The sequence below is a fragment of the Noviherbaspirillum pedocola genome (assembly GCF_016632335.1).
Lineage (GTDB): Bacteria > Pseudomonadota > Gammaproteobacteria > Burkholderiales > Burkholderiaceae_D > Noviherbaspirillum_A > Noviherbaspirillum_A pedocola.
On the sequence record NZ_JAEPBG010000004.1, the window covers coordinates 173014 to 230529 of the forward strand.

The 57516-nt window shown below is 63.2% G+C and carries 48 protein-coding genes (1 of these 48 only partly in view); 23 read left to right on the forward strand and 25 right to left on the reverse strand.

Annotation, left to right across the window (positions count from 1 at the left end; translation table 11 throughout):
* Positions 1 to 336: 336 nt before the first annotated feature.
* The 4 genes from JJB74_RS11750 to JJB74_RS11765 all read right to left on the reverse strand — a co-directional run bounded on the left by JJB74_RS11750 (position 337) and on the right by JJB74_RS11765 (position 5267).
* The gene (locus tag JJB74_RS11750) at positions 337 to 843 is read right to left on the reverse strand and encodes a PGDYG domain-containing protein (protein ID WP_200592060.1); all 507 of its coding nucleotides are present in this window, start codon (positions 841 to 843) and stop codon (positions 337 to 339) included.
* Positions 840 to 2768, reverse strand: a complete 1929-nt coding sequence (locus JJB74_RS11755) for a DUF4231 domain-containing protein (protein WP_200592061.1) — start codon at positions 2766 to 2768, stop codon at positions 840 to 842. Before JJB74_RS11755 ends, JJB74_RS11750 begins: the two co-directional genes overlap by 4 nt.
* Positions 2769 to 2819: 51 nt before the next feature.
* Positions 2820 to 3752: a hypothetical protein gene (locus JJB74_RS11760; RefSeq protein ID WP_200592062.1), complete on the reverse strand. Its 933-nt coding sequence runs from the start codon at positions 3750 to 3752 to the stop codon at positions 2820 to 2822.
* A gap of 399 nt (positions 3753 to 4151) precedes the next feature.
* Entirely contained in the window at positions 4152 to 5267 is a 1116-nt protein-coding gene (locus JJB74_RS11765) for a patatin-like phospholipase family protein (protein ID WP_200592063.1), read from the reverse strand.
* A 55-nt stretch (positions 5268 to 5322) separates the two neighbouring features.
* Here JJB74_RS11765 and JJB74_RS33920 point away from each other — a divergent pair, with 55 nt between their 5' ends.
* The 3 genes from JJB74_RS33920 (at position 5323) to JJB74_RS11780 (ending at position 9384) form a co-directional block, all read left to right on the forward strand.
* Entirely contained in the window at positions 5323 to 6960 is a 1638-nt protein-coding gene (locus tag JJB74_RS33920) for a RyR domain-containing protein (RefSeq protein WP_200592064.1), read from the forward strand.
* A gap of 184 nt (positions 6961 to 7144) precedes the next feature.
* Positions 7145 to 8173: a toll/interleukin-1 receptor domain-containing protein gene (locus JJB74_RS11775; RefSeq protein ID WP_200592065.1), complete on the forward strand. Its 1029-nt coding sequence runs from the start codon at positions 7145 to 7147 to the stop codon at positions 8171 to 8173.
* Entirely contained in the window at positions 8167 to 9384 is a 1218-nt protein-coding gene (locus JJB74_RS11780; RefSeq protein ID WP_200592066.1) for an OmpA family protein, read from the forward strand. Before JJB74_RS11775 ends, JJB74_RS11780 begins: the two co-directional genes overlap by 7 nt.
* Before the next feature lie 462 nt (positions 9385 to 9846).
* Here JJB74_RS11780 and JJB74_RS11785 read toward each other — a convergent pair whose 3' ends face one another.
* Together JJB74_RS11785 and JJB74_RS11790 are read right to left on the reverse strand one after the other, a co-directional pair.
* Entirely contained in the window at positions 9847 to 10167 is a 321-nt protein-coding gene (locus tag JJB74_RS11785; RefSeq protein WP_200592067.1) for a branched-chain amino acid transporter permease, read from the reverse strand.
* Complete coding sequence (locus JJB74_RS11790; RefSeq protein ID WP_200592068.1) at positions 10160 to 10858, reverse strand: AzlC family ABC transporter permease; 699 nt, start codon at positions 10856 to 10858, stop codon at positions 10160 to 10162. The genes JJB74_RS11785 and JJB74_RS11790 overlap by 8 nt, the downstream gene beginning before the upstream one ends.
* A 196-nt stretch (positions 10859 to 11054) precedes the next feature.
* On the opposite strand from JJB74_RS11790, the gene JJB74_RS11795 reads away from it, so the two are divergent.
* The 3 genes from JJB74_RS11795 to JJB74_RS11805 all read left to right on the forward strand — a co-directional run bounded on the left by JJB74_RS11795 (position 11055) and on the right by JJB74_RS11805 (position 14381).
* Positions 11055 to 11480, forward strand: coding sequence for a hypothetical protein (locus tag JJB74_RS11795; RefSeq protein ID WP_200592069.1), 426 nt, complete (start codon positions 11055 to 11057; stop codon positions 11478 to 11480).
* 548 nt (positions 11481 to 12028) lie between these two features.
* Positions 12029 to 13747, forward strand: a complete 1719-nt coding sequence (locus JJB74_RS11800) for a methyl-accepting chemotaxis protein (RefSeq protein WP_200592070.1) — start codon at positions 12029 to 12031, stop codon at positions 13745 to 13747.
* A gap of 238 nt (positions 13748 to 13985) precedes the next feature.
* Positions 13986 to 14381 (forward strand): hypothetical protein, encoded by a 396-nt coding sequence (locus JJB74_RS11805; RefSeq protein ID WP_200592071.1) that lies wholly within the window; start codon positions 13986 to 13988, stop codon positions 14379 to 14381.
* 36 nt (positions 14382 to 14417) lie between these two features.
* On the opposite strand, the gene JJB74_RS11810 is transcribed toward JJB74_RS11805, so the two are convergent.
* Positions 14418 to 14849, reverse strand: coding sequence for a response regulator (locus JJB74_RS11810; protein WP_200592072.1), 432 nt, complete (start codon positions 14847 to 14849; stop codon positions 14418 to 14420).
* Between the two features lie 440 nt (positions 14850 to 15289).
* Here JJB74_RS11810 and JJB74_RS11815 point away from each other — a divergent pair, with 440 nt between their 5' ends.
* The 3 genes from JJB74_RS11815 to JJB74_RS11825 all read left to right on the forward strand — a co-directional run bounded on the left by JJB74_RS11815 (position 15290) and on the right by JJB74_RS11825 (position 19397).
* The gene (locus JJB74_RS11815; protein WP_200592073.1) at positions 15290 to 17326 is read left to right on the forward strand and encodes a PAS domain-containing hybrid sensor histidine kinase/response regulator; all 2037 of its coding nucleotides are present in this window, start codon (positions 15290 to 15292) and stop codon (positions 17324 to 17326) included.
* A 406-nt stretch (positions 17327 to 17732) separates the two neighbouring features.
* Positions 17733 to 18935, forward strand: coding sequence for a YsnF/AvaK domain-containing protein (locus JJB74_RS33670; RefSeq protein ID WP_267913153.1), 1203 nt, complete (start codon positions 17733 to 17735; stop codon positions 18933 to 18935).
* A 228-nt stretch (positions 18936 to 19163) separates the two neighbouring features.
* On the forward strand, positions 19164 to 19397 hold the full coding sequence (locus tag JJB74_RS11825; RefSeq protein WP_200592074.1) for a hypothetical protein: 234 nt from the start codon (positions 19164 to 19166) through the stop codon (positions 19395 to 19397).
* A 334-nt stretch (positions 19398 to 19731) separates the two neighbouring features.
* On the opposite strand, the gene JJB74_RS11830 is transcribed toward JJB74_RS11825, so the two are convergent.
* Positions 19732 to 20505, reverse strand: a complete 774-nt coding sequence (locus tag JJB74_RS11830; protein ID WP_200592075.1) for an SDR family oxidoreductase — start codon at positions 20503 to 20505, stop codon at positions 19732 to 19734.
* Between the two features lie 342 nt (positions 20506 to 20847).
* Here JJB74_RS11830 and JJB74_RS11835 point away from each other — a divergent pair, with 342 nt between their 5' ends.
* The gene (locus JJB74_RS11835; protein ID WP_200592076.1) at positions 20848 to 21729 is read left to right on the forward strand and encodes a LysR family transcriptional regulator; all 882 of its coding nucleotides are present in this window, start codon (positions 20848 to 20850) and stop codon (positions 21727 to 21729) included.
* A gap of 253 nt (positions 21730 to 21982) precedes the next feature.
* Here the strand turns inward: JJB74_RS11835 and eutC are convergent, their stop codons facing one another.
* The 4 genes from eutC to JJB74_RS11855 all read right to left on the reverse strand — a co-directional run bounded on the left by eutC (position 21983) and on the right by JJB74_RS11855 (position 24741).
* The gene (eutC, locus tag JJB74_RS11840; RefSeq protein WP_200592077.1) at positions 21983 to 22786 is read right to left on the reverse strand and encodes an ethanolamine ammonia-lyase subunit EutC; all 804 of its coding nucleotides are present in this window, start codon (positions 22784 to 22786) and stop codon (positions 21983 to 21985) included.
* Between the two features lie 11 nt (positions 22787 to 22797).
* Complete coding sequence (locus JJB74_RS11845; RefSeq protein WP_200592078.1) at positions 22798 to 24189, reverse strand: ethanolamine ammonia-lyase subunit EutB; 1392 nt, start codon at positions 24187 to 24189, stop codon at positions 22798 to 22800.
* Between the two features lie 91 nt (positions 24190 to 24280).
* Entirely contained in the window at positions 24281 to 24463 is a 183-nt protein-coding gene (locus tag JJB74_RS11850) for a hypothetical protein (RefSeq protein WP_200592079.1), read from the reverse strand.
* A 44-nt stretch (positions 24464 to 24507) separates the two neighbouring features.
* Entirely contained in the window at positions 24508 to 24741 is a 234-nt protein-coding gene (locus JJB74_RS11855; RefSeq protein ID WP_200592080.1) for a hypothetical protein, read from the reverse strand.
* Between the two features lie 213 nt (positions 24742 to 24954).
* On the opposite strand from JJB74_RS11855, the gene JJB74_RS11860 reads away from it, so the two are divergent.
* Genes JJB74_RS11860 through JJB74_RS11870 form a run of 3 tightly spaced genes read left to right on the forward strand, consistent with a single transcriptional unit; the run spans position 24955 to position 30091 of the window.
* The gene (locus JJB74_RS11860; protein WP_200592081.1) at positions 24955 to 25707 is read left to right on the forward strand and encodes a peptidylprolyl isomerase; all 753 of its coding nucleotides are present in this window, start codon (positions 24955 to 24957) and stop codon (positions 25705 to 25707) included.
* 32 nt (positions 25708 to 25739) lie between these two features.
* Positions 25740 to 28799 (forward strand): peptidase domain-containing ABC transporter, encoded by a 3060-nt coding sequence (locus JJB74_RS11865; protein ID WP_200592082.1) that lies wholly within the window; start codon positions 25740 to 25742, stop codon positions 28797 to 28799.
* Positions 28796 to 30091, forward strand: a complete 1296-nt coding sequence (locus JJB74_RS11870) for a sigma-54 interaction domain-containing protein (protein WP_200592083.1) — start codon at positions 28796 to 28798, stop codon at positions 30089 to 30091. Before JJB74_RS11865 ends, JJB74_RS11870 begins: the two co-directional genes overlap by 4 nt.
* An 81-nt stretch (positions 30092 to 30172) precedes the next feature.
* On the opposite strand, the gene JJB74_RS11875 is transcribed toward JJB74_RS11870, so the two are convergent.
* The 5 genes from JJB74_RS11875 to JJB74_RS11895 all read right to left on the reverse strand — a co-directional run bounded on the left by JJB74_RS11875 (position 30173) and on the right by JJB74_RS11895 (position 32322).
* A complete protein-coding gene (locus JJB74_RS11875) occupies positions 30173 to 30943 on the reverse strand; it encodes a PP2C family protein-serine/threonine phosphatase (protein ID WP_200592084.1) in 771 nt (256 codons plus the stop codon).
* Between the two features lie 75 nt (positions 30944 to 31018).
* Positions 31019 to 31315, reverse strand: a complete 297-nt coding sequence (locus JJB74_RS11880; protein ID WP_200592085.1) for a hypothetical protein — start codon at positions 31313 to 31315, stop codon at positions 31019 to 31021.
* 36 nt (positions 31316 to 31351) lie between these two features.
* On the reverse strand, positions 31352 to 31609 hold the full coding sequence (locus JJB74_RS11885) for a hypothetical protein (protein WP_200592086.1): 258 nt from the start codon (positions 31607 to 31609) through the stop codon (positions 31352 to 31354).
* Positions 31610 to 31679: 70 nt separating this feature from the next.
* Entirely contained in the window at positions 31680 to 31973 is a 294-nt protein-coding gene (locus JJB74_RS11890) for a hypothetical protein (RefSeq protein ID WP_200592087.1), read from the reverse strand.
* A 43-nt stretch (positions 31974 to 32016) separates the two neighbouring features.
* Complete coding sequence (locus JJB74_RS11895; RefSeq protein ID WP_200592341.1) at positions 32017 to 32322, reverse strand: hypothetical protein; 306 nt, start codon at positions 32320 to 32322, stop codon at positions 32017 to 32019.
* A 635-nt stretch (positions 32323 to 32957) separates the two neighbouring features.
* Here JJB74_RS11895 and JJB74_RS11900 point away from each other — a divergent pair.
* Positions 32958 to 34655: a methyl-accepting chemotaxis protein gene (locus JJB74_RS11900; RefSeq protein ID WP_200592088.1), complete on the forward strand. Its 1698-nt coding sequence runs from the start codon at positions 32958 to 32960 to the stop codon at positions 34653 to 34655.
* Positions 34656 to 34742: 87 nt separating this feature from the next.
* Here the strand turns inward: JJB74_RS11900 and JJB74_RS11905 are convergent, their stop codons facing one another.
* The 4 genes from JJB74_RS11905 to JJB74_RS11920 all read right to left on the reverse strand — a co-directional run bounded on the left by JJB74_RS11905 (position 34743) and on the right by JJB74_RS11920 (position 36102).
* The gene (locus JJB74_RS11905; RefSeq protein ID WP_200592089.1) at positions 34743 to 34970 is read right to left on the reverse strand and encodes a hypothetical protein; all 228 of its coding nucleotides are present in this window, start codon (positions 34968 to 34970) and stop codon (positions 34743 to 34745) included.
* A 155-nt stretch (positions 34971 to 35125) separates the two neighbouring features.
* Positions 35126 to 35389, reverse strand: coding sequence for a hypothetical protein (locus JJB74_RS11910; protein ID WP_200592090.1), 264 nt, complete (start codon positions 35387 to 35389; stop codon positions 35126 to 35128).
* 70 nt (positions 35390 to 35459) lie between these two features.
* Complete coding sequence (locus tag JJB74_RS11915; protein WP_200592091.1) at positions 35460 to 35750, reverse strand: hypothetical protein; 291 nt, start codon at positions 35748 to 35750, stop codon at positions 35460 to 35462.
* A 52-nt stretch (positions 35751 to 35802) separates the two neighbouring features.
* Positions 35803 to 36102 (reverse strand): hypothetical protein, encoded by a 300-nt coding sequence (locus JJB74_RS11920; RefSeq protein WP_200592342.1) that lies wholly within the window; start codon positions 36100 to 36102, stop codon positions 35803 to 35805.
* 415 nt (positions 36103 to 36517) lie between these two features.
* Between JJB74_RS11920 and JJB74_RS11925 the strand changes: the two genes are divergently transcribed.
* Positions 36518 to 38590 (forward strand): serine/threonine-protein kinase, encoded by a 2073-nt coding sequence (locus tag JJB74_RS11925; RefSeq protein ID WP_200592092.1) that lies wholly within the window; start codon positions 36518 to 36520, stop codon positions 38588 to 38590.
* Positions 38591 to 38922: 332 nt separating this feature from the next.
* Entirely contained in the window at positions 38923 to 39063 is a 141-nt protein-coding gene (locus JJB74_RS11930; protein ID WP_200592093.1) for a hypothetical protein, read from the forward strand.
* Between the two features lie 134 nt (positions 39064 to 39197).
* Here JJB74_RS11930 and JJB74_RS11935 read toward each other — a convergent pair whose 3' ends face one another.
* Positions 39198 to 40367 carry a formylglycine-generating enzyme family protein gene (locus JJB74_RS11935; protein ID WP_325170122.1) on the reverse strand — a complete coding sequence of 390 codons (1170 nt, stop codon included), beginning with the start codon at positions 40365 to 40367 and terminating at the stop codon, positions 39198 to 39200.
* Positions 40368 to 40585: 218 nt separating this feature from the next.
* On the opposite strand from JJB74_RS11935, the gene JJB74_RS11940 reads away from it, so the two are divergent.
* From JJB74_RS11940 to JJB74_RS11970, 7 genes are all read left to right on the forward strand, one after another.
* Positions 40586 to 41068 (forward strand): DUF4399 domain-containing protein, encoded by a 483-nt coding sequence (locus tag JJB74_RS11940; RefSeq protein ID WP_234484121.1) that lies wholly within the window; start codon positions 40586 to 40588, stop codon positions 41066 to 41068.
* Between the two features lie 49 nt (positions 41069 to 41117).
* Positions 41118 to 41540, forward strand: coding sequence for a DUF4399 domain-containing protein (locus tag JJB74_RS11945; protein ID WP_200592094.1), 423 nt, complete (start codon positions 41118 to 41120; stop codon positions 41538 to 41540).
* A 90-nt stretch (positions 41541 to 41630) separates the two neighbouring features.
* Positions 41631 to 43586 carry an HD domain-containing phosphohydrolase gene (locus JJB74_RS11950; protein ID WP_234484122.1) on the forward strand — a complete coding sequence of 652 codons (1956 nt, stop codon included), beginning with the start codon at positions 41631 to 41633 and terminating at the stop codon, positions 43584 to 43586.
* Positions 43583 to 45010: an efflux transporter outer membrane subunit gene (locus JJB74_RS11955; RefSeq protein WP_200592095.1), complete on the forward strand. Its 1428-nt coding sequence runs from the start codon at positions 43583 to 43585 to the stop codon at positions 45008 to 45010. Before JJB74_RS11950 ends, JJB74_RS11955 begins: the two co-directional genes overlap by 4 nt.
* A gap of 10 nt (positions 45011 to 45020) precedes the next feature.
* Positions 45021 to 47552: an FHA domain-containing protein gene (locus JJB74_RS11960; protein ID WP_200592096.1), complete on the forward strand. Its 2532-nt coding sequence runs from the start codon at positions 45021 to 45023 to the stop codon at positions 47550 to 47552.
* Complete coding sequence (locus JJB74_RS11965) at positions 47509 to 48903, forward strand: HlyD family efflux transporter periplasmic adaptor subunit (RefSeq protein WP_234484123.1); 1395 nt, start codon at positions 47509 to 47511, stop codon at positions 48901 to 48903. Before JJB74_RS11960 ends, JJB74_RS11965 begins: the two co-directional genes overlap by 44 nt.
* 66 nt (positions 48904 to 48969) lie before the next feature.
* Positions 48970 to 53040, forward strand: coding sequence for an ankyrin repeat domain-containing protein (locus JJB74_RS11970; protein WP_200592097.1), 4071 nt, complete (start codon positions 48970 to 48972; stop codon positions 53038 to 53040).
* A gap of 332 nt (positions 53041 to 53372) precedes the next feature.
* Here JJB74_RS11970 and JJB74_RS11975 read toward each other — a convergent pair whose 3' ends face one another.
* The 3 genes from JJB74_RS11975 to JJB74_RS11985 form a co-directional block, all read right to left on the reverse strand.
* A complete protein-coding gene (locus JJB74_RS11975) occupies positions 53373 to 55913 on the reverse strand; it encodes a serine/threonine-protein kinase (protein ID WP_234484124.1) in 2541 nt (846 codons plus the stop codon).
* Positions 55914 to 56127: 214 nt separating this feature from the next.
* Positions 56128 to 56514, reverse strand: a complete 387-nt coding sequence (locus tag JJB74_RS11980) for a response regulator transcription factor (RefSeq protein ID WP_200592099.1) — start codon at positions 56512 to 56514, stop codon at positions 56128 to 56130.
* Positions 56511 to 57516, reverse strand: the 3' portion of a protein-coding gene (locus JJB74_RS11985; RefSeq protein WP_200592100.1) for a sigma-54-dependent transcriptional regulator family protein. Its footprint extends 200 nt past the window's final position; only the last 1006 of its 1206 coding nucleotides appear in the window; the start codon falls outside the window, past its right edge; the stop codon is at positions 56511 to 56513. Before JJB74_RS11985 ends, JJB74_RS11980 begins: the two co-directional genes overlap by 4 nt.

Below are 57516 nucleotides of genomic sequence, written 5' to 3' on the forward strand. Positions count from 1 at the left end.
CAGCGCTCCCCGTGCCAGCGGGGCCGCCAGATCATGGTAGTAAGCATTTCATGCCGGTCATTGAGCTATCTCCTATCCATGGGACATGGACAGGCATGCGCAGATTCAGCACGTCGCCTTGCTCCTTGTGCGTATTGTTCATGGCGTATCGGCGGATTCGTGCCACGTTTCTTGTGATGAGCGGGTTCCTTGACCTGCCTTAATGGCAGCAGACCAGTCCCGGGGCGCGAACATCACGCCGCCTGCCTTCATGCTTTCTGCCTGCCGGTGCGCCAACGTCCCGTGCGCATCGAATGGCACCGCGCCTACCGTGATTCTGGCGCAGACCAGGAAGGGTCACGGCATGGGCGCGACCGGCCAGCCTGAGTTGCTCCTCGGCGCGGCGCAGCGTGTCCATACCGCACCCAGGACGCGATAGGTCCGTTCGAAGATGTCAGGCCTGACGATGCCGTGCCTGCATGGTTCGTACTGCAGCAACCAGTCGCCCGGATTCCCGTTCAGAACAGTGCCCATTGCGTTCATCTCCAACTGGACCGCTGATTCGAGCCGCAGCGCCACGCAGGCAAGCACACGCTTGTGATACCTGCCATCCTCGCCTGCGGCGGTCGGCGCGCAAGCCTGATAGGTACGCGCAAAAACATCCGCGCGCACCGGCCAGGACTCGCCCGCCACGCCGGTGACGATCGCGTCGCCGGCACAGTAGGGCATGGCGCCTTCGAGCGTGCGGCAGATGCCGGCGCGATGCGCCCAGCTGACCTCGACGGCGAGCGGCAGGCTTTCCACGCGCAGCGACCTGGCGTTGGCCGAAATATCTGTCGAGCGTGGCAGAAAGAGCGGTGTCAAGCGGGCACTTCGGCGCGCTGCTCATTCACCAGCGCGCGCCATTGCTCGTTTTCCGATGACATGATGCGCGCCGCTTCGATCGCATTCAGCCTCAGAACGATGCTGCTCTCCTTGCTGACTACGGCACCGGCAAATGCGGCCGCACAGGCCCGTCCGCGCTCTTCTTCCTCCTCGATTTCGCGGCGCAATTCCGTGAGCTGCTGCGCCGTCTGCTTGGAGGCACTGGCGATTCGGCCGTACTCGAGCTTGGTAGATATGCCATGCAGGCCCGCCGCCAGCGCCGGCCCCGCGGTCGTCAGCAACACGGTGTATTCGAACCAGTGCTGGTGATGGACTGCATCGAAGAAATGCGCGCCAGCCACCGTCACCGCGAGCCAGAAAATCAGCAGCATCACAAAGCGCAAGCCCTTCTCACGCTGTTCCAGCCTTTCGCTATTGCCGTCGTGGTAATCGATCTGGCCCTGTATTTCGCGACAGAGTCGCGTTGTCAGACTGTCGGCGGCCGCATTGCGCGCGCGGCCATCAACCGCATCGGGTTCAATGCCCTCTGTGGCGAGCAGCCTGCGCAACAGCCACGCTTCAGCGCTATGCAGCGTGAGCGCGCCGGACGTGAGATCTACCCTGAGCAGCGGCTGCGCGTAGCAGTCCGGCAGCGCCAGGAACGGCCGCGTGACCGCCAGATAGCGCAGTTGCTCGGCAAGGAAACGGTGGCCCAGCCAACGCTTGTGCCAGCGGCTGCGCCGGTGCCAGGAAAGCAGGAAGATGATGGCAGCCAGAAAGCCTGTCTCCAACATGGGCCAGACGCCAGCAAGCCCATGCTCTTGCGCCCCTTTCGCAGAAGCCAGCATGCCCATCACCGCCGCGGCGACAGCAAATGCGGACAGCAGATAGATCATCCAGACGCAGCTGCGGTGGTTGCCCGCTGCGATGCCAGCGCGTCTCTCGTTCCAGTTGCGTCGCGCCAGCAATGCTGGCGGCAAGGCGAAGGCGGGTCCGGATGGGCGCTGCGCGGCCGCCTCAGCGGGCAGCATGCCGTCGCGATGACGCTCATCTTTCTCCGTGCTTCGCGCTATCCCGGCGAAAACGCGAAGCACGCTTGCTACGGTGCGCCCGATGCTGACGAAGGCCGCCGCCATGAAGCGATCCAGGGCGCTTGCGTGACGAATTACGACGTTATCCGTATCGCGTTCCTCCGCATAGGCGCGCAACGCGTGCAGCGGCCCGGCATCGCTGCCGCGCACAGACCGGTATTGCGCCGCTGCCGCTGCGAGCGGATTGATCCACCAGCGCAGCGAAACGCTCACCGGCGAAACGGTGGCCGAGAATATCCCGTCTTCGCCGCGCAGCAGACTGGTGCTGACGATGCCGTTGTCGAGTTGATGCAGCACGCTCTTGTTGATCCTTGCGGGCAGCAGCTCGCGCACCGTGCCGTCGGCATCTATCCAGAGAACCGGCATGAGCTGCCTGGCTGCCTGGTGCAGCAGCGCAAGAATGCGGCGCGCATCTGCACTCGCGTCGCCGCCGTCCCAGATGAGGATCACCAGATCGGCATGCGCCAGCACATAGTTGTCGTGCATGCCTTGCTGCGCGTTCATCTCATCCACCTGGTCGGGGCCGATGCGGTGCGGTTCGTAGCCGGCGGCCTGCGCCACCTGGGCAATGTGCGCATCGCAGTGCGCAGCCATGCCGTGCAGCAGGCGGAAGCGGCTGGGGGCGCGCGCATACAGGCTTGCCCCGAAGAGATCGGCGTCGGTGCCACCCTCTCCGCATGCGGACCGGATCTGGCCGAGCATGTCGGCCAGCGCGACACGCGTGAGCACGTCCGGCGCGCTGGCCGCGTCGAAGGATTCCGCGGCGACGAATACGTTGATGCCGGGCGTGAGCGCCGGAAAGCGGGATGATGCGTATCGATCGTGTCTGGTCATTGCCTGGGTCTTTCCTCGTTGCGTGATGGGTGTTCCTGTCGCGCGAGCGCATCAGACCGGTTTGGCGAGTTGCGCGTAAGCGACCTGGCGCCAGGTCGCGTTGCTGTCGTCGAGCACAGCGCAGGTCTCGACGGCGGCGTCGATCAGGATGCCCGGATCGTCTTCATCGACGTTCGCCCGCACTGTCCCGAGGATGCGGCGCAGGCGTACTGCGGTCTCAAGGTGCGCCTGCTGCAGTCGGCCGATCTCGAGAAAGGCATTCACGAAGTGCAGGGTGCCTGCCAGCGCCGGCAGGAAGGCGGTGACGAGCAGCATCGCCGCCGGGTTGTAAAAGGGCTGGAACCATGCCAGCGCAACCGTAACGGCGAAAATGCCGAAGCTGATCCGGTTCGTCAGCGCGCCGATGGCTGCGTAGTCCTCGCTCTTGCGGTGGTTGTATTCGATCTGCCCTGCCGGCCCTTCAAGCAGCCGCGACAATTCGGCCGCCAGCGGACGCAGCGCGGCGTGCGCCTCGCGCCGCGCATTGTCGATGCGGCGCCTGAGCTCGGCGCAGCGCGCGGCTTCCGCCGCCTGTCGCGCCGCGAGCCAGTGCCGGTGCATGCCTCGCCTTTTCACCTGCCAGGCCAGCAATGGTCCGGACAGCATCGCGCAAGCCCTGAACAGCATGACTGCCATTGCATCGCGGCCATGAAAACCGATGGCGGACGGCAAGATGGAAAGCAGCACTCCCGTCGCGGATGCGAAGCCGATCAGCACGCCCGCGCCGCGGTAGGCTTCGCCCAGCCGTGTGGCCAGGGCATCGGCCGCATCGGCGGCATCGGCCGTATTGAGCCCTTGCGCCTGGTTCGGCGCATTGCATGCAGTCGGTGGATGACTTCGTCGTTCCAGCGCTGACCGCCTTGCGCGCGCGGCCCGGCGCCGCCGCGCCGGCCAGGTCAGCAGACGCAGATAGGCATGGTAGGCGAGGCGCAATGGCAGATCCATTATGTCCATCGGACCGTGCGGGGCCTGGTGCCGCATTCGAGCCGGATCAGTCGTCATCATGCAGCGATGGCGAATGCGCCTTCCGGCACCGCGTCTTCGATGCGGGCCGGATAGCGCGCGAGTTCATCCCTGCCCGCACGACCCTGGCCTTCAGGCGATCGTCCATCCATTCCGATATGGTGCGATCAACCGAGGGCTGGGAAATGGAAACGGCCATGGCAAGTTCTGGTTATGGTTATCTGCGATGCTTCCTCATCGGAAGCAGTGGCCATCGAGGCATGAACGGGAAGTCCGCATGTTTCATCGGCGTCTGTGCCGCAGAATGTTAGCGATTTTAGAACGATTTGCCCAGCCGGCAACCATCTGTGCAAGCGGTGTCATCGGCGCGGAACCCGCTGCTCAGAGAAAGCCATCGAAGTGCGCGATGTCGAAACGCGTCTCGGCAACGGCCTTGCCTATCGCCTGGAACACCGGCAGCGACGCGATGTCGTCGAGCTGAAAGCGATTGCCGGCGAAGGAGGCGCAACCGATCGCATCGAGTCCGCGCAGCGTCAGCTCCGCGTTGTAGCGGGCATAAGTGAACAGCGGCGGCAAGCCCCAGCCGGCCGAACCGTGCAGGCCTCCGACTTCGGCGTCGATCGGTTCGCCGGCCACGCAGCGGCCGAGGATGCGGCAGGCCAGGTCCTGTTCCGCCGAGCCCGCCGCCATCAGGGACCTGACCGCCTGCCCGATGGTCGCCGCAAGCTGATTGGTCTTCCAGCTCGGCTGGGCGATCTCGACGGGGCAGCTGCCGGTACCCACCGAGACCAGCAGCATGCGGTCGGCGCCATTCGGCCAGCCGAGCCGATACGCCGGCAAGCTCGCCATCTGGAACAGTTTCATCGCGGGGTTGTTCAGCGAAGTCAGCGCGCCGTCGCGAAAAAGATAAGTCCGCCCGCCTATGCGGATCGCCTCGGCCGGAAACAAAAGGGGCGCCGCGGCGCTTGCGCGCACCAGTTGCCACAGCGGGATATCGAGATTGCATTCTTCGCCGGCCTGGTTGAATAGCGCCTGCGGATTGCTCGATACCGGCCATGGCGAGCAGGTGGACGCGTTCAGCATGACCAGCATCAGCAGCGACTTGAGCCTCCCGGAACCCAGCGTGGTGTCGGAGCCGAGCACTTCCCTGAGCAGGCGCTCGAAGCCGTCCGGCTGATACTTGCTGAAGATGACGCGGCTGAGCGGGTTGCGATTGATCTGGAAAATGTAGCGCGCACTCTCGAAGTAGAAGCGCCGTATGTCGTCCACCGCCATGCCCAGGCTCAGGCAGGTGGCGATGATGCCGCCGGTGCTGGTGCCCGCGATATAATCGAAATAGTCTGACAACACCAGATCAGCGTCGCCAAGGGTCCTGCGCAGATCGCTTTCCATCCGGGCCAGTACTTCCACCGCGAGGATGCCTCTCAAGCCGCCGCCGTCGATGGCAAGCAGCCGCTTCTTGTCGTCATGACGTTTCCTGAACGGCGTGCTGAGCATAATCTGTTCCAGATGTTGTAGCGATCCGAAGAATACTATAAGGGAGAGTGCGGGCGTGGAAGTATCCGAGCAAGAGGGCCGACCGGGCCGCTGGCGCATGGTGCTGCTGTTGGCTGCCGCGGCTCTCGCCATCGGCCTCGGCACATGGGGCAGTTGCCTGTTCCTGATCGCGTCCGGCAAATACGCGGGCCTGGCGGATGCCGCCTATCGTTCGCTGCAGCTGTTCGCTTTCAATCTTTACGATTCCGGTCCGCTGCCATGGCAGCTCGAGGCGGCGCGCTGGCTGGCGCCGGCGACGACCTTGGGAGCCATCTACAGCGCAAGCATCGCCATGCTGCGGCGTTACGGCGCAGCATGGCGGCTCGCCGCGTTGCGCGGCCACCTGGTGATCTTCCATGCCGATGTCGAAGCGCTGGCGCAGCGCGCGGCGCGGCCAGTGGTGCTGGCTTGCACGGGGCAGGGCGCGTCTCTGCTGCGCATGGGACGTCACTATCGCCTCACGCTGGCCGCGCTGTCCGATCTCGTTGTCCGGTCTCGCGCCTGTCATGCCGATGCGGTCCTTGGGTATGTGGCGGATGAAGACGAAGCACTGGCGCTGGCGCGGGAACTGCATCAGGCCTGCCGCAGCGCCGGCCGGCGCGATCTGCCACTTACCCTGGTGCTCTCTTCGCAGCAAATGTGCGCCCGCCTCGAGTCGATCGAGACGGTATGGGAGCCCGAGCTCAGGCCGTTGTTCATCACGCCTTCGGAAGTGGCGGACATGAAGGTTTGCCAGGCGATTGCGGGGACGCTGGGCGCGCTGGCGTCGTCAGCGGCTCCGATATGCATCGCCTTGCATGGCGATGGGCACGCATGCCTGCGTATCGCCAGGCGCCTGTCCCTGCTGCTGCAGGCGGCTCCCGTGCGACGAGTGCAACTGGCGCTCGTCGGGACGGCCGACGAAGCCTTTGCCGGGCAATTGGCGCTGCTGCGCGACGCGGCGCCGCAGATCGATTGGGAGCCCGCGCCGCCGGAAACTCCCGAACCGGCTGCAGCGCCGCGCGACAATGTGCTGCATGTCTTCTGCGCCGCTTCGCCCGGGCTGCTGCTCGACCTGATCCGCCATCGGCGCGAGGCGCACGACATCGGCGGCGGCGCGTGCATCGCGGTGTTGCCGCGGCGCTGGCGTTCCCGCGCTGCGCTGGCCGCGCTGCCGGACAAGGACTGGATCGCGGTCACGGCGGACCTGGACGAGGAAATCTCGGGCAGCCTGCTCGATCCCGCATTGGAAACGCTGGCCGAGCGGATCCATGAGCACTATCGTGGCAGCGATGCCTCGGGGCCGGCCGCGCTGCCATGGGCCGACCTGCCCGCCAGGTACAGGCGGTCTTCGCGGCTGCAGGCCGAAGCGGTGCCATTCAAGCTGCTTGCGCTGGGCATACCGATGGAAGCGGCGCTCGCTGATGCCGCGCCGGTCGAGGCCGCGATCGCCGCGCGAATCGAAGCCCTGTCGCAGGCCGAGCATGCGCGCTGGATGAGCGAGAAACTGCTCGGCGGCTGGCGGTATGGCGAAGTCCGCGACGACCGCCGCAAACTGCATCCCTGCCTGCTGCCGTATGCGCAGCTGCCGGAAGCGGAAAAGGAAAAGGACCGCCAGATGTGGCGCCTGCTGCCGTCGCTGCTGCGCGAAGCCGGCAGGCAGCGCGCCGGGTAAGCGCGGCGTGCCAGCCGCGCACGCGTTGTGCATCGGTACTTCGTTCGCCGACACGCGGGACCGGACCTTGCCAGGAAAATCGGCAATTCTTGCGCTATGCATGCCATTTTGCAAACGGAAAAGTTGATAAAGTTTTACGTTGTACGGTATGCTCTCCGCTCATTCATTCCAGCCATTCCCATCCATGAAACAGGCGTTCGTCAGCCACGCGTCGGAAGACTATGTCGTCGCCAAGGCCATCTGCCGCATGCTGGAAGAACGTGGGATCAGTTGCTGGATTGCGCCGGACGACCTGGTTGCGGGACGGTCCTACGGCAAGGAAATCATCAAGGGCATCGAGGAGGCGAGCGTCACGCTGCTGCTGCTGTCGCGCCACTCGAACGTCTCGCAGTTCGTATGCAGGGAGATCGAACGCGCCGTCAGCAAGCACAAGCCGGTATTGCCGGTGCGGCTCGAGGATGTGCAACCGTCGGACGACCTTGAACTTTTTGTCGCAGCGAACCAGTGGATCGATGTCTGGCCCAGTCCACGCGCCGAGACGCTCGACCGCCTGGCCGACGCAATCCGGCAAAGCAGGGCGGTTTCGATGGCAGTGCCCGTCGCTGCCAAACCCGAAATCAGGTCCGAGGGAACAGGAGGCGAACAACCACCGCCGCGGCCTGTCCTCGCGCGCAAGCTCGTGCTGGCGGGCTGTGCAGGCATCGCCGTGATCGCCGGCGCGGCCGCGTGGCAGATGGCTGGGCGCTCGGCGACCCCGGCTGCGCCGGCCGTAGTGGTGCCAGCGGCGCAAGCGCAACGGCCGGCGCAGGCCGAGCCGATCCCGGCCAGCCAGGATCGTCGTCCCGCACAGACCGCTACTGTCGAATCCGGGCCATCCCCTGCCGCCGTAGCGCAGGACAGCGTCGCGCCGGTGCCCGCCACCGCTCCGGCTTCGATTCCCCGGGCGGAACAGGCGCAATCCAAGCCCGCAGCCGCTGCGCCTGCGGTAAAGCAGGCCGCGGCGTCGCCCACGCCGTCCCATGCGGAAGCGCCGAAGCCGCCGAAGAAGAGCGTCGGCGTGAAAGTCGCCTCTGCCGCGCATGCCGAAGCGCCAGCAGCGACGCATCATGCCGCAAGTACCCGCAGCGCCAGCTGCGTGCAGATACTCGAGCGGGCCTCGTTGGGAGAGCCGCTCAGCAAAGAAGACAATGCCACTCTGAGGACGCAATGCTGAAGACTCCGCGTATGTATCGCCTGATTCTGGCCAGTGCGCTCGCCGTGCCGCTGACCCTGCTTACGTCCTGCGCCGTGCATCAGACGGCCAGGCAGGAAACCACCGCGTCGTTCGACCAGGCGCTCGATGCGGCCACCGACGACCTGATCGCGCAGACGCAGAAGCTGCCGGTGTTTCTGAACAAGGTCGAAGCAAAGCTGAACAAGCTGAGCAACGCCGGCATCATCGTTGTCGACCCGATGCTGGACGGCGCCAGCGGCCAGCAGACCGAGGTCACGAAGAAGGCCGAGCAGCGGCTCGTGCAGCGGGTGCAGGCGCGCTTCCCGCAGTTCTCGGTGCTGCCATTCAATGCCGAGGACATGGCCAAGGCACAGTATGTGCTGAACGGCACCATCACTCGCATGGGCAACGGCGCAAGCTACCGTTTGAATCTGGCGCTGACCGAAGTCAAGACCGGCGTGGTGCTGGCACAGGCTGGCGCGCGCATTGCGGGCTCCGCGCTGGACACGAGCCCGACGCCGTTCTATCGCGACAGCCCGGCGCTGTCGAAAGACCGGGTCGTGGAAGGCTATATCCGCACCTCGCAGACCAGCGCCGGCCAGCCGGCGGACCCGGTCTACCTGGAACGCCTGCCGACCTCGGCGCTGCTGGCCGAAGCCAATGCCGCCTACAACGCCGACAGGCTCACCGATGCGCTGAATCTGTACGAAGCAGCGGCGAAGCGACCGGACGGGCAGCAGCTGCGCGTCTATAACGGCCTGTACCTCGCCAACTGGCAGCTGCGCCGCACGGCAGAGGCCGAGAAGGCATTCAGCGTGATTGCGCAGCTCGGACTGGCTACGAACAATCTGAGCGTGCGCTTCCTGTTCAAGCCGGGATCGACCGATTTCCTGGCAGATCCGAAGATCACCGCGCCTTACCCGATGTGGATACGCCAGATCGCGCGCCAGGCGGCGCAGGCAGGACAATGCGTGAACGTGATCGGACACACCAGCCGTACCGGCAGCGAACAGACCAACGAGCGCCTCTCGTTGCAGCGCGCTGATGTCGTCAAGAAGCGTCTCGAGCAGGAAGACCCGGGCCTGGCCGGCAAACTGCGCGAGGAGGGCCTGGGCTTCCGCGAAAACATCATCGGCACCGGCACCGACGACTCGCGCGACGCGCTGGACCGCCGCGTCGAGTTTCGCGTCATCTCCTGCGGCGCGGCGTGAGTGTAAAGCGCCGCAGCGCCGGCGCGCATTCGATCGGGACCGCAAGCTTGCCCGCCCGCGGCTGAGGCGGCCGCGGCGCACCCGGCTCGGGCAGGCTCGCCGAACGCTCGGGCGCAGAAATACCAGCAGGTTGGTCCTGGCGCGACGTAATGCGCCGCAAGCCGGGCGCTGGAAAGGAATCTGCCTTGGGGCCAGCATCCGAGCACGCCCTTGCTCCGCTGTGCAGTGCTGCTAATGGCCGGCCATGCATGAGCCATGCGGCCGCACCGGCGGCATGGCTGCCCAGTTGCGTTCTTATCGCGTGGTTCCCTATCACCTGGTGGTCGACGCCCCTGGCGCATGCCCGTCTTCAAGCCCTACGGCAGCATGAGGGCGCCGTCGTCACCTGTGCCGGCCCACGATCACCAGCCTGCATGGCATTGCAGCGCAATGTTCCATCGACACCGGGGCCGTGAGATCCTCTCAGAAGCCGTTGCGCAAGGCCACGTACACCAGTGTGCCGACCAGCATGCTCAGAAGCGCATTCCTGCACTTCAGCTGCAGCACGATTACGCAAGCCACGGCAATGAGCTCGAACCACGGCCCGTGCCCATGCTCTGCTGCCGACGTTGCGCCCGTATGCAACAGGAGCAGCGTCATGATGGCCAATGGCAGGAATTTTCCGAGCCGTTCCACGAGCGCATGGCGCCGCAGCCATTGCGCGGCGAAAAACGGCAAGGCCCTGAGGAGAAAGGTGACGCCCCCCATTGCCACCAGCACGCCTAGCACATAAGCCTTATCCATGACTCTGTTCCCTTGCGCTCGGCTTCCATGGCAGCAACAGCGCCGCAAGCAGACAGAGGCCGATGGCGACGACCAGGGCATGTCGAGGGAAGGCCATATGGGCGATCGCGTAAGCCGCAAGCGCGGTCCATAGCGGAACGGATGCGCTGCGGCTGCGCCATTGCTCAACCGTCAGCACGGCAAAAAGGCTGGTAAGGATGAAATCGAGCCCCTGCAGCGGGATTCTTGCCTGCGTCCCGACTACGGCGCCGATCCCGGTTCCGAGCACCCACCAGCACTGGTTGAGGAAAATCAGCGCGGCCATTCGTCGGGTGCCGCAGTCGCTCGGCAAGGCGGTGAGCGTGGAATAGGTTTCATCCGTCAGGCCAAATGCCATGTACCAGCGCAGCCATCCCTTTGCGGGAAAGCGATCGAGCAGGGAAAGTCCGTAGAACACATGGCGCAGATTGACGACGAGGGTGGCCACGGCGATCGGGCCCATCGGCATGCCTGCGACCAGCATCGGAATCATCATGTACTGCGATGCGCCGGCATACACCAGAATGCTCGCGAGCATGGCTTGCCACCAATAGGCGCCTGCCTGCACGAAGAGGAAGCCAAAGACCGCGCCAAGCGGGATATAGCCGATGGCCACTGGCGTGGTCAGCGTGAGTATGGTTGGGTGAGAGGCTGGCGTGTCTTTGGTATTCAAGGCGATGCTGAAACTGCGACGCGGATCGAAGCGGATTGCCGGGAAAGCGAAAGGCGCGATTATACGTTGAGCTGTCAGGGCACCGGCGCTACGTCATCCTGGTATCCGTGTCCGCGCAGCTGCATGCGCCGCGAAATCCGAACGCAGGCTTGTTGAATGAATTACAGTGCTGCACTTCATCAAACCGGACGACCCTATGCCGCAAAACGACATCTCAGCTCTCGGCCAGGAATGGACCACCCTGCAGAACAACCATGAGGCCTATGAAAGGAGCAGCCTGCTGATCAAGCTTTTCGCCATCGCGCTGCTGGTCGCCTGCATCGCCATCGAACTGGATGCGGTGACGACTGGCCTGCTCATGCTCGTCATGTGGATACAGGAAGGCATTTTCAGAACCTCGCAGTCGCGCATCGGAGAGCGCATCCTGCGCATCGAAAGTTTGCTGAAGCAAGCTGCGCCGCAAACCCCCATCGCTTACCAGCTGCACAGCGAATGGCAAGCCAGCCGCCCGGGGTTTCTCGGCCTGCTGGTCGAGTACGGCCGCAGCATGGTGCGGCCGACAGTTGCGTTCCCGCATCTCGTACTGATTCTGTTTGTCATTGCATGGCCCATGCTCGGCTGAAGACTGGGCGGTCCCGCTGCCTCGCATGCGAGTCGAGCCGCGTGCCTCCAGCGATTTACCGAAGTCCTTCGCACTTTGCTTAGGCCTTAAGCCTTAATACTTGCCAACACTTAACGCGAACAAGCGAGCGAAACGTTTATCAGCGCATTGCTCGACGTCGCGCCTCATAGCGCCTGGGCACTTCAACACCATGCCTTTTCCAAGGCGCTACCCAAGCGCATGACGAAAGATGATTGCGTCCACGGACTGTGAAACCGATGCAACACTTGTGAACGCCCTTTCATATTTGCATTTACTTTCCTTATAGAAACAACCAGAATGCGGTGTCCGTTCACCTTTCGGTAGCACTGCATCCTCTGTATCGCTCAAGTTCATCTTCGATGATGGAAAGAGCCGGGCATGGAAGGTCTTCCGGAAGCGCTCCACGCGAACGATTTCAAGCCTCTGCAACACTGCTCGCGATGAAAGCAGCTTGGTTCACCCTGGCGTTTAGCGTGCCAACCGCTTTCAGCTTGCAGGATGCACTCCTAAATCAAAGCTGAAGAAGAATGAAGATTGCGAATTTAAAGATAGGCATGCGGCTCGGGCTCGCATTCGGTGCGGTATTGATGCTCATGGTTGCGATGCTCTTTACCGGCATCTGGGAGCTGTCCCGTGTCATGGATGCGAAGCAGCGGGTGAAGGAATTTGAATTCAAGAATCAGCTCGTCCGGGAGTGGATGGGCGCCACCAGCGCCAATGCCGTGCGTGGCTATGCGGCCATCAAGACCAATGACATCGAGGATGAGCGCTATTTCCGCAAGGAGATCGACCAGAGCCGCGACCGGAACAACGCGATTCAGAAACAGCTCGAGGAGCTCATCAAAAGCGCCGAAGGCAAGAAACTGCTGGCTGATGTCAGTGAGCGTCGCAGCAAGTATCTCGAGATTCGCAACAGACTGATTGCGATGAAGGATGGCGGCAAGGCAGACATCGCCGACATCGCTGCGCGCTCGCGAGCCGAGATGGTTCCCGCGATGAACGACTATCTGAAGGCGATGGAAGCGCTTCGCGCCTATCAGCAGAAGCTTGTCGAAGAAAATGACGAGTACATGAATCAGGTGTATGGCGAAGCGAAAACCCTGCTGATTGCCTTCGCATGCGCGGCCATTGCCATCGGCGCCGTCCTGGGCTGGCTGCTGTCGCGCAGTGTCACCGTGCCGCTGGCCGCGGCAGTCGATGTCGCACAGAAGGTGGCTTCCGGTGATCTGACGACCCAGATCGAAGTGAAATCCTCGGACGAGGTCGGCGCGTTGCTGAGTGCGCTGCACACCATGAATTCCAGCCTGTTGAAAACGGTTTCCGAGGTGCGCATGAGCACCGATACCATTGCGACCGCATCCAGCGAAATCGCTAGCGGCAACATGGACCTGTCCTCTCGCACCGAGCAGCAGGCCTCTTCGCTGGAGGAGACGGCTTCCTCGATGGAAGAGCTGACCTCCACCGTCAAGCAGAACGCCGAGAATGCGCGTCAGGCGAACCAGCTTGCGCAGACGGCATCGGATGTGGCCAGGAACAGCGGCGACGCGGTGGCCAGGGTGGTGGAAACGATGGCGGATATCGATACGGCTTCGAAGAAGATTGCGGACATCATCACCACCATCGACGGCATCGCGTTCCAGACCAATATCCTTGCGCTGAACGCTGCGGTGGAGGCGGCGCGCGCCGGCGAGCAGGGACGCGGCTTTGCGGTCGTGGCATCCGAGGTGCGCAGCCTGGCGCAGCGCTCCGCTGCGGCGGCAAAGGAGATCAAGGACTTGATCCACAGCTCGGTGGAAAAGGTCAACGCGGGCACGCAGCAGGCCGCGCTGGCCGGCAGCACCATGAATGAGGTGGTGAGCAGCGTGCAGCGCGTCACCGACATGATGGCCGAGATCACGGCTGCGAGCGCCGAGCAGAGCGCCGGCATCGAGCAGGTCAACCAGGCCGTCACGCACATGGATCAGGTGACCCAGCAGAACGCCGCCCTGGTGGAAGAGGCGGCTGCGGCAGCTGCTTCGCTGCAGGAGCAGGCGGGCAGCCTGGCGCAAGCGGTCAGCATCTTCCGGGTCCATGCTCAGCCGCAGCATGCAGTGGCGGCGACATCGAAGGCTGCCGGCGCGCTGACACGCCCGGCAGCACAGCGCAACGCCTCTTCGTCTTCGAAGGCGGCGCGTACTCCCGTACTGGCCAGCGCCAGCCGATCGGCCGCGCCAAACCACAGCGGTGAAGAATGGGCTGAATTCTGAAGCGATTCCGATGCGGGATGACAAACCGGCCAATGGCCGGTTTTGTTTTTTACGGAGCATCCTTACCGCTTCCGGCCTTGACAGCGCGCATGGCCATGCCGGCAAGCGTGTTCTTTAACGGTAATGGCAGCCGCAGCGCATTTCCTCGCTGACGCTTGACCCAAAGCAATTGCTTCTTCCTGAGCTATTGCTATCTTCTGGCCATTATCAATTTGTCACTGACTTCCGGAAAGCTTCCATGTCCAGATACTTCGCTCTCTTCCTTGCCGCTCTTACGCTGCTATCCGCCACAGCATGCTCCACCATCGGCGATGCGCTCGCCGACAAGGGTTCGGGCCAGGCAAGGGTGTACAACGCTTCCTTCGATCAGGTGTGGAACGCGGTGCCGGACGTCTTGCGTGAACTGGGGCTGAAGGAAGAAGGCTTCCACAAGGGCTCAGGTTACGTAGTCGCGCGCAAGAAGGTGGTGGGACAGGAAGTGGCGGACAACCTGGCGGTGTTCGTTGACAAGGCCGATAGTGCCAACCGCACCCGGGTCGAGGTCGTGGCCAAGAGCACGCTGATGCTCGATCCGCTCAGCAGGAAATGGGAGACGCGGGTCCTCGACAAGCTTTCGGAAAAGTTTCCGCGCTGAGCGCAGTCAGGTCGTAGCGGGGCGACCGGCGAAGCATCAATCATGCGAGGTGCCACCGCCCTCAGAGGAGGCACCGTGCATGTCGCTGGCCATCTGCGCATGAAAGGCGTAGGCATAGCTGCGAACGCTGGACAGCAGATCGATGCGTGACGGCCACTTCTCGATATAGTCGTTGGCGCCCGCCTCGAATGCCTTGAGGCGGTAGTCCGAATCCACGTAGGCGGAGAGCAGGATGATGGGAAGCGCGCCGAACAAGGGATCCCGACGCAAGGTCTGAATGACCGAGACGCCATCAACAATGGGCATGCGCATATCGAGCAGAAGGACATCAGGCATGAATTCGCGGCACTTCGACAGGCACTGCTCGGCACGGAACAGGCATTCGGCAATCACCTCAGGCGCAGTGTGCAGCAGTTCCAGCGTCAGTTCGGCCGAAGCCTTGTCATCGTCCACTACCAGAACTCGCATTGGAAACGCTCCGTGTTGTCATTGAGGCCGTTGCAGCCGATAGGGAGGCGCCCAACATGTCAGGCATTCTAAGCGCAGGGAAATGCTTGTGAGAGAGAAATATCAACGAACTCGTCGGTATGCATAGTGAAATGCAGGCTTTGCGCCACCGGATGGGGCATCGACAGGCTTGGAACAAGTCAGGATTTGATGCGGCGCGAATCACAGGCGCGAAGGTGGCCTAAAGTTTTTCGGCATACAAGGGATTTCTCGAGGAACTTTCATTTTGCTCGTGGCATAGTACGGCTTTGCCTGAAATGCCCATCTCCAAACGGCGCAAACCTCTCTCTGTCATCCGTAATCGCTTGATGCACCAGTGTGGCAGGCGCATGCGTTGACGAGTAGCACACACTTTAAGGATGGATTTCGTGCCGGCGGCCGGACTCTTGGAAATATCACGCATGGCGAGCGTCATCTTGCTCATCGCCTTCGCTTTTCTCTACGCAGTGTGGAGAAGGGAACGCAAGCGTCATCAATTACTGGCCCGCGATCATGCGCGGCTGCAGGCTGACCATGACACCATGGAAGGCATGTGGATCGATGCGCCGCTGGGCCTGGCAATACTGGACCGGGAACTGCGTTATGTGCGCATCAACAGACTGCTTGCCGACATCAATGGTCTGAGCATTGAAGAGCACGCCGGCAAATCGCTGCGCGAGATAGTCCCGGATCTCGCGCCGCAGGTGGAAGAACTCTTTCTGAATGTCATTCGCACCGCCAAGCCATTGCTCGGCATTGTCATCGGCGGCGAGACCTCATCCCAGCCCGGCGTGGAACGCTTCTGGCGCGAGAATGTTTACCCGATCATGTCCACGCACGGCCGTGTCCTTGGATTGAAGGTCACCATCGAGGAATGCACCGAGCAGAAGCGCCTTGACGACGCCTTGCGCGCCAGCGAGCAGCGTGAACGGCAACGGGCGATGGAACTCGAGACCGTGATGAACGCCGCGCCAGCGGGCATATTCATTACGCACTCAACGACCTGCAGCGATGTCGCAATCAACGCCGAGGCCATGCGCATGCTGCGCAGAGAAGCGAGCGAGCAGCTTTCGCTGTCATGCCCTGGTGAGAAGAATTATCAGATCTTTGCCAATGGTGAGTTGCGTGAAGCTTCCAGTTTGCCATTGCAGGTTGCGGCGGCAAGCGGTATGGCGGTACGAGGGCAGGAGCTGGAGCTTCGCTTTCACGATGGCGCGGTCATGTCGATTCTCGCCAACGCCGTGCCACTGCATGATCGTGAAGGCGTCGTCACTGGAGCCGTCGCGGCCTTTGTCGATATCACGGCGCAGAAGATGGCTTCCGACATGCTCCAGCAGGACAGCCAGCGCAAGGATCAGTTCATCGCTACGCTCGCGCATGAACTGCGCAACCCGCTTGCGGCAATCCGCACCGGACTGGACCTGATGAAGGTATCGCCGACATCGCTGAGCCTGGTCACGCGCACCCGCGACATCATGGAGCGCCAGCTCGGACACCTGGTGCGTCTCATCGACGACCTGCTGGATGTTTCGCGCATCAATACCGGCAAGCTGGAAATGCGGCGCGAGCCCATGTCCCTGGCAGAGGTCATCGATAACGCGCTGGAAGTCAATGCGCCGTTCATTGAAGATTCCGGGCATACGCTCGAAGTGAGTGTTATCGCGACGCCGCTCTATATAGAAGCTGACCGGGTCCGCATCGAACAGGTGCTGACCAATGTGCTGCACAATGCGGCGAAGTACACGCCAGCCGGAGGCAAGGTGACGGTCACGGTTACGGAAGCAGCCGGCGAGGCAATCATCTGCATCGCTGACAATGGCATAGGCATCGACCCCATCGTGCTGCCATCGCTGTTCGATATCTTCAGCCAGGCCGAAGCCGGGCGCGACTTGCGCAAGGGTGGCATCGGTATCGGCCTGTCCCTGGCGCGCAAGCTGGTGGAGCTGCACGGCGGAAAGCTCACCGCCAGTAGCGACGGTATCGGCAAGGGAAGCACCTTCACGATCCGCCTTCCCCTGTGTGAAGTGCCGATCATCAAGGCGCCGGCCAGCGCAAGCTCGGCAAGCACGCATGGGCCAATGCAGACGCAACGCATACTGATCGTCGACGACAACACGGACGCAGCATTAACCCTGGCTTCCTTGCTGGAGACCTGCGGCCACCGTATCGCAACGGCTCACACCGGCACGGAAGCGATTGCCAGCGCAAAGACGTTTTATCCGGACATCGTCTTCCTCGACATCGGACTGCCTGACATAAGCGGCCTTGATATCGCAAGAATGCTGCGGCGGGAAGAGAGGCTGCGCAACGCGAAGCTGGTCGCCCTGACCGGATGGGGCTCGGTGAATGACCGGACCGCGACGAAAGAGGCTGGCTTCGATCTGCATTTCACCAAGCCCATCAACATCGATGCACTTCGCCTCGGCCTGCCCGAACTCAAGTTGCCGCTTGCCCATTGACCATGGATGGCAAGGGCCACGCTGCGTACTGACTGCATGCGCTCACTCTGCCGGCTCGGCGTATTGCGAAGACAGGCCCCATTCAAAAGCGAATACGGGCCGCAATCCGCCTGCCGCGGCAGGACCGGGCATGGGCATTGCCCGACGCGAATACCGTAGCGCTGAGAAAATCCTTAGCTCGCTACCCCGGGTTCCGTTGCAAATGCGAGAAAAGGACGTCCGCATCGAATTCGACAATGCGAGCCGAGAAAGACGTCAGCCGACGGAACCGCAGGCAAGTCGGCCTATCTGACCGGCATTGCAATGGCAGCGTGCGTCGCTCGGGTTGTCCGCAGGGAGGCCCATCCGAAGCGGAGCGGCGGCGCGCAGCGCTGCCTGCCATTCTCAACCCTGCAAGGAGATCTCCATGGCTACCATGAACAAGAACACCCCAGTCGTTGCCGGCATGTTTCCCGACCGTGCCAGCGCGGAACAGGCGTATCAGGACCTGTCCGCACGCGGCTACGGGCAGAAGGATGTCAACCTCGTCATGAGCGATGAAACCCGCAAGCGCCACTTTTCCGGCAAGGATGCGGTCAAGACTGAACTGGGCACCAAGGCGGCCGAAGGCGCGGGCATCGGTGCGGGCGTTGGCGGTGCGCTCGGCGCGATCGCCGCTGCCATTGCCGCTGTCGGCACATCGATCGTGTTGCCCGGCCTGGGACTGGTCGTGGCTGGTCCGTTGGCTGCCGCGCTGGCCGGCGCTGGTGCAGGCGGCGCCGCCGGTGGCCTGCTCGGCGCGCTGGTCGGATGGGGAATCCCGGAAGAGACAGTGAAGCACTACGAAGCGGGGATCAAGAATGGCGGCATTCTCATGGGCGTGAAACCGCGCAGCAGCGAAGATGCGCAGTATTTCGAAACGCGCTGGAACAGCAAGTCCGCCGCCACGGCCGCCACGGCCGCCACGGCAGGAACAGCAGGCGCGCGTATGCAGGACGCCGGCACCATTCCCGTGGTGGAAGAGCAGCTCGAAGTCGGCAAGCGTCAGGTTGAACTCGGCACGGTGCAGGTGACATCCCATGTGGTCGAGAAGCCGGTGTCGGAAACCGTGACGCTGCGTGAAGAGCATGCGTCCATTGAGCGCCGCCCGGTCAATCGACCCGCTTCCGAAGCGGATCTTGCCGCGTTCAAGGACGAAACCATCGAAGTCCGGGAAACCGCCGAGAAAGCCGTGGTCAGCAAACAAGCGCACGTGGTCGAAGAAGTCGTGGTGGGCAAGGAAGCGACTTCAAGCACCCAGCAGATCTCGGATACGGTGCGCAAGACCGTGGTGGATGTCGAGCGCGACGGCGGCACCGGCCTGAGCAACTCCAGCGCCTATGAAGATGAGTTCCGCAAGGACTATGCGACGCGCTATGCCGGTACCGGCGGCAGCTACGACGACTATGCGACTGCCTATCAATATGGGACGACGCTGGCATCGGATAGCCGATACGGCGGCCGCTCCTGGGATGAGATCGAAGCCAATGCCCGCAGCGATTGGGAAGGGCGCAATCCCGGTTCGACCTGGGACAACATGAAGGCAGCGGTGCGCCACGGCTGGGAAAAGGTCACCGGCCAACGGCGTTGATGCGGCAGGCACATGGCCGGGGGCAATAGGTGCCGGCCAGGTTTGCTGCACGGCATGCGGCGTTAACAGTGCATCGGCGCCGCACGCCGTATATACCGTCCTGGATGCGGTCTGACTCTGCCGCCACATGGTTCCCGAGCGCTGTAACCTTGAGTTGGGAATGGCGTCTACATCGCGCGGCGCCATTGTTCCGCGGGTCCTCGCGCATAGCAAACTGAAAGGATGCTCATGAAGAAAATAGTGTTCATTGTGTTGGCCGGTCTTTACGCATGCAGCGCTTTTGCCGCGTCCGACAAGGACACGGCGGCGGTGGTGAAAGATGAGAAGGCGGACAACACCCAGCACAAACCTGTGGTGAAGAACGCCTCTCCGAAAGCCACACAACATGCGAAGGAAGAAGCCGACAAGACCAAGGCGCAGGCGGAAAAAGGCGATGCCAAGTCTGTAGGCGGAATGAAATAGGCTTTGATCATACTGATGCGCCTTGCTCATGTGCTGTTCAACATCGCTGCTGCTCAACGTTCCTATGCATGACCCTTTTTATTTCCGACGGCGGCCGTGAGCTTAGCCGCAACCGCAAGCAGACCTTGAACGCAGATCTGGATAGGGGCAGCGGCTTCACCTGTTCACCCGCTGCCCCATCCTGTGTTCTGTCCGGACGGGAATGAAGCCGCCTTGTTGATGTTTTTGCGATCAGGCAGCCATTGCGCTTGGCCATGGCCGCAATCTCGACCTCACTTCATCTCGCAGCCGTCTCTTGCTTCGGCAAATGAGACGCAAGCAGATCGGGTCGGCATCAGGAGACGCTTGGAACAAGATTCTCACCACCGGATACCTCGATTACGGTTCCGGTCACATAAGGATTGGTCATCAGGAACAGCGCCGCGTGCGCAATGTCTTCCGCTTTGCCCGCGCGCCGCGACGGGAACGTCTCTTCCACTTTCTTTCTAAGTCCCTCACGGGCTTGATCAGGCAAGAAGCTCCACATATCAGTATCGACAAAGCCGGGACGGATTGTGTTGACGCGGGTCGGCGCCAGTTCCAGCGCAAGGGAACCGGATAAGGCTTCCACAGCGGCAAACGTAGAGGTGACAGCGGCATAGCCGATCTTTGGTCGAGCCGCCATACCGCCGGAAAGAAAGGTGATGGAACCATTCGCCCGGAGATGCGGCGCGCCATAACGGGCACAGGCCCATGTACCCAGGAATTTTCCCTCCAGGTAGCTACGCACCCCGCGCATATCTGCGTCCATGAAACCGCCCCAGGTGCCGATGTCGGGCGCTGCGGTGACGACGAGGTGATCGAACGATCCGATGCGCTCGAAAGCCATGCGTACGGCCGTTTCGTCGCGCATATCCAGACTCACCTGCTCGAAATCGGCAAGGTCCGGACGTTCTTCCAGCGACGCGATGCGACGACTGGCGACGATCACCGTTGCACCCGATAAGCGTGCTGCGCGCGCGATTCCCAGACCGATCCCGGTCTTTCCTCCGACAACGACTAGTTTCTTTCCCGAGAGGTTCAACGATGGGGCGCTTGATGCACTACGGTCATGATTTGCTGTGTTCATGGTTTAGATCCTTTGGTCAGTTATCGAGTGCAGCCCAAGGAAGCGTATAGGCATGGTTCGAGCGACGATTGGGCAACGTCGTCAAAACAAAAGCTGGCGTGTCTGCACCTTGGGCTGTATTGCCACGGCCGTCATACGATGCTTTTCCTGGAATCATTCGCACCGGCTGACGGCATGAGGACAATAGTAATTAAGCCCAAATGCATTGATAATCCGCTCATCCTTCATGACACTTATTCCGAAACGGGATTAATATGCCGCGCATGCGACCGGCTCATGCAATAAGGCTAATGGTGAAGCGCATGCCGCGCGCGAGGTGGACAACCAGCTGATGGATAGGCAATGGATCGATTTCAGGAGTTGACCGCATTCGTTGCGGTCGTGGAAGCAGGCGGCTTTTCTGCCGCCGCGCGGCGTATCGGCGAGTCGCAGTCGGTGATCAGTAAATCCGTCGGTGCTCTGGAGAAGCGCCTTGGCGTGCAGCTATTCAACCGGAGCACGCGCAGCGTCACGTTGACCGATCATGGCCGCAAATACTACGAACGGACCAGGCCGCTGCTGGAAGAAATGGAGCAAGCGGACGGGGAACTGATGAACAGTACGCTCGAGATCTCAGGCCTCGTCCGGATCGCGACATCCGCTACGTTCGGCCGGCTTCATGTCCTCCCGCTCATTCCGGAATTGCTGGCGCTGCACCCGAAGCTCAAACTCGATCTCATCCTGTCCGACAGTGTGCAGGATCTGCTTGCGGAAAATGTTGACCTGGCGATCAGGGTCAGTCCCGTCTACAGTCCCGACGCCGTGGTCAGACGCGTGACCACCACTTCACTGGTGTGTGCCGGATCCCGTCGGTATTTCGAGCAGCATGGAATGCCGAGTCATCCTGAAGACCTGCAAAACCATAACTGCATCATTTACAACGGTGTCGACAGCTGGAATTTCGTCGGACCGCGCGGAAAATTCAGCGTACGGGTGAGCGGCAACCTTTCTTCCAATACAGTGGAGACGATGCTTTCTGCCGTGCGGGACGGCATCGGCATCGGCATGTTTTACCGTGCCTCCTTGGTCGGCGAATTGCGGTCTGCGGACATCATCACCGTTCTCGATCAGTTCATCAGTGAAACGAGGGATGTCAGCCTCGTCTGGCCGAATCGCAGATACATTTCCGCAAGAGTGCGGCAAGTGACTGAGTTCTTTGCGACAGCGCTCGCTCAGCGCATTTGAATTTCGGCTTACCGGTGCAGGGTGCGCGAGTCCTTGTGCAAACAAGCCTCTCAGCGTTGCGCACGGCAGGGTGCGGGAACGGTAGAGCTTTTGCGCGTGCCGAGCTCACCGTCCGCAGTGATCATCACGCCGCCGGACGGTTGCACGCCACAGCCATGCTTGCAGCCGGTGGCGGCTACAGCAGCTTGACGCTCCCAAAGACCCCGCCTGCGCTATCAGGCTCGGCTCATTCGCTATGTGCTTCAACGCCCTGCTACAGCAAGAATCCGTCTCCGCCACTGCCGGTGAGATCTGCGTTGCCGCTCGTTTCATCTTTCAGGTGGATGCCGGTCAGTTGCCGCTTGCGCGCTTCCGACAGCAGATAGTGCAGCTTCACCGCCGCATCCGGGTAGCGCATGCCCGCAGGCCTGACATTCGATATGCAGTTGCGGCTTTCATCGGTCAGGCCGACCCGTGGCTGCCAGGTCAGGTACAGACCCATGCTATCGGGGGAGCTGAGACCGGGCCGTTCTCCGATGAGCACGACGACCGCTCGCGCGCCCAGCACCGCGCCGACCTCGTCGCCGATGGCTACGCGGGCCTGCTCGACAATGGCGATAGGCGCGAGCGACCATTCCTCCGGCTCGATGCATTGCTGCAGCGCCTGCAGAAAGGGCGCCGCGTTCTGCTCGATGGCTAAGGCCGACAAGCCGTCGGCAATGACGATCGCAAGGTCGTAGGCGTCCTCTTCGCGGTCCATTGACTGCAGCGCAAGGCGGGACGGCTCGTCGAGCTGGCGGCCGAGGTCCGGTCGGTGCAGATAGACATCCCTGTTGGCCGCGGCCGAATGCAGTCGTAACACGGGCGGTGGCGATGGCAGCGCCTGTTCGATCATCCTCTGCAGCCGTGCCGCATCCAGCGTCTGGCGCACCGCATCGCGCGCCCGGGCGTGCGCAAGCTGAAACGCGAGTTGCGCCGCGGTAGGAACACTCACCCCGGCATGGCCCAGCCCTATCCTGGCCATCGTGAATCGGCGCAGCGGCTGCAACGGATCCTGCACCGGCTTGCCTTGCGACATCGCATCTCTCCTCAGGACAACCGCAGCAGCGCTTGCTGAAATGCCGGCGGCAGGCTTGTGCCCAGCCGCATGCTTCCATCGCCGCTGAAAATCTGCATCTCGCGCAACCATGCTTCGAACTCCGGCGCCGGGCGCAGCCCGAGCGTGCGCCGCAGGTACAGCGCATCGTGGAACGAGGTGCTCTGATAGCCGAGCATGACATCGTCCGCGCCCGGCACGCCCATGATGTAGTTGCAGCCGGCAACGCCCAGCATCGTCAGCAGCGCATCCATGTCATCGCCATCCGCTTCGGCATGGTTGGTGTAGCAGACGTCGCATCCCATCGGCAAACCGAGCAGCTTGCCGCAGAAGTGGTCTTCCAGGCCAGCGCGCAGGATCTGCTTGCCGTCATACAGATATTCCGGACCGATGAAGCCGACCACGGTATTGACCAGCAGCGGCTTGAACTTGCGCGCCACCGCGTAAGCGCGCGCTTCGCAGGTCTGTTGATCCACGCCGTGATGCGCATTCGCCGACAGCGCGCTGCCTTGCCCGGTTTCGAAATACATCAGGTTCTCGCCGACGGTGCCGCGTCGCAGCGACAGCGCCGCTTCCTGCGCTTGCTGCAGCAGCGCGAGATAGATGCCGAAGCTGCGGTTGGCCGCCTCGGTGCCGGCGATGGATTGAAACACCAGGTCCACCGGCGCGCCGCGCTCGATCGCGGCAAGCGTATTGGTCACATGCGTCAGCACGCAGGACTGCGTCGGAATCGCGTAGCGGCGGATGATGTCGTCCAGCATGCCGAGCAGGCGTACGACCTGCGGCACATTGTCGCTCGCCGGATTGATGCCGATGACCGCGTCGCCGCTGCCATGCAGCAGGCCGTCGAGCAGGCTGGCGGCAATGCCCGAGGCATCATCGGTCGGATGATTCGGCTGCAGGCGGGTCGACAGCCGTCCGGGCAGCCCGAGGGTATTGCGAAGGCGGGTTACGACGCGGCATTTGCGCGCCACCAGCACCAGGTCCTGGTTGCGCATGATCTTGGACACGGCCGCGGCCATCTCCGGCGTAATGCCGGGCGCAAGTTGCGACAGCGTCGTTTCATCCGCCTCATCGCCGAGCAGCCAGTCGCGAAAGTCGCCGACGGTCAGATGCCGTATGCGCTGGAAAGCGGCCGCGTCATGCGTATCGATGATCAGGCGCGTCACCTCATCGCTTTCGTAGGGCACCACGGCTTCATTCAGGAAGGTCGTCAGCGGCAGATCCGCCAATACCATTTGCGCGGCGACGCGTTCCTCGGCGCTGCCGGCTGCCACGCCTGCCAGGCAGTCTCCCGATCGCATCGGCGTTGCCTTGGCCATCAGATTGCGCAAATCGGCGAAGCGGTAGCTGCAATTGCCCACTACGCGGCTAAAGCGGCCCATGAGTCACCTCGTCATCGATACCCAGGCGGGCATGCGGTTCATGAGCCGCGGTGCCGGGCCCTGAACGGCGCACTGGCTCCATTCTCGCGTGTCAGGAGGCGACTTCCGTGTCCTTGGCCTGCGCCGTCGTATCACCCGCTGCGTCATTCTCTTCCTCGAGCGACTTCCGGTAGGCATCCTCGAGCGCCTGGCTCAACTCGTCGATGAACCTGCCGATGTGGATACTGGCAAGCGATTGCCTGTCCACCATCTTCTTTCTATCGCGCTGCCGCATATGCTGTCCCCTTGTGAGATTAGAACGGTTGCTGACTGATACCTTCACTGCCTCTTGAGTTCTTCCGCAGCGAATTCATCGCTGACCTGCGTCGCGCGGTCCTTGCGGTTGCGGTTATCCGCATATTTCGTTAAGCGCGCTACCTTGCCGATGAGTTTGCTCGGACGTTCCCGTATGGTTTGCGGATAGGCGACTTCCCCTACCCATTCCGCGGGAATTTCCACCAGCTTGCCGCGACGCATGCGATAGAACTTTCCATCCTTCTCGATCCGCTTCATGACTGCCTCACCGATTGCGCCAGGCCTGAAACAGATTGACCGGCTCTACCTGCTTCCGGTTCCCTGCCGCGCGGCAAGAGGTCGAGCGAGCCGGCATGCCGGCACTATTGATGTACGTCAGTCGGATTGCAACCGAGGCCTTGCCGCGCGCGTATCGGCCCTGCGCCGCGCTACTCTTGGCGTGTTGATGGCGTCCGCATAAGGAACAAAGCCATGTCCGCGATCGTGCGTATCGATGACCAGACCATCGGCATCGAAGACTTCGTGAAGACCCTGAAACTCAACGGCCAGTTCGAAAGTCTTGTCGAGCAGCTGGTGCGTGACCGGATCACAGTACTGGCGGCCAAGAAGCGGGGGATTGCGCTGCCGCCGGATGAGGTGCAGGAGCGCGCCGATCAGTTTCGCCGCATCCAGGGCCTGCATCGGGCCGCGGATATGAACAATTATCTCGATGCGCTCGGCGTATCCCTCGATGAATTCGAAGCCTTCATCGTCGACAGCCTGTACCAGGAAAAGATGATGGAGGAAGTCTGCAGCGACGCTGCCGTGGCGGAATACTTCCATCTCCATTCGCCGAAGTTCGACAGCATGGAGGTCAGCCATATCCTGGTCGACTCGGAGGGCAAGGCGAAGGAAATCCTGGCCTGCCTGGAAGACGATCCGGATGCCTTCGCCGACATGGCGCTCGAGCACTCGCTGGCCGAGACGCGCGAGCATGGCGGCGCTATCGGCCGGGTCCTGCGCGGTTCGCTGCGCGGCGACATCGAAGCGCGTGTCTTCAATGCCAATGCCGGCGAAGTCATCGGCCCTTACGCCACGCCGGACCGTTCCCTGTTCGAGATCTTTCGCGTCGATGCGCGGCATCCGGCAGCGCTTGACGAAGACACCGCCGCTGAAGTGCGGCGCCTGCTGCGCGAAGAATGGTTGCTGGCGCGGGCGCAGGAACACATCATCGAGGCGCGTTAGCCACCGTCACTCACACCTTCACTGCAGCGCGCATGGACGCCGCCTCTCCACAGCAGGCCCTGGCCGACTTCCTGGGCGGGGTCGAAATCCTTTCCTCCTTCACGCCTGCCGAGCTCGAACAGCTCGCGCGGCAGGCGCAGACGCGGGCGTGCTCCTTTGGTGACACGGTGTGCAATGCCGGCGCGCCGGCCGCCGGCTTGTACATCGTCAAGTCCGGCTCGGTGCGGGTTTTCACCGAGGAGCACGGCAAGGAAATCAGCATGGGGGTGAAGAAGGCACCCGAAGTCTTCGGCGAGCTGGCGATGCTGCGCGAACATGCGCATGAATCCTCGGTACGCGCGGCCGCGCGCACCGAACTGGTGATCATTCCGAGGGAAGCGTTTGCGCCTGTCATTGCCGGTAATCCGGCCGCGCAGGATTACATCACCAGTTTCGTGGCCATCAGTTCTGCCGGCGGCTTCGTCACCCGGCTGTTCGATCTGCGCGGCAAGGTCGATCGCGCCGAGCTGGAAGAATTCGTGCGCAGCGTCGGCGTCAAGCGCATCGCGGCCGGACGTGAAGTCTTCAGGCAGGACAGCCGCGACGACCGGCGCCTGTATGTGGTGCGCCGCGGCGAGGTGCGACTGGTACGCAATGAAGGCGGCAACGACTATCCATTGGCCACGCTGCGCCAGGGCGAGGTCTTCGGCGAGAAGGCTTGCCTGCTGCGCCAGGAGCAGATGGCGACGGCCATCGCCGCTACCGACACCACACTGCTGGTGATACCCGAGCGCACGGTGCACCAGATTCTGGGGCGCAATCCGAAGCTCAGGGAAGCGCTGGAGGAACGCATCCGCTACATCGAAAGGGAGCTGGACCGGCAGAAGCGCCTGGCAGAACGTCGCGGCGGCAAGGTGCAGCTCGATCTGGCATCCAGCCCGGAATTCGGCGAGAGGCTGGTCAAGCGCTTTCCCTTTGTCGAGCAGGCCGAGGAAATGGATTGCGGCGCCGCCTGCCTGGCAATGATCTGCCGGCATTACGGCATCGCGATCACGCTCGGCAAGCTGCGCGAGCTGGCCAATGTCACGACCCAGGGCGCGACCATGGATAGCCTGGCGCGGGTCGGCGAGTCGCTGGGCTTCACCATGCGCGGCGTGCAATGCACCTTCGATGCATTGCGCGGCTTCGAGCTGCCCTTCATCGCGCATTGGGAGGGCTATCACTATGTGGTGGTGTACGGCGTGTCGGCGCGGCAGGTGCATGTGGCCGACCCGGCCATCGGTTTTCGCAAGATGACGGTGGAGGAATTCGAGCGCGGCTGGAGCGGCACCTGCCTGCTCTTTACACCCGGGCAGGACATGGCGCGGCTGGCATTGGCGCGTTCACCGTGGCTGCGCTTCATCGCCTACCTGCGGCCCTATCGCGGCATCCTGCTGAACCTGTTCCTGGCCACCTTCGTGATCCAGCTGCTCGGCGTGGTGCCGCCGCTCATCATCCAGAACATCCTCGATGGCGTGATCGTGCACCAGAACATCAGCCTCCTGCACCTGCTGATTCTTGGCCTCATCATTTCCAGCGTCTTCACGCAGCTCATGAGCACGATCCGTGCGTATCTGTCGAACTTCATGGTGCGCAACATGGATTTCGCGATGATGTCGCACTTCTTCCGGCACACGATGTCGCTGCCGTTTTCCTTCTTCGCCAAGCGCAAGACCGGCGACATCCTGGCGCGCTTTCAGGAAAACCATACGATCCGCGCCTTCCTCACCGAGTCCACGGTAAGCACGGTGCTGAACCTGCTGATGGTGTTCATCTACTTCAGCATCATGTTCGTGTACAGCCTGAAGCTGACCCTGATTCTCATCGCCTTCGTGATTCCCATCGTCGGCCTCACCGTGCTGGTCACCCCACGACTCAAGCAATATGCGCGCGATGTGTTCAACGCCTCCACCGACGCGCAAGCCTTTCTGATGGAAGCGCTGGGCGGCGTGGAAACCGTCAAGGGCATGGGCATGGAACGCGCGGTGCGGCTGAAGTGGGAAAGGAAATACGTGAAGGCGCTGCAGGAGCAGTACCGGGCGCAATCCTTCCACATCGTCGTCGGCCTGGCCAGCCAGCTGCTGAACGCCGCCGTCACCATCTCCATCCTCTGGGTCGGCGCCAGCCTGGTGCTGGAGCGCGAACTGTCCATCGGCCAGCTCATTGCCTTCAATTCGCTGATGGGCAGCGTGCTGGCGCCGCTGATGGGACTGGTCGGCTTGTGGAATCTGCTCAACGATGCCGGTGTAGCGATGGAGCGCCTCGGCGACGTGCTCGACATGGAGCCCGAGCAACGGCCCGAAGACCTGTCCTCGCGCGTGGTGCTGCCGGACCTGCATGGCGAGATACGGCTGGAGAACGTCTACTTCCGCTATGGCGGCGACGACACGCCTTATGTGCTGGAAAACATCAGCCTCGAAATCCGGCCCGGCGAGCTGGTGGCCATCGTCGGCCGCAGCGGCTCGGGCAAGACCACGCTGGCCAAGCTGCTGGTGGGCTTTTATGCGCCGACCGACGGCAGGATCAGCGTCGACGGCTATGACATGAACATCGTCGACAAGGATTCCTACCGGGCGCAGGTCGGTTATGTCATGCAAAGCAACCTGCTGTTTTCCGGCACCGTGGCCGCCAACATCGCCAGCGGTGACGACAGCCCGGACCGGCGCCGCATCGAGGAAGCGGCAAAGATGGCCGATGCGCATGCCTTCATCAGCAAGCTGCCGCTGGGCTATGAGCAGGTGGTCGGCGAACGCGGCATGGGCTTGTCCGGCGGGCAGATACAGCGGCTGTGCATTGCCAGGGCGCTGTATCACGATCCGCGCCTGCTGGTTTTCGATGAAGCGACTTCGGCCCTGGATACGCAATCCGAGAGCAACATCATCGGCAACATGAACGAGATCCTGAAGGGTCGCACCGCGGTGATCATCGCGCATCGGCTCTCCACCATCATGCGCGCTGACAAGATCCTGGTGCTGTACGAAGGCGCGGTGGTGGAGCAGGGCCGGCACGACGAGCTGGTGGACAGGCGCGGCATGTATTACCAGCTGGTGCAGAAGCAGTTGAGCACGGCATGAAGATCCTCGACCAGCCGCCGGCGCCGCGCTCGGCCCTCTCCTATGCCGGGCTGATCGAGAAGATCGAGATCATGCGCTCGTCGCTGCGCTGGGCCACGCGCCTGGAGCGGGCCGACATCGAGAAGCTGTTGCGGCAGTCCGGCGCGCTGCGCGATGAAGTGATGCAGCTGTCGCACAAGGAGCGCTTCGTCGCCGCGGCCACGGGAGAAGGCCAGTCGGTCAGCGTGCTGGCGGCCGCATCGGCGCCGGGCGCGCGCCGCCTGGCGCTGCGACAGCGCAGCTTCGTGTTCGAGGGCACCTTCGGCGATAACCCGCGCCTGCTCGATGCGCTGGAGATCGCCGAGAAGGCCGCGCCGACCGATCTGCCGGTGCTGATCGATGGCGAAAGCGGCACCGGCAAGGAATTGATGGCCAAGGTGATCCATGCCAATGGCGCGCGCGCGGACAAGCCCTATGTGTCGGTCAACTGCGGCGCGATACCGGAGAACCTGATCGAGTCGGAACTCTTCGGCCACAGGAAGGGCGCCTTCACCGGCGCGGCGGCCGACCGCCGCGGCAAGTTTGAAAGCGCGCATCGCGGCACGATCTTCCTGGATGAGATCGGCGAGCTGCCTCTGCAGGGACAGGTCAAGCTGCTGCGGGTGCTGCAATCGCATGAGATACAACGGGTCGGCGCCGATGATGTGATCTCGGTGGATGCCCGCATCGTCGCGGCGACGAATCGCAATCTGCGTCAGCTGATTGCGCAGGGCAGTTTTCGCGAAGACCTGTTCTATCGCCTGAGCGTGATTCATGTCAGCCTGCCGCCGCTGCGCGAGCGGCGCGACGAAATCCCCTTGCTGTGCGCCTATTTCAGCGACGAGGCGGCCGAAGCGCTGAAGCGCGCGCCGATGAAGATGACGCCGCGCCTGCGCGACTTCCTGCTCGGCTATACCTATCCGGGCAACATCCGCGAACTGCGCAATCTGATCTATCGCCTGTCCTGCCTGGCCGGCGAGGTCGCGGACCTGGCGCATCTGCCCGAGGATATCCGGCCCGGTATGCGCGAGCGCGAGCTGAATGTTCCGGCGCGGCGCGCGGCCGACGCGGTCGCGCCGCCAGCCTCGCTCGCCGATGCCAGGCGCGTGGCCAGCGACGAAGCCGAGCGCGCCTTTCTCGAGCGCGGCCTGCGCGAAGTTGGCGGCACCGTGACGGAACTGGCGCGCCGCTGCGAAATGAATCGTTCGCATCTGCAGATGCTGCTGAAGAAGCATGGATTGCATTCGCGGGATTTCCGGCCGCGCAAAGCTTGAGGGTGCTTGTGTGCGGGTCTTGCGGAGGCGTCTGCCCTACGGAAGATCGTCGCTGTACATGGTCCGCTAGCGTTCCAATCCTCACACCGCCGGATTGAGCACTGTACTTTCCTGCGCGGCCACATCCTCGGCCATGATCACAACCACTGACACATTGTCCCGACCGCCATGGGCCAGCGCGAGATCAACCAGGCCCTCGGCCGCACGATGGCAGTCGTGGCAGGCGAGCAGGCGGGCGATCTCCTCGTTGCCGACTTCATTGGAAAGGCCATCGCTGCACAGCAGGAACATGTCGCCGGCCGAGACATCGACGAGACCGTCTTCCGCGTCGAGCGGCTCCATCGCGCCGATGGCACGCGTGATCAGATTGCGCGCCGGATGGCTCGCTGCATCCTGCGGCGACAACGCGCCGCGGGCCACCAGTTCGCCGACCACGCTGTGGTCGCTGGTGAGCTGCGTCAGTTGTCCATCGCGAAAGCGGTAGATGCGGCTGTCACCGACCCACAGATACGCGCAGCGATGATTTGCCGCGAGCAGTACCACGACAGTGGTGCCGATGGTGCCCACATCGCGTAGTGCGGCTTCCATCTGCAATTGATGATTGACCGATTGCAGTCGCTCATGCACCTCGGCCACCGCTTGCGTCAGCCCCGGCGCGGCCGGCATGTGCTCCAGGGTATCGATCGTGACGCGGCTGGCCATGTCGCCTCGGCTGTGCCCGCCCATGCCGTCGGCGACGGCCCACAAGCCGCGTTCCGGGCAATCCAGCAAGGCATCTTCATTGATTTCACGCACCGCGCCCGGATGGGATCGCGACGCGGATAGCCATCGAAGGGAATTCGCATGCGCCATGGCGTTCTCCGCAGCGGGTCGCTCGTCTCCTTGCAGTATAGAGCGCCACCGTGCGGCTGCGGCGCAGCGATATGGCTATGGTTTGATATTCATGCTGCGTTGATCCACGGCGAGGCTGATCTGCGCGTTCGGCGCGGTGTTGCTGACGTCTATGCTTTGAAACTGGTTGTTCATCTGCTGAGCGAAGTAGTTGTTGGTGACCTCAAAGACATTGATGACGCCGCCAAAGCCGCCATCACTTGCCATTGTCGGGACATACGGGCGTATCCAGCCGTACACCCAGCCCGCGCCGCCGCCGCCGCGGATGGATGACATTGCGCCCGCTTGCAATTCGCTTGCGAGGGGAAGATCCCGAATGATGAGCTCAGCCATGATGACTCTCCGTCGCCGATGAGGAAGGAATGCGTTTCAGAACCGCGGCAGCGCCAACGCATTGAAGCCGATCTGGGTGGGGCGGACCTGCAGGCCGCCGAGGTCGACGCCGGGGCCGATGATGCTGTGGTTGAGCACGGCCACATGCTGCTCCATGTTGTTGGTCTGGGCCACATTGATCGGGATGTTGATGGCGATGCTGGGGCTGCCCGCAGTGCCGCCACGGATGGCGGCCATGGCGCGGCGATCCAGCGTGGCGTCCGGGGCGATGTTGCGGATGACGAGGGAAGACATGGCGAGATTCCTTTGCGTTATCGAGGGCGCCGGCCGGGATGGCCGGCGCACGGGTTTGGATAGCTACGGTTCAATAGCGGCCGACGTAGTTGCCGGCTTGCTGGTTGTTCCAGGCGCAGATGTCGCCGCCGAAGACGGCGGAGCCATTGCCGGTGGCGTTTTGCTGACACTGCGTATTGGCCTGGGCGATGTCGACGGTGGTGGAATGGCTCACCGGCTTGGGTTCGCAGTACTCGTAGGACGGCATCTTGAAGCAGCTGCTGTAGCTGCTGAAGCCGCGGCCGGTGCCGCCGTGCACCTTGTTCATGGCTTTGTCGTCCAGGGTTGCGGCAACGGACAGGTCCTTGATGTTGAGGGCGTTCATGCTGTTCTCCTTCGATTGAATGTCGTTAAAAGATGGCGATGCTTCAGCCCGGCACGCGCAGGCCGCCGAAGCCGCCAAGCACGTTGAAAGCCTGCTGATTGTTTTCAGCGGTGATGCCGCCGCCAAACGTGGCCGAACCGTTGCCGGTGTCGTTCTGCTGGAACTGCTGGTTTTGCTGCTGCGCGCTTACCGTGGTGGTCGAGCTCACCGAAGGCTTGTACTCGTACGGATGGCAGGAAGGCATCTTGAAGCAGCTGCTGTAGCTGCTGTAGCCACCGCGCACTGCGCTCATGGCTTTGCCGTTCAGTTCTTCGGCGATGGACAGGTCTTGGATGATCAGGGTGTTCATTTGCGTTCTCCTTCAGGTGGTTTGCTTGCCGGGTTGAGTGAGCTTTTCGTTGCGCTCGAACTCTCTATCGCATGGACTGTGCCAGCCCTTGGTAAATAGGGCGTTCTGGATGCAAGTCATTGAAGTAAAAGGGTAAATCCGCCGGGTGGATACGAGGAGCCATATCGGCGCCGTCGTGCCTGCTACCAGGGTGCCGGCTGGTGGCCAACACCGCCCTGGCAAGCTGTCGGCGCAAAACGAACACTGCGAATCGGATGCAGGCAGTCACTCCACGCGGCCGCGATGCCAGCGGTGCGTGCCGGAAGGTCTATCCGCGGCGCCGTGCGGCATGGCATGAACAACATGCACACTGCCTGCTCGTTCCAAGCCGGCAGCATGTTCCATACCAGAAACTATAGCGGTTTCCAATAGGAAATTATCTAGGCCCAAAGTCGAAAGAATCCGAGTGCGTCGCACGAGGGACTGCCGCATAGTGCTCGCCTGAAGAACTGGCCCTTTGGGCTGCGTGTTCCGCAGTTGCGTCACTACCTGTGCGCATCCGCATGCAGCCTGGCGCCGAGAACGCTTCGATGGAGCCGTCATGGCATTCACATCTGCTGCAGGTGTGGACTATCCAACATGAAGACGAACGACATATGAAACTGAACAATCTCAAGATCGGCACGCGGCTGGCGCTGGCCTTTGGCACGATTTGCCTGCTGTTGGTCGGCATTATTCTTTTCAGCGCGATGATGCTCTCGCGCGTGAACGCCAATACCACTGACATCGTCGACTTGCGCCTGCCGCGCATCCAGGTGTCCTACGCGCTCGGCGGCCGGGTCAATGACGTTGCGCTGGCCCTGCGAAATCTGATGCTCGCTCGTGACAAGGCGGATGCGCAGAAGCAGATTGAAACGATCGCCGCCGCGCGTCGCGAAATCAATGCGAACTACGAGGAGCTCAAGAAGCTCATCGTGCTGCCCAAGGGTAAGGACATCCTGAAGAAGATGATGGAGTCCCAGGAGCAGTATGTGGTGAAGGCCGATCGGCTCATCGCCATTGTCAATTCAGGCACGGCGGACGAAGCGCGCGCCTATCTGAACAGCGACCTGCGTCCGGTACTGGCGAGCTACAAGAGCAGCATTGCCGAGATGATCGAGTTCCAGGTCGAGCTGACCAGAAAGAGTGGTCAGGATGCCGAGCGCGGCTATCACGACACCCGCAATCTGCTGCTGGGCATAGGCGCAGCCATCGTGGCGCTTGCCGCATTCCTTGGCTTTCGGATCACGCGCTCCATCACCCGTCCGCTGGCGCAGGCGCTGGAAGTGGCCAACACGGTGGCGGACGGCGACCTGAGCAGCCGCATCGAAGTACGTACCAGCGATGAAACCGGCATGCTCCTGGCGGCGCTCAAGCGCATGAACGAAAGCCTGGTGACGACCGTGACCGAGATCCGCCGCGGCACTGAAAGCATTGCCACCGCCTCGGCCGAAGTGGCGTCGGGTACCCAGGATCTGTCTTCCCGCACCGAGCAGCAGGCTTCCTCGCTGGAGGAAACCGCTTCCTCGATGGAAGAGTTGACCTCTACCGTCAAGCAGAATGCGGACAACGCGCGCCAGGCCAATGCGCTCGCCGAAAGCGCATCCACCTTCGCCGCCAAGGGAGGCACGGTAATCAGCGAAGTGGTAGACACCATGGCCGAGATCAACGAGTCGGCGCGCAAGGTGGTCGACATCATTTCCGTGATCGATGGCATCGCGTTCCAGACCAACATCCTGGCGCTGAATGCCGCGGTGGAAGCGGCGCGCGCCGGCGAGCAGGGCCGCGGTTTTGCCGTCGTGGCTTCCGAAGTCAGGACGCTGGCGCAGCGCAGCGCCAATGCCGCGAAGGAAATCAAGATGCTGATCGATACTTCAGTGGAAAAGGTGGACAGGGGCAGTCGCCTGGTCGGCGAAGCCGGCACGACGATGAACGACATCGTGCAAAGCGTTCAGCACGTGACCGACATCATGGCCGAGATCACTGCCGCCAGCGCGGAACAGACCGCCGGCATCGAGCAGATCAACACCGCCGTCGCGCAAATGGATCAGGTCACGCAGCAGAACGCGGCGCTGGTCGAAGAAGCTGCCGCGGCGACCGAATCGATGCAGGAGCAGGCTGGCCGGCTGGCGCAGGCGGTGGCGGTATTCAGGGTGGATGGCGCGCAGCACGTCGTTGTGCAACAGCTTGGCGCGCGTGCGGCGCCTGCCCCGGCGTTGTCCGGCCGGTCGAAGGCGCCAGCCCTGCGGCATTCCGCTACCGGTTCTTCCGCGCCGAAACGGGTTGCGGCTGGTGGTGATTGGGAAGAGTTCTGAAGTTCCTGAAGTAATCGGTACAAGGCGATGACGACGCGGGCCCTTCATGGGCCCGCGTTGCCTTTGCAGCGCCGTGGTGCGCGTTGGCTATTTGCGGCGATCAGGCGCGCTTGATGGCACCGCGCGGGATTGGCCGCCCGCGGACCGGCTACGCTGCACGCCGCTTGGAAAATCGACGATGCGCGCGCCGCGTGCGAACGCGGGACCAAGATTGACGGGCCGGCCGCGCAGGCGTGCGCCGCCGATGATTGCAGCCATGGCTTCGTGGTCGAGATCGGTGTTTTCCGTCAGGTCACGGATGATGAGGCTGGCCATGAGGCATTCCTCCATGAACGATGAAAGCCCGGGCACACGAGCCGCATCGGCAGGCATGCCCGGGGACATGAGAACAGCTTATGCAAGGTCGGTGTTCATGCATTGACATGGATTCATTCCTGCCTCTGCGTGATAGCGACCGCGGCGCCGGCCGTTCAGAGAAAGCGTGGCGGCAGCGCCAGCGCATTGAAGCCGATCTGGGTGGGGCGGACCTGCAGGCCGCCGAGGTCGACGCCGGGGCCGATGATGCTGTGGTTGAGCACGGCCACATGCTGCTCCATGTTGTTGGTCTGGGCCACATTGATCGGGATGTTGATGGCGATGCTGGGGCTGCCCGCAGTGCCGCCACGAATGGCGGCCATGGCGCGGCGGTCCAGCGCGGCGTCCGGGGCGATGTTTCGGATGACGAGGGAAGACATGGCGAGATTCCTTTGCGTTATCGAGGGCGCCGGCCGGGATGGCCGGCGCACGGGTTTGGATAGCTACGGTTCAATAGCGGCCGACGTAGTTGCCGGCCTGCTGATTGTTCCAGGCAGCGATGTCGCCGCAGAAGACGGCGGAGCCATTGCCGGTGGGGTTTTGCTGATACTGGGTATTGGACTGGCAGATGTCGACGGTGGTGGAGTGGCTGACCGGCTTGGGCTCGCAGTACTGGTAGGACGGCATCTTGAAGCAGCTGTTGTAGCTGGAGCCGCGGCCGGTGCCGCCGCGCACCTTGTGCATGGCTTTGTCGTCCAGGGTTGCGGCAACGGACAGGTCCTTGATGTTGAGGGCGTTCATGCTGTTCTCCTTCGGTATCGGTTCGGGATGGTGTATGGCTGTCGGGCTGGAATCAGAAGCGCAGCATGTCGCGCATCGGCGAGTAGCCGGAATCGACGACATTGAATGCCTGCTGATTGTTGTAGGCCTGGATGCCGCCGCCAAAGGTGACCGAGCCATTGCCGGTGGCGTTCTGCTGAGTCTGGCTGTTGCCCTGCGCGAGCGAGACATTGGTGGTGTAGCTCGAGGCCGGATGCTCGCCACTCAGTGACGGCATCTTCCAGCCGCCATAAAAGCCGCCGCGCACTTCGCTCATGGCCTTGGCATGCAGTTCTTCGTTGATGGACAGGTCTTGGATGATCAGGGTCTTCATTTGCGTTCTCCTAGAGGTTGCTTGCTTGGGTAAGTGAGCCGGTTGTTGCGCTCGATCTCTCTATCGCATGGACCGTGCCAGGACATGCCTCATTCGGGCCGGATCACGCAATCCATTGAAAACATGAGGGATTTCGAGAGGCGTGGCGTCTGTGTGCCGCTTATCGCGGCATGCTTGCGCATGCGGGTGACGCAGCGCATCCAACACGCCGGATACGACTGTCGCATCGGGCCCAACACTCGCATGACGCAAGACCTGAGTAGCGATGTTGCGACGACGTCGAGTGCGCGCAGCGATCTTGTTGCACCTCAAGCAGCCGCAAGCGCGGCGTGGAGCCATCGTCGCTGAAGATGCTCCAATGAAGGGGCTTCCCGGGCACGGGAAAGGCAAAGTCCTGAACACGGGGCATATACCCATGGCTAGTCTCGCGGACGCGATTCATACCTTCCAGAACGGCGGCCTGTCCCGCAATGCCTTCCTTGACCGCGTCGAAGAGCTCCTGTCCACGGGGGAGCAAGACGTTCAGGCGCTATTCGCCATGCTGCGGCAGGCCGAAAGCCAGCAACGCCTTCCCGGCGACCTCTATATCGAACTGCAGCGGCGCATAGGCCGCCATGCTGCGCGACGCAGTGCTGGCGCGGACCGCGGTTCATCGCTGCAAACGCGCGTCGCCGCACCGCGATCGGTGGTGGGCGCCGACCAGGACAGCTGGGACGGCGCGCAGGCGGCGCCGGAGGGCGAGCGCATCAAGGGCGTGGGCGACATTCTCAACGGCCGCTTCGTGCTCGAGGAATGCATAGGCTTCGGCGGCATGGGAACGGTGTACAAGGCGCTGGACCTGCGCAAGCTGGAAGCCTCGGACCGCAAGCCGTATATCGCGATCAAGGTGCTCAATGTGCATTTCCGCGGCCATCCGCAGTCGCTGATCACGCTGCAGCGGGAAGCGAAGAAGGCGCAGGAGCTGGCTCACCCGAACATCGTCACCGTGTACGACTTCGACCGCGACGGCACGACGGTCTATCTGACGATGGAATATCTGTCCGGCCGGCCGCTGTCCCGAGTGCTGCGCGAGCCCGGCTTTTCCGGGCTGCCGTATGCCGAGGTGGTGCGCATCGTCGGCGGCATCGTGAAGGGTCTTGCTTATGCTCATGAGCGCGGCTTCGTGCATTGCGACCTGAAACCGGCGAATGTCTTTCTGAGCGAGCGCGGCGAAGTGAAGGTCATCGACTTCGGCATTGCGCGCGCCTTTCACAAGCCGGAGAACGACAGCGAGGCCACGGTATTCGACCCGGGCAGCCTCGGTGGATTGACGCCGGCCTACGCCAGCCCGGAAATGCTAGAGCGACTCGAGCCGGATCCGCGCGATGACATCTATGCATTGGCATGCATAGCCTATGAACTGCTCTGTGGTCGCCATCCCTTCGACCGCCTGCCTGCCTTGCAGGCGCGCCATGCCGGCATGAAGCCGCAGCGGCCCAGGAATCTCGGTCTGCGCCCGTGGCGCGCGCTGAAGGCGGCGCTGGCTTTCGAGCGCGAGCGGCGCACGCCGACGGCCGAGGCTTTCCTGCGCGGCTTTCGCGGTGAGCGCAGCGGTGTGGAATACCTCGGCTACGCGGCCGGCGTGGCCGTGCTGCTGGTGGCGCTCGGCGTAACGCTGAAGACCTGGCATGGCCGCGCCACGCCGGCTAGTCAGCCCCAACCGGCACCGACTGAGGCTGCAGCGCCAGCGGCGCCGCTCCCTGCGCAGGCATCTACCGCCCCGGCATCCTCCGTTCCCGCGCCGGTGTCTACCGCTCCCACCATCGTGCCTGCGCTCACGATGGCGTCGGTGATACCGGTGCTCGGCGAAGTGCCATGTTCCGCGCTGCTGCCCGAGCTGCACGGCAATGCGCTGCGGGTTCGCGGCTTTCTGGCGCAGCGTTATGGCGAAGCCAGACTCAGGGAGAAGCTGGCCGCCATTCCCGGCGCCCAATCAGTGGACCTCAACGTGGAAACCATTGATGACGATAAATGCGCACTGATGGCGGCGCTCGGACCCTACTGGGTGCGCAGCCGTCAGGCCGGCAACGCGGTGAACGTGCGCATCAGGGCGGCCGGCGGCGCCTTGACCGAAGGCGACCGGCTGGTGCTGGATATCACCACGCCGGCATGGGATTCGCAGGTCTATCTCGATTACTACGAGCTTGACGGCAACGTGCTGCACATGGTGCCGAGCCCGCGTGCGCCGCAGAACGGCGCGCCGGCCGGCCATGCGGCCACGGTAGGCAATGCCGGCGGCTGGGTCATTTCCAAACCCTTCGGCAAGGAGATGATCGTGCTGCTCACGGTGCCGGCGCCGCTGTTTGCCGGCATGCGCGCCGAGCAGGAACCTGCGGCAACCTACCTGGCAACGCTGGAGAAGCAGTTGGCGCAGATGAGGTCACGATACGGGCCGGACAAGGTGGGCGTGGATTTCGTGCAGTTGAGGACGGCGGCCAAGGGACGATGAGATGACTTGGACGACTTGGGGCCACCGCTCGATGGCGCCGGGGAGCGATGAGAACATGTACATGCGGCATGCGGCGTTGGGCTGCCAAGTCCATCATCCCTGCAGCGGTAGGGTGAGTGCAACCACCCCTGTCAACATGCCGGATGCAAGTGCCTACCGAGCACGTTCTGAATCCCTTGTTCATGAAACGCTTCTGTGGCTTACAAAAAGACACGTCTTTTCTCTGCATAACCACTAACCGTTCGCCCTGAGTAGCCTGCGCAGCAGGCGTATCGAAGGGGCTGACAGAGCGCGTTCACCAGATGAAGACATGCTTTCGGTATGCAGCCGCTATGGTGTCCTTCGATACGCCGCTGCGCGGCTACTCATGCTTCGATATGCCGCACTACGGCTACTCAGCAGAACGGGTTCTTCTTAAAGCATCGGAAAAGCGCAAGATCATTTGCCGCGATGAGTGCCTGGCTGCATGTTGACAGGGGTGGGTGGATGCAACCCACGCGGTCTTCGCCAGATCGACCGGACGCGTGGGTTTCACCCACCCTGCGAACCCTTGGGGCGGTCGATCCGCCAAACCCGATTTGCCCGCCCGAAGGCCGCCTGGTGCGCGCTACCTGATATCCCGCGCCACGCGCAACCCGTTCTGCGACTGCCGCACGCTGGTGTCGTAATGAAAGCGCGTGGTCACCGGCATATAGCTCGCGCCTTCGCGCCACGATCCGCCGCGAATCACATGCGCGCTGCAGAACGATTCATTCCAGCTGTGGCCATCCGTCGGCGCATTCTTGTAAGTGCCGTGCCAGCAGTCGCTGACCCATTCCCAGACGCTGCCGCTCATGTCATGCAGGCCAAAGGCATTGGCCGCAAATGACGCGACCGGCGCCGGCGCCTGCTGTTGCCACGGGTCGCCGCATTCCTTGCAATTGGCCATGCCTGCGCGCATGCCTTCTCCCCACCAGTAGCGGCTGGCACTGCCGCCCCTGGCAGCGAATTCCCATTCGGCTTCGGTCGGCAGACGGTAAGCCTTGCCGGTCTGCGCGGACAGCCATTTCACATAGGCTTGGGCATCGTCCCAGCTGAGGTCGCGCGCGGGCAGATTGCCAGCGTCGCCTGCCACGGACAAGCGCGGGCAGGCATTCGCCGCCACGCAGGCATTCCATTGCTCGATGGTCACCTCGGTCTTGCCGATGGCGAAAGGCCTGGCGATCTCGACCCGATGCGCCGGCTTCTCGCTCGGGTCGCCGCTGTTGCTTCCCATCGTGAAGCTGCCGGCCGGCACGCTGACGAGCGTCGGACAGTTCGCGCAGTCGCGGATCTCTGCAACAGCGGCGGCGGGGCGCTGCTCGGCCTGCGCCGACTGGGCCGATTGCGCGGGTGGCGGCGCGGGCGCCGGCTTGGCCGCAGGCGCGGGACGAGGGTTTTCCGCAGCCGGCTTCGGCGGCCTCTCAGGCTTCTCCAGTCTCTCAGGCTTCTCCAGTCTCTCCGGCTTCTGCGCCGCCGCGCGCAGCCTTTCTATGCGGCTTTTCGCCAGCGGCGCGAAGCGACCCTTCGGATAGGCTTGCAGATAGGCCTCGTAGTCGCTGGCCTGCGTGCTGTCCTTGATCGATTCCCAAAAGGTGAGCTCGTATTGTTCGGCATCGTCTTTGGGCATCACGCCGATACGATGCAGCCGGGCAGCGCCAGGCGCGTCAGGCAATGCAGCGGTGCCGGAAAGGGCAGCGGCCTGCGCATCGGGCAAGGCCGCGAACAGCAGACAGGCAATGGGAAGAAAGGTCCGCACGAGCGCTCCCTTGCATCAGGACAGAACAGGCAGGCGCAGCGTTGCTGCGCGCCCCCGGTCATCGCCCGTCGTCGGCCCTGCGCACACGGAGCTTGCTTTTTCTCAGTGGATGCCGCCACCGCGCGCGTATGTTGTGGCCATACCTGACGGCGCGAAAGCAAGGATTCCGGCGGCAATCCGGCGCATTACGGCCCGCCGACAAAGCTTGGACCTCGATCATGATTGTCTTCAAAACACTGGCAGGCGCTTTGTCTGATGTCAGCATGCGGCGTGGTGCGTTGCGACTCGCATGGATTGCGGCATGGATTACCGTCAGCGGCGCGCCGCCGGCGACAGCGGCTGAGCGCACGCCAGCGCCGGCCAATGCTGTCGAGTACATCATCTGGCCGCCGAATGGCGCAGTCATCGATGGCGGCAGATTCTGGTTGCGCATGGGCCTGCGCAACATGGGCGTGGCGCCCAAGGGGGTCAAGCAGCCCAATGTCGGACATCATCATGTGCTGATCGACACCGAGCTGCCGGCGATGGACCAGCCGATTCCGAGCGACAGGAATCACCTTCATTTCGGCGCCGGCGAAACCGAGGCCCGCATCGAACTGCCGCCGGGCCGGCATACGCTGCAGCTGCTGCTCGGCGACGCCGATCATGTGCCCTTCGACCCGCCGGTGCATTCGGAACGCATCACGATCACGGTGAAGTAGGGCAAGGCAGACGATCCGCACCGCCACGAGGAGCAAACGGGAGCGCAACATGCACAAGCATCACGCCATCGCAGCCGCACTGCTCCTCATCGCGCAGGCTGTTCATGCCAACGGCAAGGCCGCCGCGCCGAATGCGGTGGCCTACATCGGCTGGCCGCAGGATGGCTCGACGGTCGCCGCCGGCAAGCCATTCCGCGTGTGGTTCGGCCTGCGCAACATGGGCGTGGCGCCCAAGGGCGTGGACTATCCCAACACCGGGCACCATCATCTGCTGATCGACACCGATCTGCCGCCGCTGGACCACGAGATTCCATCGGATCGCAATCATTTGCACTTCGGCGCTGGCGAGACCGAGACCATGATCGAATTGCCGCCCGGCAGGCATACGCTGCAGTTGCTGATGGGCGACGACAGGCATATGCCGCATGATCCGCCGGTGTATTCGAAGCGCATCAGCATCACGGTCCGATGAGGGCAACAGAGCACTGGCAATGCGCGGGATTTGACCAATACTGATTCGCACGGCGCAGGCCTGCTGCGCCGTGCGAATGGGACAGCGGAGATGGACACGACAGCCAATCCCGGAAAGACCCGCGGCCAGGACCCGGGCGCATCGTCGGCTTACCTGGAGGCGATGGATGCGCAGGATTCCGAACCGCGCATCGTGCCCGTCCTTGATGAAATGGTCATTGGACGTGACAAGCAGGATTCTCTCGACGCCGCCCGCTACCTGCGCATACCCGAGCACACCGTGAGCCGGCGCCATGCGCGCATGCGTCGCAGCGGCGATGGCTATGTCATTGAAGACCTGCACTCGTTCAACGGCACCTTTGTCAACGGCGAGCGGCTCGCGCCCGGCGATTGGCGCCGCCTGCGCGATGGCGATGAAATCACGCTTGCGTCCAAAGCCTTCGTCTTCCACTCGCTGATCGTGCCGGCTGCACAGAACGCGCCCGGCATCGTGACGCGCTCGGTGGATGCCTCGGACCTGACCCGGCTCGCGCCGCTGCATGAAGTGATGGCTGGCGATACCGACCTGGCGATGCAGAAGCTGCATGCGATGGCGCAGGTCGGCATTGCGCTGGGCGCGGTGACGGATAGGGAAACGCTGATCGAGAAGATCATGAACTTCATCTTCGACCTGTTCCCGCAGGCCGAACGCGCGTTCATGATGCTCGCAAGCGGGGAAGACGCGGCGCCAACGCCGGTGGCGGCCAGAAGGCGCGACGGCGCGCCGCTCGACTGGCAGCAGCTGCGCATCTCGCGCACCATCGTCAACGATGTCGTGCGCAACAAGCGCGCGGTGCTCTCGGTCGATACCCTTGCCGACCGCCATTACGGCGCGCAGGAATCGATCATTGCGCAAGCCCTGCGCAGCGTGATGTGCGTGCCGCTGCTGCTCGAGGGCGAATGCCTGGGGCTGATACAGGTCGACACCTCGTCCGATCCGCAAGCCTTCCGCGAAGAGGACCTGGAGATCCTGACCGGCGTGTGCGCGGAAGCCGCGGTGGCGCTGAAGAATTTCCAGTTGTATTCCGACATTGCGCGCCTGCTCGACGGCTTCGTGCGCGCGTCGGTGCAGGCGATCGAAGAGCGCGACCCGGTAACCGCGGGCCATTCCTTCCGCGTTGCCGGCTATGCCGAGCGGCTGGCGCTCGCGGCGGACCGTGCCGAGATCCCGGCCCTGCGCGACATCCGTTTTTCGCGCGAGCAGATGCGCGAGATCCGTTATGCGGCGCTGCTGCACGACTTCGGCAAGGTCGGCGTGCGCGAGCATGTGCTGCGCAAGGAAAAGAAACTGCATCATGCCGACATGCGCCTCCTGGCGCTGCGCTTTCAGTATGTGAAGGCTTGCCTGGAACGGCAGGCCTGGCGCGACCTGGCGCAGCGCCAGGGGCGGGAAGGCATGGGGCGCGAAGCTTTCCTGCAGGCGAGCGCCGCGTTGGAAGCGGCCCTGATGCAAGAATTCGCGCGGCTCGATGCTTTTCACGAAACGATACAGCGCGCCAACGAGCCGGCGATCTCATCCACCGCTTCCCCGCCCGAACTGGAACAGCTGCGCGCCTGTACCTATGCCGGGCTGGACGGCGGCGAACTGCGCCTGCTCAGCGACGAGGAATACGCGGCGCTGTCGATCGCGAAGGGCTGCCTGACGCCGGATGAGCGCAGGCAGATCGAGAAGCACGTGGTCGATTCTTATTCCTTCCTGATCCTGATTCCGTGGACGCGCGATCTGGCCGGCGTGCCATCGATTGCGCACGGCCATCATGAAAAGCTCGACGGCTCCGGTTATCCGATGGGTTTGCGCGGCAGCGAGATCTGCACGCAGACCCGCATCCTTACCATCGCCGACATCTTCGATGCGCTCACCGCTGGCGACCGGCCGTACAAGAAAGCCATGCCGCTGGAAGCGGCGCTGGACCTGATGGGCCTGGAGTGCCGCGCAGGGCATCTGGATGCGGCACTGTTTTCCGCCTTTGTCGAATCGCGGGCCTGGAACACGCAGGAGGCGCCATGAAGCTTGGGATCAGGACCGGCGCTATCGGCGCGGCCCTTGCCTGCGCCATGCTGGCGGGCTGTGCCGACACCAGCATGCCGGACTACCGCCGTCCCGATGCGCCGATCAAGGCGGCCTGGTCGCAGCAGCCATCGGGGGCCGCGGCGCCGGTCACCGCGGCGCAGGCGATTTCTCCCGACTGGTGGCGCGAATTCCATGATGCCTATCTCGATGGGCTTATCGACAAGGCCATCGCCGGCAACATCGATATCGCCATTCTCGCGGCGCGCATCCGCGTTGCCGGCGCGCAGATCGGCGAAGCGCGCGCGGCAGCGCTGCCCACGCTGGATGCCGGCGCCGGCGCCAGCTTCGAGAAGAGCACGGGGCAAAGCTTCACCAAGCAATTCAATCTTGGCACCCAGGTGAACTGGGACATCGATATCTGGGGCAAGGTCGAGAAGGGCGTGCAGGCGCAGCGGGCGGAATATCAAGCTTCCGAGGCGGACTGGCGCGCCGGTTATCTCAACCTGGTGGCGGACGTGTCGACCACGTATTTCCAGATACTGCAGATCGATGAACAAATCCAGCGGCAGCAGGCGGCGCTGGAGCGCGGTCGCAGCATTCTGTCGACTTATGAAGCGATGCACGCGGCCGGCCTCGTGCCGAGCACACGGGTGCTGCAGCAGCGGGCCGAAATCAACAGCCTCAACACCGGCCTGCTGGAGCTGCGCCGCTCGCGCGAGCTGTCCGGCAATGCGCTGTGCACTCTGCTCGGCGTGCCGGCCGGCGATTTCCGTGTGCCGCCGGGCCAATTGCAGGGCAGAGTGGCTTTGCCGTCGGTGCCCGGCGGCCTGCCATCGGATCTGCTCAAGCGGCGTCCCGACATCGTCGCGTCGGAATACCGGGTGCTGGAGGCCTATCACCTGACCGGCCAGGCCAAGCTGGCCCAGCTGCCATCGGTCAGCCTGACCGGACGCGGCGGCAGTTCCAGCCTGGCCCTGGGCGACTTGCTGCGCGGTTTCACTTTCGGCCTGCTGCCGAGCATCAATTTCCCGATCTTCGATCCGGCTGTGAAAGCCCGCATCAAAACCAGCGAAGCCGAGGGCCAGGTCGCCGAGCAGCAATACCGACGCACCGTCATCGGCGCTTTCGAGGAGGTCGAGAATGCGCTGGTCAATCTCGATGCGCACCGCAAGCAGAAGATCGAGCTGCAGCAGCAGGTCGAGCATCTGCAGACGGTGGAGCAGCAGTTCCAGGGTCAGCTGAAGGAAGGCGTGGTTTCGCAGCTCGATGTGTTCGAGGCGGAGCGCTCGTTGCTGGGCGCGCAGCTCGCGTTGCTGGCCAACCATCAGCAGCTGCTGTCGGACACGGTGACCTTGTACAAGGCGCTCGGCGGCGGCTGGCCGCCGGTGGTGGTCGGCGCAGACGCATCGGGCCGGCCATGAGGAGACCGCCGTGAGTGTCTCTCCGCAGCCGATGCCGCAGCAGGGTCGGGCGCGCGATGCGCCGGCCGCGTTCGCGCTGCTGCTGGAACCGCTGTCGCATCCGGAACTCGGCGAGATACGCATCCAGGACACGCTGTTTCCCATCGGTCGCAATGAAGCGCCTTTCGACGCCTATCCGGCCGAGCTCACGGCCACGCTGTCGCGCCGCCATGCACGCCTCTTCTGTGAAGGCGGCGAGGCCTATGTCGCGGACCTCGGCAGCCGCAACGGCACTACGGTCAATGGCGTGGATGTACGCGAGAAGACCAGCCGTCTGAAGGATGGCGATGAAATTCGCTTCGGCAGCGCATTGGCCTACCGCATCCGGCTGGGCAAGAGTATGGCCGCGCCGGTATCCACGGCGCGCCTGACCGCGCTCACGCTCACGCCCGAGCATGCTGCGCTCGGCTTGCAAACCATCGTCGTCACCGAGTTTCCATTTCTGATCGGGAAATCCGAGCCCGAGTTCGCGCGCTACGGCGAAGCGCATGCACAGCAGCTGGCCTTCCTGTCGCGGCGCCATGCGCATATCTTCCTGCGGCGCGGCATGCCCTGGATTGAAGACCTTGGCAGCACCAACGGCAGCTATATCGATGGCAAGCGGCTGCAGGAGCATGCGGCGCCGATCACGGACGGCACGCGCCTGGCCTTCGGCGGCCAGCATTTCGCGTACATCGCCAGCCTGCAGCGCGAAGCGCTCGCGGTCGACCCGACGCTTACCGGCATCGCGCTGCCTGCGCAAGTCCCGGACGCCGCGCCAGCCGCTGTTGCGCTATCCGATCCGGAAAAGACTACGTTCGTGGCCGCGGCGGGTTCCTTCCTCGACATCTTCTGCGTGACGCCGGCGCAGGATGCGGGCGCGGACAAGGGCATGGATGCCGCTGTACCGGCATCCATGCCTTCCCGGCACGCAAGGGAAGCGCCGCGCAGCATGGCGGCGGCCTGGGTGCGCGCACTCGTCGGAGACAGCGGCCCGTCTCGTGCGCGGATGCTGGCCTGGATAGCTGGGCTTGCGGCTGTAGTGCTCGCACTGGCCGCGACGCTGGCCATGCGCGGTGGCGACGAGAAAAAGGTGCGCGCGCTGCTGGCCGAGGGTAGCTTCGAGCGCGCCGCCGCAGTTGCAAACGCGCATCTGGCAACGCACCCCGACGATTCGGCGATGAAGGCGCTCGATACTGAGGCCGTGTTGAAGGGCGGAGTGCCGCCCTGGCTGGCAGCGCTCAAGGGTGGGCGCGACAAGGAAGTGCGGGAGCTGCAGGAGCACATGGCACAGAGCGCGCGTGGCAACGATGACCTGCGCGCGTTATTGGGCGAACTCGACTGGGTGGCGCGGCTGCGCCGCTACATCGCCGGGCGCGGCGGACTGGAAGCGCCGGTGCGCATCTATGTTGATGAAGCGCCGATGCGCGAGCTGCTGGCATGGTGGGATGCGGATGCGAACGGCCATCAGCGCCAGCTCTCGCGCATCGCTGCCCAGGTGCCAGCCTTTCGCGATACCTATGCCGAAGCGCTCAGTCATGTGCGCCGGCTCAAGAGCGACGATGCGGTCTATGGCGCCGCTATCGAACGTCTCAATGCCGCACTCGAAACCGAGCTGAAGGAAGACCGGCTCGATGCCGTGCCAGCGCTGCTGGATGACTACGCGGAGAAATATCCGCGGCTCGGCGGACTCGAGCGCATCCGCGCCGATCTCGCGCTGTACCGGCAAGCACTGGAAGCCGCGCGCGATCGGCGCGTGGGACTGATGGTCGCGCTGCGCGACAGCGCGCAGTTCGCCACCCCGCCGTTCCGTGACAAGTTCCACGCGCTGGCTGCCGGGCCACGCTTCCCGCCAGCGGAGCTGGCGCAGCAATACCGCGCTGTTGCCGCCAGCTGGCAGGCCGGCAATACGCGCGCGGCGATCGAGCGCCTCGAGGCGATGCGCGGCGGTGCCTGGAGCGATGCGGTGGATGCCGAGATCGCGCGCAAGAAACGCATTGCCGAAGGCTTTGCTGCCCTGCCCAAGGCACGCGGCAGCCCCGGCCAGGAAGAACGGGTACTGGCGTTTTACGATGCGTTGAATCCGTTCGAGGACGGCTGGTTCCTGCAAGCAGCAAGCGACGAGATCGAGCCTTACCGCCGGCAGGCGCAACAGCAGGCGCGCGAACTCATCGAGCGCGCCGAAGCGCAATGGCGTCGCTACCGCGACGGCGGCGGCATCGAAGGGCCGCAGCGCCTGGAGGCCACGGTATCCGATCGCTTCCGCAGCCAGGCACGGCTGCTGGTGGCGGCCAGGGACGATGCGCAGCGCGGCATGCGCCTGTTGCGGCAGGTGCGTGCCGAGCAGCCGTCGCAATCGGCGAGCCTGCAGGAACAGATCGGCGCCGAGCTCGAGCAGCAGCGGCGCGCGTTGCGCGACGCACGAGCAGCGCTCGATCCGGCGGTGTACCGGGCCAAGCTGGCCCTGCTTGGAGGCGAAGATGGCGAAAGAGAAAGCGCAAGAGCTGGCGCAGGACGGTCCTAAGCCACTGGCTGAAGCACTGGAAGACCATAGTGACGAAGGTATCGCGCTGCTCATGGCCGAGTCCTCGCGCCTGGCGCGGGCGACGGTCGTCACCATGCTCGCATTGGTGCTGGCCGGCCTGGCATGGTCCTTCTTCGGTCATGCCGATGTGACGGTCACGGCGCAGGGCGCGCTGACGCCGGAATCCGAAGTGCGGCGGCTGTATGCGCCGGTGGATGGCGAGCTGGCCAATCTGTACATTGCCGAAGGGCAGCCGGTGTCCAGGGGCGACGTGCTTGCGCGCCTGAATGCGCGCGGCGCGATCGAGGCAGCCACCAACGCGCTCGAAGCGCAGCTCAAGCTTGAATCGGCCGAGCGCGAATGGAAGGAGTTCCCGCAGAAAAAGGCCTTGCTTGAGCGGCGCGCGGCCGCGTTGAAGCAGCAGATGGAGTTGGAAGAACATCAGAACGAGCGGCGCATCACCGAAGGCACCGGCAAGCTCGCCGAGACCCAGCGCGCGCAACTGCAGGAAGCGCGCACCAATGTCGAGGATGCGCGGCGCGCGCGCGATGCGGCGAAGGATGAGGCGGACAAGTATGCGCGGCTGTCGGCCTTGCCCGGCGGCGGCGGCGTGGCGCAGCTGCAGGTCGAAAGCAAGAAGAACGCGCTGCAGGCGGCGGACAATGCGCTGCGGGTGGCGCAATCGCGGCTCTCGGAATTGTCGGCGCGGCAGTCGCTCGAACTCGGGCAGGCGCGCACGCAGCTCGAAACCAGCGGCCAGGAACTGGCGCGCCTGCGGCTCGAATACGAAGCCGCGACGCGCGAAGTGGCCAATACCGAGGACAAGCTGCGGCTGCAGGTGCAGACCGCGCGCCTGCTGGCCGATGCGGCGGCGCGCATCCGCTTCGAGAACATCGACAAGGACAACTTCCTGCTCATCGTCGCACCGGTCGATGGCGTGATCACCGACGTCACCACCACCCAGCCCGGCGACAAGGTGCAAGCCAATGCACCGATCGGCGGCATCGCGCCGAAGGAAGCGCGTGTCGTGCTGAAGATCGAAATCAATGAAAGCGACCGCGGCTTTCTGCGCGAAGGGCAGGCGGCCAGGCTGAAGTTCAATGCCTTTCCCTACCAGCGCTATGGCGTGATCAACGGCACGCTGCAATTCATCTCGCCGACCGCCAGGCCGAGCGCGCAATCGAAGAAACCCGTGTACGAAGGCCGCATCACGCTGGACCGCGATTTCTATCAGGTCGGCGACATGCGCTATGCGCTGCGCTACGGCATGGTGGCGAATGCGGAAATCGTAGTGCGCGAGCGGCGACTGATCGACCTGGCGCTGGATCCGTTCCGGCAGGTAGGGGGATGAGCGGCATGCGCCATGCAGGCGTTTTGGTGCGTTTATTGATGTTTTGTTCTTTTGATGGTCGCGCCCATGGTGCGCAAGCAGCGAGCCGGAACTCATCGTGCTGAGCAAGTACACAGGTGGCTCTTCTTCGAACAAGGAAGCATCACCATGAGCCTGAATGCCGCATCGAACCGCAACGGCAAATCAACGAATGCCGGCCCAGATGGTGTGCAGCGCTTACCACTTTCCACTTCGCATCTCCCCCCGGCCGGCAATGCACCCACGCTGGCGGGAACGAACACGGACCGGGTCTCGCTGCTTGCCGGCGCAGATTCCGAGCTGACGAGTGCGCAGCGCACCCGGCTCAATACGCTGCGCGAAGGAGCGCAAGCGCTGCGCTGGCCAGACAACGATCCGGACGCCGCCGCAACTGTCGATGTGCCGGCCTACTTCCGCAGTGTGAAAACCAGCGCGGCGCAGCTGCATGAGATCGGACAGACGCATCCGGCGTCGCCGCAGCTTGCGAGCTGGATCAAGGCATTCGAAGGGGCGCTGGGACGCCTCAACGCCGCGCTGCGCCGGGGTGCAGACAAGGGCGGGCTCGATGCGGTTGCATTCGATACCGAAGCGCTCAGGGACATCTTCGGCGCGCTCTCCGCATTCGCAGATCCGGCCAGGGCATCACTGTTCAACCGCCAGCAGCGCCGCGCCTTGCAGCCGCTGTTGCAAAACCTGACGACGACGCTGCTGCAGGCAGCGGCAAAAGGCTTTGCCTCGTCGGCGACTGTTGCGGAACATCTGCCGCTGCTGAACTGGATCTGCCGTGGCGTAAAGAAGGGCTTGCTGAAGCCGGACGACGGTATCGCCAAGGTGTTTGAAGGAGCACTGAATGGCCTGGTTGGCTGGGTAGGCGCCGACGACCAGGATGCGCAGGCCTATCAGATCGGCGAATGCGCGGCGATTCTGAAAGACGTTATCGAGTATGACCTGCTGGCGCTGAAGGCAAAGGGTGAGGCGGGGGCTGAAGTCTCGCACAAGCTGAAGCAATGCATGGAAGAACTGTGCGGCGCGCATAGCTACGCGGTGCTGGAGAAAGCGCCGGTCAACGGCGTGTCGGTAATGAACGTGTGCAATCTGGTCAAGGAACTGATCGGAACGCAAGCGTTGAGCATCGACGAGCTGCAGCGAAATGGTCAGTTGCAGCGCTTGCTGACGCTGATCGAGGAGATACCGAACGAGCAGATGAGCGGTGGGGATGGCCGGGTGTTATCGAATGCCGGCAACTTCCTGCGCCTGTTGATGCGACGCGCTTCGGAAGGACCTGTCGGGGACAAAGAACTGCACGAGAGGGTGTCGAAGGTTGCGAGACGGGTGCTGGCGGCGCTGAATGCCGAGGGATTCGGCAAGGGCCGCAGGAATGCGCAATCGCTGGCGAACCTGGTGTCGTTCATGCAGGACTGTCACGAGCATCTGTTGCCGGCCTGCGGCGACGAGGTTATGCGCAAGAGTTTTGCCCGTGCGCTGGACAAGCTACTGGCGAAGCTCGTGGCGGGCGGCGCAGCAGCATTCAGCGATGGGCGCACCATCGATGGCTTGCTGTTGGCGCTGGCCTATCTGCAAGAGCAAGGCTTGTGCATAGGCACAGCGGGGCTGGAAGAACTGCGCGAAGACTTGCTCGACAAGCAGAACGGCGTGGAACGCGCAAGGCCCGCAACGCCGGTGCTGTTGAGCGGGCTGGGTGCGCAATTGCCGTCGGTGACGACACCGCCGAAGCTGACGCTGAACCAAGAGACAGAGCAGACCAAGGCGGATGAGCCGCGCAAGCGTATCCCTGGAGAAGGCGCGATCGTTGCGCAGCCGAGACTGATGGAGCCTGCGCGCAGCGGCCCGAGCACGAGTTATCTGCGCCCGACCGTGGGCCGGGGCAAGTTCGCGCATGCCCGTAGCGCCAAGACGGATGCGTTCAGTCTTGCGGCGCATGACGCGCTCGCGGAAACGGTCAATGCGGACGATATCGATTCGGATGATGAACAACAAGACCTTACCGAGGCGCTTCCCAAGACGCCGAGCAAGGACATTGCGGTTGCCAATTCCAGCGTAAAGCCGCAGGCGCCAGCAGGCGTTGTCGACGTGGAAGCGCTGGTTGCCGCGCTGCGCGCTGGTCAGCCGCAACAGACCGAACAAGTGATGCAGCAACTCAGGAGCTTGCCGCAAAGGCGGCTGCCGGCACTACCGGAAGCGTTTCTCCTCGAGCTGGACAGCGAAGCCTTTCTGTCGGACAAGATGCGCTTCAAGGCATGCAATACCTATCTGTCCAACCTGAGCAAACAGGACAGGCAGAATGCGATTGAATGTTTCACAAAGCATCCACCAACATCGTCGACATTGCGCGAGCTGTTGATCAGGCACGGCATTGTCAAGGCATCCGAAAGCCAGCATGCGCGGAACAGCGGCTCAGTCGCAGTCGGAGGGACGCCTGAGCATAGTGCAATCGATCCGCCGGCAACTGCGCATCGCTCGAGCCAGGCTAAGCCTGCCGCTGCCAGCTCACCGCAGACATCGGCGGAGCATCGCAAACAGGGGGGGCGCGCCAAGGCTGGGGGCGACACCGTGATCAGGGACGCCGCCGACGTTGGCCACAACTCCAAGGTGCGCGTGAAAATGCAAGTATTCAATGGTGCCGAGCTGGACGATATGAACGCGCTTATCGATGCGGCGCCATCTGAGATCCCGACAAGATTGCGTGCAAGGATAAAACAGGGGATGGATCTCAATGCTCCAACGGTCATTGGAATGACCCCACTGATGGCTGCTGCACAAGCTGGCGCCACGGAACTGGTGTCGGCAATGATTAAGGAGGGAGCGGATGTCAATGTTCACACGTTGAATAACCAAAACGCGCTGATGTGTGCTGCATCGTTTGGCCACACGGCCACGGTACGGGAGCTGGTGCGTGCGGGTGCAAAGATCGATGCTGTAGATGCCAATGGCGTAACCGCACTAATGTTGGCTCTGGCAGCGGGGCACATTGAAACGGTACAGGCATTGGCAAGCCTGGGTGCAAACGTCGATGCCGCAGCCCTGGGGGGAGAAACTTCGCTCATGCGCGTTATAGAAATGGGTCGCATGTCGTCGGTGCGGACATTGATTGACTTGGGTGCAAACGTCAATGCCGCAGCCCCCGGCGGCGCTACCGCGCTGATGCTTGCTGTACGCAAGGGCCTCATGGCTATTTTCCGTGCGTTGCTGCAAGCGGACGCAGATGTTAATGCCGTGGACGCTGCCAACGTTAACCCATTGATGATCGCCGCCGCGAAGGGTCGTTCGGACATGGTGTGGGAGTTGGCGCGGGCGGGCGCAGATGTCAATGCTACGACGCCGAATGGCGTAACCGCAGTGATGTTCGCTGCGGAAAAGGGGCACACGGCGACAGTAGAGGCACTGAAGGAGTTGGGAGCAAATCTCAATGCCAGGACACTCGAAGGCACAACTGCAATGATGCGCGCTGCAATGGCGGGGGACACGGCTATGGTGCAGACGCTGGCGCATGCAGGCGCAGATGTCGATGCTGCACGGCCCAATGGCATAACTGCACTGATATTCGCAGCAGATAAGGGCCACACAGCAACGGTGAAGGCGCTGAAGAAATTGGGCGCAAATGTCAATGCCGCAGCCTCAGACGGACTTACTGCGCTGATGCAAGCTGCGAAGACAGGCAAAACGGCTATGGCGTCGTTATTGATCGAGCTGAAGGCTGATGTGAATGCCCATATGACATTTGGCACAACTGCGCTGATGTTCGCCGCCGCTAGGGGCGACACCGCCATGGTGCGGGCGCTGGCGAAAGCAGGCGCAAATGTCAATGCCGCGATGACAGACGGCGTAATAGCGTTGATGCTCGCTGTACTGAAAGGTCATACGACCACAGTGCAAGCGCTGGTGAAGTTGAAAGCGAATGTGAATGCTGCAATGGTCGAGGGCACAACCGCATTGATGATGGCTGCGGAGAACGGCGACACGTCCATGGTAAAGGCGCTGTTACTTGCAGGAGCCCGGCTGGATATGGTCGACATCAACGGCCAAACCGCGCTGAGTATGGCAAAGGAAGGCGGACACGGCGAAGTGGTCAAGTTATTGCAGGCGCGTCAAAAGAGCTGAGCTCGAGACCGGCATGGATTCGCGCTGAAGGCGGCGTGAGTCCCATCAAGGACGTTATCAAGCCCCTGTCAATCGGTACGAACGAAGGCGCCGATGCTGCTGGCGCCGAGACATCCGGCGAAACAAAACGAAAGCATTGAGCGTGAGACGCGGCCGACTGGAGACGGTGTACTGCATGTACTACGCTCCCGTAGCCGGTCATTCGGAAACGGTACTAGCTGTCCTGCGTGGCCGACCGTCTCACGGCATATCTTTCAGCCGACGGTGCGCGGCACGTGTTCCTTGCGTAGCAGACCGCTGCCATGGGTCAATCCGGATCATGGGACTGGCGTTCAGCGCGCCAGCGGCCTGGCATCGTCTCCGGACGCCATGCCGCCGTTTTCGGTCTTCACGCCGTCGCGGAATTCGCCTTCCCAGGCGCCGCCGGATGCCCAGGCATAGCGGCCGTGGCCATGGCTCTTGCCCATGCGCCAGGCGCCGCTGTAGATATCGCCGTTGGCGAAGCGGTTGGTCCCGCTCCCATCCGGCAGGCCGTTCCTGACGTCGCCGGAATAGCGGTCGCCATTGCTGAAGTCGATGACGCCTACGCCATGCGGCACGCCATCCCGCATCTCTCCTTCATAGCGGTTGCCGTTGGCGAACTGCATCGTGCCCTTGCCGTTAGGCAGTCCGCGCGCCCAGTCGCCCCTGTAACGCTGGCCATTGGCCCAGATGAATTCGCCCTTGCCTTGCCGCACGCCTTGCGCCAGCGTGCCTTCGAAGCGGTCGCCATTGTCCCAGACGATGCGGCCGCGGCCGGAGACGGCGCCGGTGACCGGGTCCGTCGTGAAGTTGCCCGTCATGGTCTGGCCTGGCAGCTTGAGCACCCTGCCTTCGCTGCTCATCGTTTCGCTTGCCCGCTGCGGTTCGCGTGCCTTATCAGGCTCGGGTTTTTGCGCAGCCTGATAAGGCGCTTTTTCCGCCGGCCCGGCCGGCGCAGTGCGCTCCTGTGCTGCTGGCGCTTCGGTCCTGGCGGCGTCGCTGGCCGGCGCGTCTGGCGATGCCTGCGGCATTGCTTGCGCGATGCGCGGTGTCGAGGCTTGCCCCGCGGTCTGTGTCGGCGGCGTCGTTTGTGGTGGTGGCGTCGCCGGTGTCGCGGATGGGACTCGGGCCGTTGGCCCCGCAATCGATGGCGTAGCGGGGAGTCCGTAGCCCTGCTGCGGAGCCGCTGGAGCCGCATTGCGCGCGGTGCTGGATGTGTTGGCTTCGCTGGTGGAGGCGCCCGGCGCTTTTGATGCGGCGGATGCGTGCGACTCTTCCGCGTGCCTGAGCCGCGCCAGACTGGCCCGCGCTTCATCCGCATGGCGACTGGTTGGATACCTGCTCAGGAAGGACTCATAGACCAGTGGTTTGTCGATGTTGCGTACCGCTGCCCACAATTCCTCTTCGCGACGCTGCGTCTCCCCAGCCGATGGATGCTCGCGCTTTTCCGGGTTGGCGATGCCCGGCGCCGCGGCAGCGGCGCTTGCTTCGGGCTTTGTGGCGGCCGGCGTCTGGCCCAAGGCAGCGGTGCTTCCGGTCGATGGCGCGACCGGTTCGCTGTGCCGGGTCACTTCCTGCGGCGCGGATGCGGCCTTGCCGGGATGCCGGACCGCGAGACGAAAGCCGCCGTAGAGCGCAGCAGCAACGATGAGCACCAGCATGGCCTCGATGGTGCTGCGCCTGCCCAGGGTGCGTGGCGCGTGCGCGGCAAGCCATTGCCGCAGCCGCTCGATCACGCGGTGGCGCGCGCCATATGGTCTTCGCCATTGAGCTGCCCGCCGTTCCGGCGCGCTTGCGGTGCCCTCGCGGCGGAAGGCTTCAGGCCTGGCCGCGCTTGCCATCGGTTCCGTGCGCGTGGCCTCGTCCACGCTCGGCATGGCTTCGGGAATGCTTTCGTCGATGCCGAGCGCGCTGCGGAATTGCGCCACCGAGCGGATGCGCAGCTCGGGCCGCACAGCCAGCGCATGGTCCAGCGTGGCCAGGAAGCTGTCGCGGTAGCGTCCCTTGCCGGCCTGGCGCGCCGGCAGCATGTCGTCCTGCACGATGCGCGCTACCGCCGGTGGCGGCGGCTTGCGCGTGATCAGGTAATACACCACCGCGGCCAGCGCATACACATCGGTCCAGGGCCCCTGCTGCATGCCCGGGGTTTCCATGTACTGCTCGATGGGCGCATAGCCGGGCTTGAGTATCGCGGTCGGCATGTGCGTGAGGTCGCCGAGCACCTGCCGCGCCGCGCCGAAATCGAGCAGCACCGGGCGGCCATCCTCGAGCAGCATGATGTTGTCCGGCGCAATGTCGCGGTGATAGCAATGCGCCGCATGGATCAGGCTGATCGCGTCGAGCAGATAGGCGAGAAAGGCGCGTATCCATTCTTCGGTCGGTGTGATTTGCCCGCTTCGAATGGCTTGCTTCAGGGTCACGCCTTCATAGAAGGGCATGGCCATGTAGGCGGTGCCATTGGCTTCCCAGAAACGGTAGACCTTCAGCAATGCCGGATGATCGAAGCGCGCCAGCAGCCGCGCTTCATTGAGGAAGCTGCGCATGCCGACCCGGAACAGTTCCGCTTCGCGCGGGGAAGTGGCCAGCACATTGCCGTTCGAGGAGCGCAGCGCGAAGCTCGTGGGCATGTATTCCTTGACCGCGACATGGCGTTCGAGAAAATGGTCCTGGGCCAGATAGACGATGCCGAAGCCGCCGATGCCGATGACTTTCAGAATTTCGAATTCGCCGAGCCGCGCCCCTGGCGGCAACGGATTGCCATCGTCAGTCGCCACGCGTTGTGCAGCGGCAGGATCGCCGGGCAGCGCGGGCAGGATCACCGTGCGATTCGGCTCGGGTGGGGTCGCGTTCATGTCGAAAGGCTTGCGCATCGCTGAGCCACAGGGGCCTTACCTTACAACGGTCCGCGAAGCGGCGCTATACCGCACGGTGAAAACGCGCCGGCGGCACGGTAAAAAGCGTTGATGCCGGCCGCCAACCCAAGCAGGACGAACGCGCCGGTTACCAGCCTGGCTCGCGGGCTTTGGCGCGAATTCGAACGCTCGCAAGCGCTGGTGCGTCAGACTTTCAGCATCCGCCTTGCAATGCCTGGTTCAGAAGAGTAATCAGGTCATTGATCCCGAATGGCTTCTGAAGATAGCAATTCACGCTGACGGAAAGGGCCAGTGCGCTGATTTCACGGGCTGCCGAGATGAATACCACGGGCGTGTGGATGCCCCTGTCCCGCATATGCAGTATCACTTCGGTTCCCGTCAGGCCGGGCATTCTCTGGTCGAGTATGATCACGTCCGGCTTGTATGCGCGAGCGAAGTCGAGCGCCTCCTCACCGTCCTGCGCCTGCCACACTTGCCATCCTTCCATTTCGATGAATTCGGCAACGGCCTGCCTGAAATCCTTGTCGTCATCTGCCACCAGCACACTTGCCTTAGCCAAATCGGCCTCCGTGGAAATCAATGCTTATCGATAACAAAGCTGCCGATACGCAGGGAATCGAACTGCCGCGGCTTCTGGTCGATCGCAACTATCACATCGGGCGCCGTCGAGAAACGGATGGTGCCGAGTGCAAGCTGCTCATCGTTTGCGACATCGATTCGCAGCGTCGAACGTGCAGGAGATGATTCGAAAGCCCGCAGAAACGCCCTGAAGAGCGTTCTCTGCAGCTCGCGCCTGTCGACATGCACAGGCACCGGCTCTGTACCGTGCACGACGACATCGAGGCCGCGCACCGCCGCTTCCGTCGCAAGCAGCGCCGCCATTTCCCGGGCATGCTGCGCCAGATCGTGGCGCCGCGGTTCTTCGGTTCCGGCCGACGCGATTTCCCGCCATAGCTGCGACTGCATGCGAAAACGGGTGATCAGCTGGTTCGCGACTTCAACCAGCTGCGTGACCTCGGCATGGCGATTGGCGCGAACGAGGCGGATGGCCTTTTCCAGGCGCAATCGCGCGGCGCCGTGCATTTGCACCATGTCCTGTTGTATGCGGTCGAGCAGGGCGTCATTCGTTTCCCCTCCGAGCATCTGCTGCAGTTCCATCGACAGTTGGCGGCGAATCAGCTCTGCCTCGATGCCGTGAGCTGCGCAATAGAGAATCTCGCGGATCCGGTGAGAGGCTTCAACGCGCCGCACGGATGTGCTCAGTACGCCGGCGATCTCTCCATTCGGTCCGGTCAAGGGCAGTCCCTGGCAGGTGAACGGGTGAAATCCCTCGATGAAATGTTCGGACCCGACGAGTTCGATATATCCGCCCTCGGCCAGCGGGCTTCCTATTCCATTCGCGCCAGCCTGCTGTTCGGCGAGCAATGCCCCCGGCCCTGGTACACGCTGCCGACCACTGACGCTTTCCTCGTCGCCCAATACATCGATGACGACGGCGTTCCGGTCGCCCAGCATGGCCGCATGGCGTTCGTCCCCGGCGGCCTGCGACAGTGCCTGCATGTACGGCTTGGCCGCCTGGATC

Coding starts and splice junctions, on each gene's coding strand:
- JJB74_RS11755 (WP_200592061.1), bottom strand. CDS start 2,768: ATGACCAGACACGATCGATACGCATCATCCCGCTTTCCGGCGCTCACG.
- JJB74_RS11760 (WP_200592062.1), bottom strand. CDS start 3,752: ATGGATCTGCCATTGCGCCTCGCCTACCATGCCTATCTGCGTCTGCTG.
- JJB74_RS11765 (WP_200592063.1), bottom strand. CDS start 5,267: ATGCTCAGCACGCCGTTCAGGAAACGTCATGACGACAAGAAGCGGCTG.
- JJB74_RS11775 (WP_200592065.1), top strand. CDS start 7,145: ATGAAACAGGCGTTCGTCAGCCACGCGTCGGAAGACTATGTCGTCGCC.
- JJB74_RS11780 (WP_200592066.1), top strand. CDS start 8,167: ATGCTGAAGACTCCGCGTATGTATCGCCTGATTCTGGCCAGTGCGCTC.
- JJB74_RS11785 (WP_200592067.1), bottom strand. CDS start 10,167: ATGGATAAGGCTTATGTGCTAGGCGTGCTGGTGGCAATGGGGGGCGTC.
- JJB74_RS11795 (WP_200592069.1), top strand. CDS start 11,055: ATGCCGCAAAACGACATCTCAGCTCTCGGCCAGGAATGGACCACCCTG.
- JJB74_RS11800 (WP_200592070.1), top strand. CDS start 12,029: ATGAAGATTGCGAATTTAAAGATAGGCATGCGGCTCGGGCTCGCATTC.
- JJB74_RS11805 (WP_200592071.1), top strand. CDS start 13,986: ATGTCCAGATACTTCGCTCTCTTCCTTGCCGCTCTTACGCTGCTATCC.
- JJB74_RS11810 (WP_200592072.1), bottom strand. CDS start 14,849: ATGCGAGTTCTGGTAGTGGACGATGACAAGGCTTCGGCCGAACTGACG.
- JJB74_RS11815 (WP_200592073.1), top strand. CDS start 15,290: ATGGCGAGCGTCATCTTGCTCATCGCCTTCGCTTTTCTCTACGCAGTG.
- JJB74_RS33670 (WP_267913153.1), top strand. CDS start 17,733: ATGGCTACCATGAACAAGAACACCCCAGTCGTTGCCGGCATGTTTCCC.
- JJB74_RS11825 (WP_200592074.1), top strand. CDS start 19,164: ATGAAGAAAATAGTGTTCATTGTGTTGGCCGGTCTTTACGCATGCAGC.
- JJB74_RS11830 (WP_200592075.1), bottom strand. CDS start 20,505: ATGAACACAGCAAATCATGACCGTAGTGCATCAAGCGCCCCATCGTTG.
- JJB74_RS11835 (WP_200592076.1), top strand. CDS start 20,848: ATGGATCGATTTCAGGAGTTGACCGCATTCGTTGCGGTCGTGGAAGCA.
- eutC (WP_200592077.1), bottom strand. CDS start 22,786: ATGTCGCAAGGCAAGCCGGTGCAGGATCCGTTGCAGCCGCTGCGCCGA.
- JJB74_RS11845 (WP_200592078.1), bottom strand. CDS start 24,189: ATGGGCCGCTTTAGCCGCGTAGTGGGCAATTGCAGCTACCGCTTCGCC.
- JJB74_RS11850 (WP_200592079.1), bottom strand. CDS start 24,463: ATGCGGCAGCGCGATAGAAAGAAGATGGTGGACAGGCAATCGCTTGCC.
- JJB74_RS11855 (WP_200592080.1), bottom strand. CDS start 24,741: ATGAAGCGGATCGAGAAGGATGGAAAGTTCTATCGCATGCGTCGCGGC.
- JJB74_RS11860 (WP_200592081.1), top strand. CDS start 24,955: ATGTCCGCGATCGTGCGTATCGATGACCAGACCATCGGCATCGAAGAC.
- JJB74_RS11865 (WP_200592082.1), top strand. CDS start 25,740: ATGGACGCCGCCTCTCCACAGCAGGCCCTGGCCGACTTCCTGGGCGGG.
- JJB74_RS11870 (WP_200592083.1), top strand. CDS start 28,796: ATGAAGATCCTCGACCAGCCGCCGGCGCCGCGCTCGGCCCTCTCCTAT.
- JJB74_RS11875 (WP_200592084.1), bottom strand. CDS start 30,943: ATGGCGCATGCGAATTCCCTTCGATGGCTATCCGCGTCGCGATCCCAT.
- JJB74_RS11880 (WP_200592085.1), bottom strand. CDS start 31,315: ATGGCTGAGCTCATCATTCGGGATCTTCCCCTCGCAAGCGAATTGCAA.
- JJB74_RS11885 (WP_200592086.1), bottom strand. CDS start 31,609: ATGTCTTCCCTCGTCATCCGCAACATCGCCCCGGACGCCACGCTGGAT.
- JJB74_RS11890 (WP_200592087.1), bottom strand. CDS start 31,973: ATGAACGCCCTCAACATCAAGGACCTGTCCGTTGCCGCAACCCTGGAC.
- JJB74_RS11895 (WP_200592341.1), bottom strand. CDS start 32,322: ATGAACACCCTGATCATCCAAGACCTGTCCATCGCCGAAGAACTGAAC.
- JJB74_RS11900 (WP_200592088.1), top strand. CDS start 32,958: ATGAAACTGAACAATCTCAAGATCGGCACGCGGCTGGCGCTGGCCTTT.
- JJB74_RS11905 (WP_200592089.1), bottom strand. CDS start 34,970: ATGGCCAGCCTCATCATCCGTGACCTGACGGAAAACACCGATCTCGAC.
- JJB74_RS11910 (WP_200592090.1), bottom strand. CDS start 35,389: ATGTCTTCCCTCGTCATCCGAAACATCGCCCCGGACGCCGCGCTGGAC.
- JJB74_RS11915 (WP_200592091.1), bottom strand. CDS start 35,750: ATGAACGCCCTCAACATCAAGGACCTGTCCGTTGCCGCAACCCTGGAC.
- JJB74_RS11920 (WP_200592342.1), bottom strand. CDS start 36,102: ATGAAGACCCTGATCATCCAAGACCTGTCCATCAACGAAGAACTGCAT.
- JJB74_RS11925 (WP_200592092.1), top strand. CDS start 36,518: ATGGCTAGTCTCGCGGACGCGATTCATACCTTCCAGAACGGCGGCCTG.
- JJB74_RS11930 (WP_200592093.1), top strand. CDS start 38,923: ATGGTGTCCTTCGATACGCCGCTGCGCGGCTACTCATGCTTCGATATG.
- JJB74_RS11940 (WP_234484121.1), top strand. CDS start 40,586: ATGATTGTCTTCAAAACACTGGCAGGCGCTTTGTCTGATGTCAGCATG.
- JJB74_RS11945 (WP_200592094.1), top strand. CDS start 41,118: ATGCACAAGCATCACGCCATCGCAGCCGCACTGCTCCTCATCGCGCAG.
- JJB74_RS11950 (WP_234484122.1), top strand. CDS start 41,631: ATGGACACGACAGCCAATCCCGGAAAGACCCGCGGCCAGGACCCGGGC.
- JJB74_RS11955 (WP_200592095.1), top strand. CDS start 43,583: ATGAAGCTTGGGATCAGGACCGGCGCTATCGGCGCGGCCCTTGCCTGC.
- JJB74_RS11965 (WP_234484123.1), top strand. CDS start 47,509: ATGGCGAAAGAGAAAGCGCAAGAGCTGGCGCAGGACGGTCCTAAGCCA.
- JJB74_RS11970 (WP_200592097.1), top strand. CDS start 48,970: ATGGTGCGCAAGCAGCGAGCCGGAACTCATCGTGCTGAGCAAGTACAC.
- JJB74_RS11975 (WP_234484124.1), bottom strand. CDS start 55,913: ATGAACGCGACCCCACCCGAGCCGAATCGCACGGTGATCCTGCCCGCG.